The sequence below is a fragment of the Mesorhizobium sp. B4-1-1 genome, assembly GCF_006439375.1.
Taxonomy (GTDB): domain Bacteria; phylum Pseudomonadota; class Alphaproteobacteria; order Rhizobiales; family Rhizobiaceae; genus Mesorhizobium.
Window position 1 is genome coordinate 1 of record NZ_VFTH01000027.1, and the last position, 56,428, is coordinate 56,428.

Annotated in this window: 52 protein-coding genes and 1 other RNA gene (1 of these 53 cut by a window edge); 44 read left to right on the forward strand and 9 right to left on the reverse strand. The window is 64.6% G+C overall.

The features are described from left to right. The coding region (locus tag FJW10_RS26715; protein ID WP_140902295.1) for a hydantoinase/oxoprolinase family protein at window positions 1-2,824 on the reverse strand (2,824 nt) is incomplete at its 3' end. A 179-nt stretch (window positions 2,825-3,003) separates the two neighbouring features. Here FJW10_RS26715 and FJW10_RS26720 point away from each other — a divergent pair. From FJW10_RS26720 to rnpB, 5 genes are all read left to right on the forward strand, one after another. Beyond that, window positions 3,004-3,216 carry a hypothetical protein gene (locus tag FJW10_RS26720; protein WP_027168700.1) on the forward strand — a complete coding sequence of 71 codons (213 nt, stop codon included), beginning with the start codon at window positions 3,004-3,006 and terminating at the stop codon, window positions 3,214-3,216. Window positions 3,217-3,360: 144 nt separating this feature from the next. Next, window positions 3,361-4,080 carry a DnaJ family molecular chaperone gene (locus FJW10_RS26725; protein WP_140902296.1) on the forward strand — a complete coding sequence of 240 codons (720 nt, stop codon included), beginning with the start codon at window positions 3,361-3,363 and terminating at the stop codon, window positions 4,078-4,080. Then, window positions 4,077-4,862: an N-acetylmuramoyl-L-alanine amidase gene (locus tag FJW10_RS26730; protein ID WP_140902297.1), complete on the forward strand. Its 786-nt coding sequence runs from the start codon at window positions 4,077-4,079 to the stop codon at window positions 4,860-4,862. Before FJW10_RS26725 ends, FJW10_RS26730 begins: the two co-directional genes overlap by 4 nt. A gap of 168 nt (window positions 4,863-5,030) precedes the next feature. Further along, window positions 5,031-5,732, forward strand: coding sequence for a transglycosylase SLT domain-containing protein (locus FJW10_RS26735; RefSeq protein WP_140902298.1), 702 nt, complete (start codon window positions 5,031-5,033; stop codon window positions 5,730-5,732). A gap of 127 nt (window positions 5,733-5,859) precedes the next feature. Beyond that, window positions 5,860-6,255, forward strand: an RNA gene (rnpB, locus tag FJW10_RS26740) — RNase P RNA component class A. Window positions 6,256-6,350: 95 nt separating this feature from the next. Here the strand turns inward: rnpB and FJW10_RS26745 are convergent. After that, on the reverse strand, window positions 6,351-7,466 hold the full coding sequence (locus FJW10_RS26745; RefSeq protein WP_140902299.1) for a cystathionine gamma-lyase: 1,116 nt from the start codon (window positions 7,464-7,466) through the stop codon (window positions 6,351-6,353). Between the two features lie 396 nt (window positions 7,467-7,862). Between FJW10_RS26745 and mraZ the strand changes: the two genes are divergently transcribed. The 21 genes from mraZ to FJW10_RS26850 all read left to right on the forward strand — a co-directional run bounded on the left by mraZ (window position 7,863) and on the right by FJW10_RS26850 (window position 33,857). Then, a complete protein-coding gene (gene mraZ / locus FJW10_RS26750) occupies window positions 7,863-8,321 on the forward strand; it encodes a division/cell wall cluster transcriptional repressor MraZ (protein WP_140644023.1) in 459 nt (152 codons plus the stop codon). After that, window positions 8,318-9,334, forward strand: a complete 1,017-nt coding sequence (gene rsmH, locus FJW10_RS26755) for a 16S rRNA (cytosine(1402)-N(4))-methyltransferase RsmH (RefSeq protein WP_140902300.1) — start codon at window positions 8,318-8,320, stop codon at window positions 9,332-9,334. Before mraZ ends, rsmH begins: the two co-directional genes overlap by 4 nt. A gap of 4 nt (window positions 9,335-9,338) precedes the next feature. Next, window positions 9,339-9,734 (forward strand): hypothetical protein, encoded by a 396-nt coding sequence (locus tag FJW10_RS26760; RefSeq protein ID WP_140828981.1) that lies wholly within the window; start codon window positions 9,339-9,341, stop codon window positions 9,732-9,734. Next, on the forward strand, window positions 9,731-11,455 hold the full coding sequence (locus tag FJW10_RS26765; protein WP_140902301.1) for a penicillin-binding protein 2: 1,725 nt from the start codon (window positions 9,731-9,733) through the stop codon (window positions 11,453-11,455). The genes FJW10_RS26760 and FJW10_RS26765 overlap by 4 nt, the downstream gene beginning before the upstream one ends. A 54-nt stretch (window positions 11,456-11,509) precedes the next feature. After that, complete coding sequence (locus FJW10_RS26770) at window positions 11,510-12,964, forward strand: UDP-N-acetylmuramoyl-L-alanyl-D-glutamate--2,6-diaminopimelate ligase (protein WP_140902302.1); 1,455 nt, start codon at window positions 11,510-11,512, stop codon at window positions 12,962-12,964. Next, window positions 12,961-14,394 (forward strand): UDP-N-acetylmuramoylalanyl-D-glutamyl-2,6-diaminopimelate--D-alanyl-D-alanine ligase, encoded by a 1,434-nt coding sequence (locus FJW10_RS26775; RefSeq protein WP_140902303.1) that lies wholly within the window; start codon window positions 12,961-12,963, stop codon window positions 14,392-14,394. Before FJW10_RS26770 ends, FJW10_RS26775 begins: the two co-directional genes overlap by 4 nt. A gap of 26 nt (window positions 14,395-14,420) precedes the next feature. Then, window positions 14,421-15,503, forward strand: a complete 1,083-nt coding sequence (mraY, locus tag FJW10_RS26780; RefSeq protein ID WP_140828990.1) for a phospho-N-acetylmuramoyl-pentapeptide-transferase — start codon at window positions 14,421-14,423, stop codon at window positions 15,501-15,503. A gap of 9 nt (window positions 15,504-15,512) precedes the next feature. Then, on the forward strand, window positions 15,513-16,916 hold the full coding sequence (murD, locus tag FJW10_RS26785; protein WP_140902304.1) for a UDP-N-acetylmuramoyl-L-alanine--D-glutamate ligase: 1,404 nt from the start codon (window positions 15,513-15,515) through the stop codon (window positions 16,914-16,916). After that, window positions 16,916-18,067 (forward strand): putative lipid II flippase FtsW, encoded by a 1,152-nt coding sequence (gene ftsW, locus FJW10_RS26790; RefSeq protein WP_140828994.1) that lies wholly within the window; start codon window positions 16,916-16,918, stop codon window positions 18,065-18,067. Before murD ends, ftsW begins: the two co-directional genes overlap by 1 nt. 6 nt (window positions 18,068-18,073) lie before the next feature. Continuing rightward, on the forward strand, window positions 18,074-19,198 hold the full coding sequence (murG, locus tag FJW10_RS26795; protein WP_140902305.1) for an undecaprenyldiphospho-muramoylpentapeptide beta-N-acetylglucosaminyltransferase: 1,125 nt from the start codon (window positions 18,074-18,076) through the stop codon (window positions 19,196-19,198). Beyond that, the gene (murC, locus tag FJW10_RS26800) at window positions 19,195-20,601 is read left to right on the forward strand and encodes a UDP-N-acetylmuramate--L-alanine ligase (RefSeq protein WP_140828998.1); all 1,407 of its coding nucleotides are present in this window, start codon (window positions 19,195-19,197) and stop codon (window positions 20,599-20,601) included. The genes murG and murC overlap by 4 nt, the downstream gene beginning before the upstream one ends. Beyond that, on the forward strand, window positions 20,598-21,563 hold the full coding sequence (gene murB / locus FJW10_RS26805; protein ID WP_140902306.1) for a UDP-N-acetylmuramate dehydrogenase: 966 nt from the start codon (window positions 20,598-20,600) through the stop codon (window positions 21,561-21,563). Before murC ends, murB begins: the two co-directional genes overlap by 4 nt. 312 nt (window positions 21,564-21,875) lie before the next feature. Next, entirely contained in the window at window positions 21,876-22,802 is a 927-nt protein-coding gene (locus tag FJW10_RS26810) for a D-alanine--D-alanine ligase (RefSeq protein ID WP_140902307.1), read from the forward strand. Continuing rightward, window positions 22,790-23,737, forward strand: a complete 948-nt coding sequence (locus tag FJW10_RS26815) for a cell division protein FtsQ/DivIB (RefSeq protein ID WP_140902308.1) — start codon at window positions 22,790-22,792, stop codon at window positions 23,735-23,737. The genes FJW10_RS26810 and FJW10_RS26815 overlap by 13 nt, the downstream gene beginning before the upstream one ends. After that, entirely contained in the window at window positions 23,734-25,041 is a 1,308-nt protein-coding gene (gene ftsA / locus FJW10_RS26820; protein WP_140902309.1) for a cell division protein FtsA, read from the forward strand. The genes FJW10_RS26815 and ftsA overlap by 4 nt, the downstream gene beginning before the upstream one ends. Window positions 25,042-25,108: 67 nt before the next feature. Beyond that, entirely contained in the window at window positions 25,109-26,767 is a 1,659-nt protein-coding gene (gene ftsZ / locus FJW10_RS26825) for a cell division protein FtsZ (RefSeq protein ID WP_140829008.1), read from the forward strand. 355 nt (window positions 26,768-27,122) lie between these two features. After that, window positions 27,123-28,070: a UDP-3-O-acyl-N-acetylglucosamine deacetylase gene (gene lpxC / locus FJW10_RS26830; RefSeq protein WP_140902310.1), complete on the forward strand. Its 948-nt coding sequence runs from the start codon at window positions 27,123-27,125 to the stop codon at window positions 28,068-28,070. A 201-nt stretch (window positions 28,071-28,271) separates the two neighbouring features. Further along, entirely contained in the window at window positions 28,272-29,141 is an 870-nt protein-coding gene (locus FJW10_RS26835) for an outer membrane protein assembly factor BamD (protein ID WP_140902311.1), read from the forward strand. A gap of 8 nt (window positions 29,142-29,149) precedes the next feature. Beyond that, the gene (gene recN / locus FJW10_RS26840) at window positions 29,150-30,823 is read left to right on the forward strand and encodes a DNA repair protein RecN (RefSeq protein ID WP_140902312.1); all 1,674 of its coding nucleotides are present in this window, start codon (window positions 29,150-29,152) and stop codon (window positions 30,821-30,823) included. Between the two features lie 134 nt (window positions 30,824-30,957). Beyond that, window positions 30,958-33,165: an NAD-dependent DNA ligase LigA gene (gene ligA, locus FJW10_RS26845; RefSeq protein ID WP_140902313.1), complete on the forward strand. Its 2,208-nt coding sequence runs from the start codon at window positions 30,958-30,960 to the stop codon at window positions 33,163-33,165. Continuing rightward, window positions 33,165-33,857 (forward strand): TIGR02453 family protein, encoded by a 693-nt coding sequence (locus FJW10_RS26850; protein ID WP_140902314.1) that lies wholly within the window; start codon window positions 33,165-33,167, stop codon window positions 33,855-33,857. The genes ligA and FJW10_RS26850 overlap by 1 nt, the downstream gene beginning before the upstream one ends. 27 nt (window positions 33,858-33,884) lie before the next feature. Here the strand turns inward: FJW10_RS26850 and FJW10_RS26855 are convergent, their stop codons facing one another. After that, window positions 33,885-34,643, reverse strand: a complete 759-nt coding sequence (locus tag FJW10_RS26855) for an SDR family oxidoreductase (protein WP_140829018.1) — start codon at window positions 34,641-34,643, stop codon at window positions 33,885-33,887. 182 nt (window positions 34,644-34,825) lie between these two features. Between FJW10_RS26855 and FJW10_RS26860 the strand changes: the two genes are divergently transcribed. From FJW10_RS26860 to FJW10_RS26910, 11 genes are all read left to right on the forward strand, one after another. Then, on the forward strand, window positions 34,826-36,235 hold the full coding sequence (locus tag FJW10_RS26860; RefSeq protein WP_140902315.1) for an aldehyde dehydrogenase family protein: 1,410 nt from the start codon (window positions 34,826-34,828) through the stop codon (window positions 36,233-36,235). Window positions 36,236-36,254: 19 nt separating this feature from the next. Next, entirely contained in the window at window positions 36,255-37,052 is a 798-nt protein-coding gene (locus FJW10_RS26865) for an N-formylglutamate amidohydrolase (protein ID WP_181177676.1), read from the forward strand. A 71-nt stretch (window positions 37,053-37,123) separates the two neighbouring features. After that, on the forward strand, window positions 37,124-37,708 hold the full coding sequence (locus tag FJW10_RS26870; RefSeq protein WP_140829024.1) for an XRE family transcriptional regulator: 585 nt from the start codon (window positions 37,124-37,126) through the stop codon (window positions 37,706-37,708). Window positions 37,709-37,846: 138 nt separating this feature from the next. After that, window positions 37,847-38,572 (forward strand): ABC transporter ATP-binding protein, encoded by a 726-nt coding sequence (locus FJW10_RS26875; protein ID WP_140829026.1) that lies wholly within the window; start codon window positions 37,847-37,849, stop codon window positions 38,570-38,572. 42 nt (window positions 38,573-38,614) lie between these two features. Beyond that, entirely contained in the window at window positions 38,615-39,769 is a 1,155-nt protein-coding gene (locus FJW10_RS26880; protein ID WP_140829028.1) for an ABC transporter substrate-binding protein, read from the forward strand. Between the two features lie 15 nt (window positions 39,770-39,784). After that, complete coding sequence (locus tag FJW10_RS26885) at window positions 39,785-40,489, forward strand: ABC transporter ATP-binding protein (protein ID WP_140829030.1); 705 nt, start codon at window positions 39,785-39,787, stop codon at window positions 40,487-40,489. Between the two features lie 7 nt (window positions 40,490-40,496). Continuing rightward, entirely contained in the window at window positions 40,497-41,396 is a 900-nt protein-coding gene (locus tag FJW10_RS26890; protein ID WP_140902318.1) for a branched-chain amino acid ABC transporter permease, read from the forward strand. 1 nt (window position 41,397) lies between these two features. After that, window positions 41,398-42,495 carry a branched-chain amino acid ABC transporter permease gene (locus tag FJW10_RS26895; protein ID WP_246674378.1) on the forward strand — a complete coding sequence of 366 codons (1,098 nt, stop codon included), beginning with the start codon at window positions 41,398-41,400 and terminating at the stop codon, window positions 42,493-42,495. A gap of 29 nt (window positions 42,496-42,524) precedes the next feature. Then, complete coding sequence (locus tag FJW10_RS26900; RefSeq protein WP_140902319.1) at window positions 42,525-43,919, forward strand: glutamine synthetase family protein; 1,395 nt, start codon at window positions 42,525-42,527, stop codon at window positions 43,917-43,919. A 224-nt stretch (window positions 43,920-44,143) separates the two neighbouring features. Continuing rightward, window positions 44,144-44,872: an AzlC family ABC transporter permease gene (locus FJW10_RS26905; RefSeq protein WP_140902320.1), complete on the forward strand. Its 729-nt coding sequence runs from the start codon at window positions 44,144-44,146 to the stop codon at window positions 44,870-44,872. Further along, complete coding sequence (locus tag FJW10_RS26910; protein ID WP_140644085.1) at window positions 44,869-45,165, forward strand: AzlD family protein; 297 nt, start codon at window positions 44,869-44,871, stop codon at window positions 45,163-45,165. Before FJW10_RS26905 ends, FJW10_RS26910 begins: the two co-directional genes overlap by 4 nt. Window positions 45,166-45,287: 122 nt before the next feature. Here the strand turns inward: FJW10_RS26910 and FJW10_RS26915 are convergent, their stop codons facing one another. From FJW10_RS26915 to FJW10_RS26925, 3 genes are all read right to left on the reverse strand, one after another. Then, on the reverse strand, window positions 45,288-47,132 hold the full coding sequence (locus tag FJW10_RS26915; protein ID WP_140902321.1) for an aminopeptidase P family protein: 1,845 nt from the start codon (window positions 47,130-47,132) through the stop codon (window positions 45,288-45,290). 101 nt (window positions 47,133-47,233) lie between these two features. Continuing rightward, window positions 47,234-48,106 carry a 50S ribosomal protein L11 methyltransferase gene (locus tag FJW10_RS26920; RefSeq protein WP_140829555.1) on the reverse strand — a complete coding sequence of 291 codons (873 nt, stop codon included), beginning with the start codon at window positions 48,104-48,106 and terminating at the stop codon, window positions 47,234-47,236. Beyond that, the gene (locus tag FJW10_RS26925; RefSeq protein ID WP_140902322.1) at window positions 48,106-48,690 is read right to left on the reverse strand and encodes an SCO family protein; all 585 of its coding nucleotides are present in this window, start codon (window positions 48,688-48,690) and stop codon (window positions 48,106-48,108) included. The genes FJW10_RS26920 and FJW10_RS26925 overlap by 1 nt, the downstream gene beginning before the upstream one ends. A gap of 189 nt (window positions 48,691-48,879) precedes the next feature. On the opposite strand from FJW10_RS26925, the gene FJW10_RS26930 reads away from it, so the two are divergent. The 4 genes from FJW10_RS26930 (at window position 48,880) to FJW10_RS26945 (ending at window position 51,167) form a co-directional block, all read left to right on the forward strand. Further along, the gene (locus FJW10_RS26930) at window positions 48,880-49,410 is read left to right on the forward strand and encodes a cytochrome b/b6 domain-containing protein (RefSeq protein WP_140902323.1); all 531 of its coding nucleotides are present in this window, start codon (window positions 48,880-48,882) and stop codon (window positions 49,408-49,410) included. Between the two features lie 131 nt (window positions 49,411-49,541). Continuing rightward, a complete protein-coding gene (locus FJW10_RS26935; RefSeq protein ID WP_224600994.1) occupies window positions 49,542-49,970 on the forward strand; it encodes a CreA family protein in 429 nt (142 codons plus the stop codon). A gap of 68 nt (window positions 49,971-50,038) precedes the next feature. Further along, window positions 50,039-50,680, forward strand: a complete 642-nt coding sequence (locus FJW10_RS26940; RefSeq protein ID WP_140902324.1) for a DapH/DapD/GlmU-related protein — start codon at window positions 50,039-50,041, stop codon at window positions 50,678-50,680. A 205-nt stretch (window positions 50,681-50,885) separates the two neighbouring features. Continuing rightward, window positions 50,886-51,167: a hypothetical protein gene (locus FJW10_RS26945; protein WP_140829050.1), complete on the forward strand. Its 282-nt coding sequence runs from the start codon at window positions 50,886-50,888 to the stop codon at window positions 51,165-51,167. Window positions 51,168-51,311: 144 nt separating this feature from the next. Here the strand turns inward: FJW10_RS26945 and FJW10_RS26950 are convergent, their stop codons facing one another. After that, window positions 51,312-52,844: a hypothetical protein gene (locus tag FJW10_RS26950; RefSeq protein ID WP_246674379.1), complete on the reverse strand. Its 1,533-nt coding sequence runs from the start codon at window positions 52,842-52,844 to the stop codon at window positions 51,312-51,314. On the opposite strand from FJW10_RS26950, the gene FJW10_RS26955 reads away from it, so the two are divergent. Next, window positions 52,800-53,294, forward strand: coding sequence for a low affinity iron permease family protein (locus FJW10_RS26955; protein ID WP_181177677.1), 495 nt, complete (start codon window positions 52,800-52,802; stop codon window positions 53,292-53,294). The genes FJW10_RS26950 and FJW10_RS26955 overlap by 45 nt on opposite strands. Before the next feature lie 8 nt (window positions 53,295-53,302). Here FJW10_RS26955 and FJW10_RS26960 read toward each other — a convergent pair whose 3' ends face one another. Then, window positions 53,303-54,169 carry an SDR family NAD(P)-dependent oxidoreductase gene (locus tag FJW10_RS26960; RefSeq protein WP_140902326.1) on the reverse strand — a complete coding sequence of 289 codons (867 nt, stop codon included), beginning with the start codon at window positions 54,167-54,169 and terminating at the stop codon, window positions 53,303-53,305. Between the two features lie 218 nt (window positions 54,170-54,387). Between FJW10_RS26960 and FJW10_RS26965 the strand changes: the two genes are divergently transcribed. Beyond that, window positions 54,388-54,669: a hypothetical protein gene (locus FJW10_RS26965; protein ID WP_140829058.1), complete on the forward strand. Its 282-nt coding sequence runs from the start codon at window positions 54,388-54,390 to the stop codon at window positions 54,667-54,669. A gap of 3 nt (window positions 54,670-54,672) precedes the next feature. Here the strand turns inward: FJW10_RS26965 and FJW10_RS26970 are convergent, their stop codons facing one another. Next, window positions 54,673-55,248, reverse strand: a complete 576-nt coding sequence (locus FJW10_RS26970) for a TMEM175 family protein (RefSeq protein ID WP_140902327.1) — start codon at window positions 55,246-55,248, stop codon at window positions 54,673-54,675. A 134-nt stretch (window positions 55,249-55,382) separates the two neighbouring features. Between FJW10_RS26970 and FJW10_RS26975 the strand changes: the two genes are divergently transcribed. Further along, window positions 55,383-56,428 carry the 5' portion of an MFS transporter gene (locus FJW10_RS26975; RefSeq protein ID WP_140902328.1) on the forward strand. 163 nt of this gene lie beyond the right edge of the window, so 1,046 of the gene's 1,209 nt are visible here — the first part of the coding sequence; it begins with the start codon at window positions 55,383-55,385; the stop codon falls past the right edge of the window.

The following is a 56,428-nucleotide window of genomic DNA, read 5'->3' on the forward strand; positions in this document are numbered from 1 at the left end:
CCTGGCCGGTGTCGGTGGGGTATTCGTACGCCGCGCTGTCGGGGAGCCGCTCGATCACGCGGCGCACGCTCTCGGCGGCATTGTCCTGGACATGGCCCATATAGGCCTCGACGACGTCGAGCCCGAAATGCGCGACCATCTTGCGCAACTCCGCCACGCCTTTTTCGTTGGCGGCGATCTGTGCCTTCAGGTCGGCGATGTTCTGGGCCGGATTGCGCGCGGGGTACGGGTGGTCGGTCAGCAGCGTCTCCAACTCCGTCTCGCGGAAGCGGCCGCGGTCGACGATGCGGAAATTGTCGAACAGCACGCCTTCCTCATCGACCGTCGTCGCAAGCGGCGTCATCGAGCCGGGCGCGGTGCCGCCGACATCGGCGTGATGGCCGCGCGAAGCAGCCCAGAACAGGATCTCCTTGCGCGCATCGTCGAAGACAGGCGTCACCACGGTGATGTCGGGCAAATGCGTTCCGCCATTGTAGGGCGCATTGAGGGCGAAGACGTCGCCGGGATGGATGTCGCCCGAATTCAGGCGGATGACGGTTTCGACCGAGCGGTCCATGGAGCCGAGATGCACCGGCATGTGCGGCGCATTGGCGACCAGTGCGCCATGGCGGTCGAACACGGCGCAGGAAAAATCGAGCCGTTCCTTGATGTTGACCGAATAGGCGGTGTTCTGCAGCGTCACGCCCATCTGCTCGGCGATCGACATGAAGAGGTTGTTGAAGACCTCCAGCATCACCGGATCGGCCTCGGTGCCGAGTGCGGCCTGTCGTCGTTTCTTGCTCGTTCGGCGCAGGAGAATATGGTCCTTTGCGGTGATCTCGGCCTGCCAGCCCGGTTCAACAACAACGGTCTGGTTGGGTTCGATAATCAGCGCTGGGCCGGCAACCTTGTTGCCCTGCCTAAGGGCTTCTCGACGAAAGACGCCGGCGTCGCGCCATTCGCCTTCGGCGAATATTTTCCGCTTCTCGGAAGGAACAACGGCAAGATCCTGCAACTCCGCTTCGATTTCCGCGCGGCCCGCGCCGCCGGCATCGCTGCCCTCCACCCCCACAGCCTCGATAATCATCGGCTTGTTTTCATAGACGAACCCGAACTGCGCCTTGTGCGCGGCCTCGAAATCGTCCTTCGCCCGCAGGATCGAGCCGTGCTCGAAATTCACCGGCAGAGCCGTGTCGGTGCCGTCGTAGCGGATCTGGAGGATCGGCCTGGCGGTAATCCCGCCCTCGGCGATGCCCTGAGACACAAGTTCGGCGACCACAACCCCGCGCAGGGCGGCCATGAGATTTTCGATCGCCGGCCTGGATGCGTCCGCGAGCGGCTCCAGCAGCGCCTGCTGGCGCGAGGCGAAGACCGACGAGAGGCCGATGCCATAAGCGGAAAGCAGCCCCGAAAAGGGGTGGATGAGCACGGCTTCCATGCCGAGCGCATCGGCAACCAGGCAAGCATGCTGACCACCGGCGCCGCCGAAGCAGTTGAGGAGATACTCGGTGACGTCGTAGCCGCGCTGCACCGAGATCTTCTTGATGGCGTTGGCCATGTTCTCGACGGCGATGGTGACGAAACCTTCGGCCACCGCCTCAGGCGTCCGGCCGTCGCCGATTTCGGCGGCAAGTGCGGCGAATTTTTCGCCAACCGTGCCGACATCGAGCGGCTGGTCCTGGCCCGCGCCAAAGATCGCCGGAAAGAAATCGGGCTGCAATTTGCCGAGCATGACGTTGGAGTCGGTAACGGCAAGCGGACCGCCGCGCCGGTAGGCGGCGGGGCCGGGGTTGGCGCCGGCGGAATCCGGGCCGACGCGGAAGCGGCCCGCTTCATAGTGCAGGATCGAGCCGCCTCCGGCGGCGACGGTGTGGATGCGCATCATCGGCGCGCGGATGCGCACGCCGGCGACCTCGGTGTCGAAGGCGCGTTCGTATTCGCCGTCATAATGTGCGACGTCGGTCGAGGTGCCGCCCATGTCGAAGCCGATGACCTTTTCGAAGCCGGCGAGCTTCGCCGTCTCGACCATGCCGACGACCCCGCCCGCCGGGCCGGACAGCAGCGCGTCCTTGCCCTGGAACAGGTCGGCGGCGGTAAGACCGCCCGACGACATCATGAACATCAGGCGCGGTCCGGCGCCAAGTTCGCCGGCTACCCGCTGCACATAGCGCGACAGGATCGGCGACAGATAGGCGTCGACCACGGTGGTGTCGCCGCGGCCGACCAGCTTGATGAGCGGCGAGACCTCGTGAGAGACCGATATCTGGCTGAAGCCGATGTTGCGGCAGACTTTTGCCACGGCCTTTTCGTGATCCGGATATTTCCAGGCATGCAGGAAGACGATGGCGACCGCGTCGATGCCGTCGGCTTTGGCCTGCTCGATCGCCGGGCGGCAGGCCGCGATGTCGAGCAGCCGCTCGACGCAGCCGTCGGCGCGCACGCGCTCGTCGATCTCGATGACGCGCTCGTAAAGCTGCTCCGGCAGGATAATCTCCTTGGCGAAGATGTCCGGCCGCGCCTGGTAGGCGATGCGCAAGGCATCGCGAAAACCCTTGCTGATGAGCAGCAGGACGCGGTCGCCCTTGCGCTCGAGCAGCGCATTGGTGGCAACGGTCGTGCCCATTTTGACGTCGCCGATCGCGCCGGCGGAAATGGCGGCGCCGGCCTTCAACCCCAACAGGTCGCGGATGCCCTGGATGGCGGCGTCAGCGTAGGCCTCGGGATTTTCGGACAGAAGTTTTCGAGGGTGCAGCCGGCCTTGCGGGTCACGACCGATGACGTCGGTGAAGGTGCCGCCGCGGTCGATCCAGAAGTCCCATTTCCCAGTCCCTGCGGCTACCGGCATTCTGCTTATCCATCATATCTTCGAGCGTATGTTCTGTTAGTTCGGGATTTCGGCGCCAGCAATCGCAAGTTGATGATGTTACACATGGAAATGCAACGTTACGAAACCGGCGGGCCTGCTGACGCATTTCCCTTGCGACCGCTCACCGAAATGTGAGCGTCTGTTGAAGGAGAGATACCATGAAGAAGCTCATTCTGGCGTCTGTTTCGGCGCTCGCCCTGCTGGGGGTCGCGGCTTGCAGCGACAGTGGCACCGGCACCGACAATACCACCACGCAAAGCACCAATCCGCCGGCCAACGAGCAGCCCATGAAGCCGGCTTCGCCCGACGCCTCGAAGCCCGCTGAACCGGCTCCGGCAACAAATCCGGCTCCTGCCGCGCCCGCGCAGTAAGAGCCTGACTGACAGTATCGAGGAAGGCCGGCTTCGCCGGCCTTCCTTTTTCGTCCGTTTTCGCCCTCGATCCCGCGCAGCGCGGGTCGCCTGCGGCATCGTCCCGGCTTGATAGAACCGCCCGGTTCGCACTATGAAGCCGACATGTCGATTTGGGACCGTCTTGGCGACTTCATCGCTCGCGTTTCGTCGTCGGCGTCCTCGGGCGTCGCGGATGTCGTCGAAGCCGTGCGCACCGTGTTTTCGGGCGACCCGGACCTGCGCCGGCGCGTGGCCTTCTCCGTGGCCATGATCGCGCTCTCGGCCAAGATGGCCAAGGCCGACGGCATAGTCACGCAGGATGAGGTGCGTGCCTTCCAGGAAATCTTCGAAGTGCCGCCGAGCGAGACACGCAACGTGGCGCGGCTTTACGACATCGCCAAGCAGGACGTCGCGGGCTTCGAGATCTATGCCCAGCGCATGGCGCAGCTCTGCGGGTCCGGCCATGCCAACTGCATGATGCTGGAAGATATCCTCGACGGTCTGTTCCATATCGCCAAGGCGGATGGCCTGATTCATGAGCATGAGGGCCAGTTCCTGCATCGCATAGCCGAGATTTTCCGGATCGACGAGGCGCATTACGAAGCGATCCTGTCGCGGCACGTCGATCTCGGCGCCGCCGACCCCTATGTCGTTCTGGGGATCGAGCGCGGCAAGCCGTTCGAGGAGATCAGGAAACGCTACCGCAAGCTCATCTCGGACAATCATCCCGACAGGCTGATCGCACGCGGCTTGCCACAGGAATTCATCAAGATCGCCACGACCAGGGTCGCGGCGATCAACGCCGCCTATGAGATCATCGAGCGGGGCCTCAGACACGTATGAGCGGGTTCCTGCCCGACCAGCCGGGTGCCGAGGTCCGGGTGTCGCCGAATTTCGGTCCGCGCCGCGAGACGCTTCGACCCGACATGATCGTGCTGCATTATACCGGCATGGCAAGCGGGGCCGGCGCCGAGGCGTGGCTGTGCGATCCGGCGAGCGAAGTGTCCTCGCATTATCTCGTTCATGAGGACGGCCGCATCGTCCAGATGGTACGCGAGAGCGACCGGGCGTGGCATGCCGGCAAGAGTTCCTGGCTCGGGCGTACCGACATCAACTCCTGGTCGGTCGGCATCGAGATCGTCAACCCTGGGCATTCGCTGGGCTACAAGGCCTTCCCGAAACGGCAGATCGATGCCGTGATCGAGTTGTGCGCGGGCATCGTGGGCCGTTATTCGATCCCCGCGGCAAGGGTGCTCGCCCATTCGGACGTGGCCCCGGGCCGCAAAGTGGACCCTGGCGAAAAATTTCCGTGGAAGGCGCTGTTCGTGGCGGGCGTCGGCCACCTCGTGCCGGCGGCGCCTATAAAGCCCGGCGCCGCACTCAAGGCCGGCGATACCGGCGCCGATGTCGAGGCGCTGCAGTCGATGCTGGCGCTCTATGGCTATGGTGTCGAGATATCGGGTATTTACGACCGGCAGACGGAAATCGCGGTGGCGGCGTTCCAGCGGCATTTCCGCCGGCGGTTGGTGGATGGCGTGGCGGATAATTCGACGATACGCACGCTGCATAGGCTCCTCGCTTCCGTAGAGGCAGCCTCCGTCAAACAATCGCGGCAAGTTTCTTAAGTTACAATCTGTCACTTAAAGTGAATTGCGCCGCCTTCATTGCCGCCAATTCCGCCTTCAAATGCCACTTCCGCAAGTCGTCGGACATCTATCCTCCCCGGATGATCCGACGTTGAATTGGCACAACTGCGAGAAGTTCTTCGCGCGGTTCTAACAGAACAGGACTACATGCAAAAATTGACCGTTGTAGCGGCAGCTGTTGCTGCCGTAGTGATAAGTTTTGCCTTCAATCCGGCAAGCAGCGCCCCTTTAAGCCTTCGGGCGGACAATGGCCTTGCCGCTGCCCCCACAACGACCAAGGCTGCACCGGGCAAAACGCCAAAGATCAAGAGAGCCCCGGCAAAGGTGCTGAAGGCCGCCGCGACCAGGGCGGCGAAATCGACGGCTAAGCGCGCCAAACGCGGCAGAAAGGCGATCGATCTCACCACGACCGCTTCTATCAACCCCGGCAAGATCGCCCTGGCGGCACCCGCTGCGGCCGGCGGCGGCCAATATTCGGCGATCGTTGCCCGCTATGCCGCAAGCTACGGCGTGCCGGTGTCGCTGGCCAAAGCCGTCATCAAGATCGAAAGCAACTACAGGCCGAGCATGGTCGGCAGCGCCGGCGAGATCGGCCTCATGCAGATCAAGCCGGCCACGGCGCGCATGATGGGTTATACCGGTTCGACCAAGGGGCTGTTCGATCCCGACACCAACATCAAATTCGGCATGAAGTATCTTGCGATGGCGCAGGGTCTCGGCGGCGGCACCACGTGCGGCACAATCCTGAAATACAATGCCGGTCACGGCGCCAGGCGGATGAATCCGGTTTCGGCCGCCTATTGCAGCAAGGTGAAGGTGCAGATGGCGGCGCTGGGTTCGCCGGCTTAAACCGGCCTACCGAAGTGGATTTGGGCAACGCGTGTTCTGCTTCATGCGCGTCGTTGTCCCAAACCGCCGCGCATCCGGACGCTTTTTCGTTTGCGTTTTCGGGCGGGAATCCCTTTATACGCGCTTGCCAGCTGGCCGGGCGGCCGCACCCGCGAGAACCGAAAGGTTGCGGGTGAGGAAAGTCCGGGCTCCATGGAGACACGGTGCCGGCTAACGGCCGGCGGGGGCGACCCCAGGGAAAGTGCCACAGAAAGCAAACCGCCACGGCATTGCCGGGGCAAGGGTGAAAGGGTGGGGTAAGAGCCCACCGCGCGACTGGCAACAGAAGCGGCAGGGCAAACCCCACCGGGAGCAAAACCGAATAGGGGCGGTGCGAGGGGAAACCTTCGAGGGCTGTTTCCGGCCCACCGTCCGGGTAGGTTGCGTGAGGCGCATGGCAACATGCGCCCAAGATGAATGGCCGCCACGTTCTCGCCGCAAGGCGAGGGCCATACAGAACCCGGCTTACAGGCCAGCTGGCATTTTTCAAATCGCGGTAGCGGCACGAAATCAGAAGGTTACGCCGGAAGGCGTGCCTTTTGATTCAAGGTGAGGCATCGGGCGTGAGCAGAGGATTGCTCAGCTGGCGACTTTGTCCAGGGACGCCTCGATCGCCTGCCAAAGTTCCTCGACCGGCTCGCAGCCGATCGCCAGGCGAACGAAGCCCGGGGGCACGGCGTCACCGCGTTTCGAGCGCCGTTCGGCCGACGTATGCACGCCGCCGAAGGACGTTGCCGCTTCGATAAGCCGACAGCCGTCGATGAACGCCTCGGCCTGTTCTTCGGAGGCGAGTTCAAAGGAAATCAGGAAGCCGAAGCGCTCCATCTGGGCGCGCGCCAGATTGTGCGAGGCATCGCCTTCGAGACCCGGAAAGCGCAGGCCGCTGACGGCGCGATGGTCCTTCAGGCGGCGCGCGATCGTTTCGGCCGACGAGCACATGCGGTCGAAACGCACTTCCAGCGTTTCGAGGCCGCGATGCACGAGCCAGGCCTCGAACGGACCGGGGATGCCGCCGGCCGTCTCGCGCCAATCCTTCACCCTGGAGACAATGTCCGGATCGCGGCTGGCGACATGGCCGAAGAGCACGTCGGAATGGCCATTGATCGCCTTGGTGTCGGCCGAGACCACGATGTCGGCGCCAAGATCAAGCGGGCGCTGGCCGAAGGGCGTCATCGTCGTGTTGTCGACGATCAAGGTCCCCCCTTGCACATGGACGGCCTTGGCGACGGCGGTGATGTCGCAAATGTCCAGTCGCGGGTTCGACGGACTTTCGATGAAGACCGCCCGGTAGCCGGCGAAGCCGCCATCGAGCATGCTTGCCGTCGGCCTCTCGTCATAGGCGACGCCGAGCGGTTTCAGGAAACGCTCGGCCAAGGCCCGCGTCGTGTGATAGCCGTCCGACGGCAAGAGGATGCGGTCGCCCGATTTGACGAGCGCGAAGAAAGCCGCGGATATCGCGGCCATTCCTGACGGGAAGGCGACGCATTGCGCATCTTCCAGATGGCCAAGCGCGTGCTCGACCGCATGCCAGGTCGGGTTGCTGAAGCGGCCGTATTGATCGAAGCCCGTCGCGTCGCCCGGCGCGTGGAAGATCGAGGCCATGGTCAGCGGCAAGGGGATGGGATCACCCTTGGCGAAATCGGCGCTGCGCAGATGGGCAAGTGTCGCGGCGCGTGACTTCGCAGTGTCGGACATCAGTTGGATCCTTGGTTAGGGCAGAAAACCTCAACGGACGCTATGCGCGCCGGCTGTGCGCATCAAGCCGCGTCTTTTTGGGCCAGAGGGCTCTAAACGCTTCGTTAGGCTTAATAGAGGATAAAGACGAGACGTGCCTTCAGCCTGCGCTTTGTGGTTGTAGTGCGCGTGTTTGTGATACCTATTCCCGTTGACGCCCATAGTGCCCCATGATATCCCATTCGCATCATCAAGCTTTCGTTCCGCGTCAGGGTGAAGCGTACGCCAATCGGGCAGCCGCGGCGGCTGCGCGTTTGTCGATTTTCGCCCCGGTGAATGAAGCGATTTGCCGCAAGCGCGGCGAGGGCGCGGAGAACAACATGAGGGGTGCAGCGGCGCCAGCGGCTGTAGAGTCTATTGGACCGGTTTCTGTCGAACACCGTGAGCAGGATCGATGCGAAGGGGCGGGTGTCCGTTCCGGCGCATTTCCGCGCCGTGGTGCAGAAACGCGGCTATTCGGAACTCTACGCGCTGCGCTGCCTGGACCTGTCGGCGATGGATGTCGGTGGGCTCGACCTGCTCGACCGCTACGAGCAGCGGATCGCGCTGGAGGACCCGTTCCTGCAGACGGCGGACGACATGTCGTTCTTCTGCCATGGCGACGGGACGTTTCTGAAGCTGGACCAGGACGGCCGCATCACCATGACCGATTTCATCCGCGAGCATACGGGCATCTCGAACGAGGTGGCCTTTGTCGGCCGCGGCAATTTCTTTCAAGTCTGGGAGCCGGGACGGCTTGCCGCCTATGGGGCGCAGGCGCGGGCCAGGCTTTTGCAGCTTCGGCAGGGGACGAAGCCCGGGGAGCGATCGGAATGATGGCTGGCCACGGCGATGACCCTCACGCCGTTGGCGGACTGGCCCGTCACATTCCGGTCCTCCTTGCCGAGGTGCTCGACGCGGTCGCGCCGAAGGCCGGCGAGACGATCGTCGACGGGACATTCGGCGCCGGCGGCTACACCAGCGCCATCCTCGATCGCGGCGCTTCCGTCGTTGCCATCGACCGCGACCCGGACGCAATCGCGGCGGGCAGGGCGCTCGAAGAACGGGCAGGCGGCCGGTTGAGGCTTGTCCAGGCGCCGTTCTCGACGCTGGACGAGCATGTCGAGAGCGCCGACGGCGTGGTGCTCGACATCGGCGTTTCCTCCATGCAGCTCGACCAGGCGGAGCGGGGCTTTTCCTTTCGCGCCGACGGGCCGCTCGACATGCGCATGGCGCAGGCGGGTCTCTCCGCCGCCGATGTCGTCAACACCTTCAAGGTGGGCGACCTTGCGCGTATCTTCGGCTTTCTCGGCGAAGAGCGCCATGCCGGCCGCATCGCGCGCATGATCGAAAGCCGGCGCGAGAAGAAGCTGTTCGAACGCACGCTCGATCTCGCCGACGCCATCGAAACGCATATCGGAAGAGGGCCGAAGGACAAGATCCATCCCGCCACGCGCGTCTTTCAGGCGCTGCGCATCTTCGTCAATGACGAGCTTGGCGAGCTGGCAAGAGCGCTGCTGGCCGCCGAGCGGGCGCTGAAACCCGGCGGGCGGCTCGCCGTGGTGACGTTCCATTCGCTGGAAGACCGCATCGTCAAGCGCTTCATCGCCGACCGTTCCGAAGCAGCCAGCGGCTCGCGGCATATGCCCGACGCGCCCGTGCGCATTGCCACCTTCCGCAAGGCCGGCGGCGGCGTGACGCCGGGAGAGGCCGAGACGGAGGCCAATCCGCGCGCGCGCTCGGCCAGGCTGCGCGCGGCGATACGCACCGATGCCCCGGCGCGCGCCGGGGACTTTTCGATTTTCGGCCTTCCAAAGCTTCCCGCCGTCGAGCGGCCGGGAGAGAGGTGAGCACGTGTTTCGTACCAGCGACATAGTCCTGATCGCCGTCATGGTCTCGGCCGCCGCCCTGACCTACAAGACGAAGCGCGAAGCCGAAGAGCAACAGGCGGCTGTGCAGAAGATCCAGGCGCAGATCCACTACGAGGAAGAAACGATCGATCTCCTCAAGGCAGACTGGAGTCTGCTCACCCAGCCGTCGCGGCTGCAGAAGCTTGCCGATGTCTATAAGAGCCAGCTCGGCCTCGAACCGGTCAACGCGCACCAGATCGGCAGCCTCGACGACATCCCCGTGAAACCCCTGACCATCGAGGACCTCTCCTCGCAGCGGCTTGGCGGCATGGCCGACAATTCGGGGAAGGAGCCATCTGAAGGCAAGGATCCGGTGGTCACCGGGAGCACCGTTCAATGATCGGCGGGCTTCCAAGGATCGGCGGCCTGCTGAAGCGCCGGAAGAAGCAGGCGGAGGATGGCTCGATCGTCGTCGACGCCGCGCGCAAGGCGACTGGCGGCAAGGCAAGGACGCGCATCGTCATGACGATGGCGGTGTTCTTCACCATCTATTCGACCATTGCCGGCAGGCTCGTCTATCTCGGCATGCAGAATCCCGATCTTTCCGGCGGCCCGGAGAACCGGGTCACGGCATCGCGTCCGGATATCGTGGATCGCAATGGCGAGGTCCTGGCGACCGACATCAAGACGGCGTCGCTGTTTGCCGAGCCGCGCCGTATCGTCGATGCCGACGAAGCGATCGAGAAATTGTCGGCGGTGTTGCCGGAGATCGATTACGAGCAGACCTATCGCAAGCTCAAGAGTGGCGCCGGCTTCGTCTGGCTGCAGCGGCAGCTGACGCCGAAGCAGCAATCCGACATCATGGCGCTGGGTGTCCCCGGCCTCGGCTTCCGCACCGAAAAGCGCCGCTTCTATCCGAGCGGCGAGACGTCGTCCTACATCGTCGGCCTCACCAACATCGACAACCAGGGCATCTCCGGCATGGAGAAGTATATCGACGAGCAGGGGCTGAGCGACCTGCAGGCGTCGGGGCTGGCCGTGGCCAAGGATCTCAAGCCGGTCAAGCTTTCGATCGATCTGCGCGTCCAGCATGTGGTGCGCGACGAAATCGCCGCCGGCCTGGAGCGCTATCGCGCACTGGGCGCCGGCGCCGTCGTGCTGAACATCAAGACGGGCGAAGTGATGGCCATGGCCTCGGTGCCGGACTTCGACCCGAACAATCCGTACAACGCCCAGGAAAAAGACCGGCTGAACCGTATGTCGGCCGGTCTCTACGAGATGGGCTCGACCTTCAAGAGCTTCACCTCGGCCATGACGCTCGATTCCGGCAAGGCGACGATGAACAGCCGCTTCGACGCGTCGCATCCGATCCGGGTCGGCCATCAGGCCATCCACGATTTCCACGGCAAGAACCGGGTGCTGTCGCTGCCGGAAGTGTTCCTCTATTCGTCCAACATCGGGTCAGCCAGGGAGGCCGAACTGGTCGGCATCGAGGGGCACCGCGAATTCCTGCACCGCCTCGGTATTCTGGACAGGATGCAGACCGAACTGCCGGAAGTCGCGCGCCCGACCGAACCCAAGGTCTGGAAACAGGTCAACTCGTTCACCATCGCCTTCGGCCACGGCGTGTCGACGACGCCGCTGCAGGCCGCCGTCGGCTGCGCGGCGCTGATGCAGGGCTATCTGATCGAGCCGACATTCCTGGTGCGCAGCGAGCAGGATGCCATGGCGGTCGCCAAGAAAGTGGTCAGCGACAAGACGGTCGAAGGCATGCGCTATCTCTATACGCTGAACGCCGAGAAGGGCTCGGCCAGAAATGCCAGGGTCCCCGGCTACCGGGTTGGCGGCAAGACCGGAACGGCCGAGAAGGTCATCAACGGCCGCTACTCCAAGGACTTGAATTTCAACACCTTCGTCGCCGCCTTCCCGATGGACGATCCGCAATTTCTGGTGTTCACGATCGCCGACGCTCCGCATCCGGAGAAGCCCGGGATGACCGACGTCGCCGCCAACAATGCGGGGGTTATGGCCGGCAACATCATCAGACGCGCGGCCGCCATGCTTGGCGTGAAGCCAGATTTCAGCCATGAAAATGGTGCAACGCTGGTTTCCTATCAGTGATTCTTGCGGCGCGCCGGCAACTGCGCGCTATTTTGTTGCGGTGAACGGGACTCAATGCATCTAAAAGATCTAGCCGGTATCCTGCCTGTCGAGGGAACAGCTTCCCGCGATCTGGAGGTGACCGGACTTTCCTCCGATTCCCGCTCGGTCAAGACCGGCGTCGTCTTCTTCGCCCTTGCCGGCAGCAAGGCCGACGGATCGACCTATGCCGTCGATGCCGCGGCCCGAGGGGCCGCGGCGATCGTCACCGGCAGGGGCGCGACCGTCTCCGGTCTGTCGGTACCGGTTCTTGCCGTCGATGATCCGCGCCTGGCGCTGGCGCTCAGCGCGGCGCGCTTCTTCGGACGCCAGCCGGAGACCATGGTCGCCGTCACCGGCACCGCCGGCAAGACATCCGTCGCCGCCTTCACCCGCCAGATCTGGGAGCAGGCGGGTTTTGTCGCCGCTTCGATCGGCACGACCGGTGTCGTTGCGCCCGGCCGCAACGAATATGGCTCACTGACGACGCCCGATCCGGTGGCGCTGCACCGACTGCTCAAGGAACTGGCGGATGCAGGCGTCACCCACGCCTCGATGGAAGCCTCGAGCCACGGTCTCGACCAGCGCCGCCTCGACGGCGTGAAGCTCGCGGCCGGCGCTTTCACCAATCTCGGCCGCGACCACATGGATTATCATCCGACGATCGAGGATTATCACCGCGCCAAGCTGCGCCTGTTCGACACGCTGTTGCCGAAGGGCGCGCCCGCCATCGTCTTTGCCGACGACCCGTGGTCGGAGCCCACGATCAAGGCCGCAAAGGCGGCGGGGCTTAAGGTGTTGACCGTCGGTCGCCATGGCGATTTCCTGACACTCAAGCGGGTCGAGCATGAGCGCCATCGCCAGCGCGCCGAGGTCGTGGCGGACGGCGTGCTGCATGAGGTCGACCTGCCTTTGGCCGGCGATTTCCAGATTGCCAACGCGCTGGTCTCGGCCGGCCTTGCCATCTCGACCGGAACGCCCGCGGACAAAGCCCTGGCGGCGTTGGAAAAATTGCAGGGCGCGCCGGGCCGGCTCGACCTCGTCGGCACCACCGCCGCCGGCGCCCCCGTTTATGTCGACTACGCGCACAAGCCCGATGCGCTGGAGAATGTGCTGAGCTCGGTGCGGCCTTTCACCACGGGTCGCGTGGTCGTGGTGTTCGGCTGCGGTGGCGATCGCGATCGGGGAAAACGGCCGATCATGGGCGAGATCGCGACGCGGCTCGCCGATATCGTCATCGTCACCGACGACAACCCGCGCACGGAAGTGCCCGAAACGATCCGCGCGGCGATCCTCGCAGCGGCGCCGGGCGCCATCGAGATCGGCGATCGCCGCAAGGCAATCCACGAGGCGGTTGCGATGCTTCGCGCCGGCGATACGCTCATCGTCGCCGGCAAGGGGCATGAGGAGGGCCAGACCGTCGGCACCGAAACCTTCCACTTCTCCGACCATGAGGAAGTGCGCGAGGCGCTCAAGGAGCGCGCCGCATGAGTTTGCTGTGGACGTCGGAAGCGCTGGTCGAAGCCATGGGCGGCAGGCCGATCGGCTCGCTGCCGGAGGGCATCACCGGCATTTCGATCGACAGCCGCAGCCTTGCGCCCGGAGACGCCTTCTTCGCCATCAAGGGCGAGGCGATGGACGGCCATGATTTCGCGACCGCGGCGGTCAAGGCCGGAGCGGCCGTGCTGGTCGTCGCCGAGGGCAAGCTGCCCTCGCTCGGTCGGCTGACGGCGCCGATGATCGTCGTGCAGGACGTGCTTGCGGCTCTCGAGAAGCTCGGCGTGGCTGCCCGCGCCCGCTCGAAGGCCAGGATCATCGCGGTCACGGGCTCGGCCGGCAAGACGACCACCAAGGAAGCGCTGCGCCATGTGCTGTCGGCGGTCGGCAAGGTGCACGCCTCGGCGCAGTCGTTCAACAACCATTGGGGCGTGCCGCTGACGCTGGCGCGCATGCCGCAGGACTGCGACTACGCGGTCTTCGAGATCGGCATGAACCATCCGGGCGAGATCAGGCCGCTGGTCAAGATGGTCAGGCCGCACGTCGCCATCGTGACGATCATCGCCGCCGCCCATCTCGGCTTCTTCAAGAATCTCGACGAGATCGCCATGGCCAAGGCCGAGATTTTCGAGGGCATCGAGCCCGGCGGCGCCGCGCTGCTCAACCGCGACGATCCACGCTGGAAGCTGCTCGGGAAAATGGCGAAAGAGGCGGGAGTCGAGCATGTCTTCGGCTTCGGCGAAAATCCCCGCTCAGCCTTCCGCCTTGTCGGCTGCGAGCTTTATGCCGACCATTCCGACATCGCCGTCAAGATCGGCAAGAAGGACCTGACCGCCCGTGTCGGGGCGCCTGGCCGCCATATCGTGCAGAACGTGCTGGCCGTGCTCGGCGCCGCGCAATTGGTCGGTGCCGATCTCGACAAGGTCGCGGCCGCGCTCGCCGATCTTTCGGCCGAGCGCGGGCGGGGCCGGCGCCATGTCCTGCATCATCCCAACGGGCCGATCACGCTGATCGACGAGAGCTACAACGCCAATCCGGCGTCGATGGCGGCGGCCATGGCGCTGCTCAACGCCACGCCTGTCTCGGGCGAGGGCCGGCGCATCGCGGTGCTCGGAGACATGCTGGAACTCGGCAGCCATTCGGCCAAGCTCCACGCGGCGCTTGCCGGGCTGATCGTCGGCACGGGCACGCGCAACGTCTTTCTCGGCGGGCCGGAAATGCAGGCGCTGGCCGACGTCCTGCCGTCAGACATCGCAACCGAGTATCGATCGGAAGCGGAAGAACTGAAGCCGGTCGTGATCTCCGCGCTCAGGCCCGGCGACGTGGTGATGGTCAAATCGTCGAAAGGCATCGGGTTTTCAAAGCTGGTCGAGGCATTGCTCGGCAAATTTCCGGCGGAAGCCACAAACATTAAGCCGACCTAGGTCGGATTCCGGGGGACGGAAAGACCATGTTCACACTGCTCGTCGATTTCGCGGACAAGATCTCGTTCTTCAACGTCTTCCGCTACATCACTTTTCGCACCGGCGGCGCGCTGATCACGTCGGCGCTGATCGTCTTCATCTTCGGGCCGACGATCATCAATTCGCTGCGTATCCGGCAAGGCAAGGGCCAGCCGATCCGCGCCGACGGCCCGCAGACCCATTTCAAGAAGGCCGGAACGCCGACCATGGGCGGGCTGATGATCCTGTCCGGCATCATCGGTTCGTCGCTCTTATGGGCAAACCTTTCCAGCATCTATGTCTGGGTCGTGTTGCTGGTCACCGTCGGCTTCGGCTCGATCGGCTTTTACGACGACTATCTCAAGGTCACCAAGCAGTCGCATCTGGGCTTCTCCGGCAAGGCGAGGCTGGCGATCGAGTTCGTCATCGCGGCCATCGCGGCTTGGGTGATCATGCATAACGGCCAAGCCCCGTTCTCGTCGTCGCTGACCTTCCCCTTCGCCAAGGAATTCCTCGTCAACCTCGGCTGGTTCTTCATCCCGTTCTCCTGCTTCGTCATCGTCGGCGCCGGCAATGCGGTGAACCTGACCGACGGCCTCGACGGCCTGGCGATCGTGCCGATCATGATCGCGGCGGCGTCCTTCGGCGTCATCGCCTATCTTTCGGGCAACGCGGTCTTCGCCGAATATCTGCAGATCCATTTCGTGCCCGGCACCGGCGAGCTCGCCGTCGTGCTCGGCGCGGTGATCGGCGCCGGCCTCGGCTTCCTCTGGTTCAACGCGCCGCCGGCCGCGATCTTCATGGGCGACACCGGTTCGCTGGCGATGGGCGGGCTGATCGGCACCATCGCGGTCGCCACCAAGCACGAGATCGTACTGGTTATCGTCGGCGGCCTGTTCGTGGTCGAGATCCTGTCGGTCATCATCCAGGTCGGCTATTTCAAGATGACCGGCAAGCGCGTCTTCCTGATGGCGCCGATCCATCACCATTTCGAAAAGCTCGGCTGGACCGAAAGCCAGGTGGTGATCCGCTTCTGGATCATTGCCGTCATCCTGGCGCTGGTCGGCCTCTCCACCCTCAAGCTGAGATAGGGCACCCGCTTGATCCCCGCCTTTTCCTTTTCAGGCAAACGCGTTTCGCTCTTCGGGCTTGGCGGCTCGGGGATCGCCACCGCGCATGCGCTGATCGCGGGGGGCGCCGAGGTGCTGGCCTGGGACGACAATCCGGACAGCGTCGCCAAGGCGGCGGCCGCGGGGATTGCGACCGGCGATCTGCACGCTGCCGACTGGCAGCATTTCGCCGCCTTCGTTTTGTCGCCAGGGGTACCGCTGACGCATCCCAAGCCGCATTGGACGGTGGAGCTGGCGCGGGGTGCCGGCGTCGAGGTCATCGGCGATATCGAGCTGTTCTGCCGCGAGCGCATCAGCCGCGCGCCGGCAGCACCCTTCATCGCGATCACCGGCACCAACGGCAAGTCCACGACGACGGCGCTGACGGCGCATGTCTTGAAGTCGGCGGGTCGCGACACGCAGATGGGCGGCAATATCGGCCGAGCGATCATGACGCTCGATCCGCCTGAGCCGACACGGCATTATGTGGTCGAGTGCTCGTCCTACCAGATCGATCTCGCGCCTTCGATCAATCCGACCGCCGGCATCCTACTCAACCTGACGCCGGACCATCTCGACCGGCACGGCACGATGGCGCATTACGCCTCGATCAAGGAAAGGCTGGTTGCCGGCTCAGACATCGCGATCATCGGCGTCGACGATTCCTGGTGCGCCCAGATCGCCGACCGCCTGGAGCGCGCCGGCCGGCAGGTCATCCGCATTTCCAAGCGCCTGCCACTGACCGACGGCTATTTCGCCGACGGCACCAATCTGATGGAAGCCGTGCATGGCCGCTACAGCCGCGTCGCCTTCCTCGAAGGCATCGGCTCGCTGCGCGGCCAGCACAATGCGCAGAATGCGCTGGCCGCCGTCGTCGCCTGCCTGAAGGTCGGGCTCGATCTCGGCGAGATCCAGGCCGGGCTCGAAAGCTTCCCCGGGCTGGCGCACCGCATGGAGCAGGTCGGCCGCAAGGACCACGTGCTGTTCGTCAACGATTCCAAGGCGACCAATGCCGATGCGGCCGCGCCCGCGCTGTCGAGCTTCGCCAATCGTATCTACTGGATCGCCGGCGGCCTGCCCAAGGAAGGCGGCATCGAGCCGCTGCGCGGCTTCTTCCCGCGCATCGCCAAGGCCTATTTGATCGGCGAGGCGGCGCCCGCCTTTGCGGCGACGCTCGGCGAGACGGTGCCTTACGAGATATCCGGAACGCTGGCGGCGGCGGTGGAGCATGCCGCCGCCGACGCGGCGAAGGACACCGGCGGCGAGGCCGTGGTGCTGCTTTCGCCGGCTTGCGCCAGTTTCGACCAGTTCAAGAATTTCGAAGTTCGCGGCGAAGCCTTCAGGCAAGCTGCGACTGCTATTGATGGTGTGAAACCCATCGGAGGGCCACGTTGATGCAAAGCCGTCTCGACAAAAGTCCTGTCGCCACCTGGTGGTGGACGATCGATCGCTGGTTCCTGGCGGCATTCCTGTCGCTGATGGGACTGGGTATCGTGCTGTCTTTCGCCGCAAGTCCGGCGGTGGCCGAGCGCATCGGCCTCGACAGCTTCCACTTCGCCACGCGCCAGATCATCTTCACCATCCCGGCGCTTGTCGTGATGCTGGCGGTCTCTTTCCTGGAGGCGCGGCAGATAAGGCGCATGTCGCTGGTGATGATCTGCATCATGCTGGTGCTGATGGTGGCGGTGCTCTACATCGGCGTCGAGGTAAAGGGGGCGCGGCGCTGGGTGTCGCTCGCCGGGCTTTCCATCCAGCCGTCCGAGTTCCTGAAACCGGCCTTCGTCATCATCTGCGCCTGGCTCTTTGCGGAGCACAGGCGCCAGCCCGACATTCCCGGTAATCTGTTCGCCATGCTTTTGCTTGCGCTGGTCATCTCGCTTCTGGTGGCGCAGCCCGATCTCGGCCAGACCATGCTGGTGCTGGGCACCTGGGGCGTGATGTTCTTCATGGCCGGCTTGCCCTGGTTCTGGATCGTAGCACTGGGCGCTGCCGGCATCGGCGGCGTGTTCGCGGCCTATACGGTGTTTCCGCACGTCGCCGCGCGCATCGACAAGTTCATGACCGGCGAAGGCGACACCTTCCAGGTCGATATGGGGCGCGAGGCGCTGATCAATGGCGGCTGGTTCGGCGTCGGCCCGGGCGAGGGCACGGTGAAGCGGGTCATCCCCGACAGCCACGCCGACTTCGTCTTCTCGGTCGCGGGCGAGGAGTTCGGCCTCATCATGTGCTTCTTCATCATGTCGATCTTCGCCTTCATCGTGCTGCGCGGCTTGAGCATCGCGCTCAAGGAGCAGGACGATTTCACCCGCTACGCGGTTGGCGGCCTCGTCACCGTCTTCGGCCTGCAATCGGCCATCAATATGTGCGTGAACCTGCAACTGATGCCGGCCAAGGGCATGACGCTGCCCTTCATCTCCTATGGCGGCTCCTCGCAGATCGCCATCGCCGTCTCGATGGGCATGGTGCTCGCATTGACTCGCAAGCGTCCGGAGAAGCGCAAGCAGATGGGCTTCGTCCTCTCGCAGCGCGCAATGCCGGCGGAATGAGGCAGGATGGCAAAGGGTGTGATCCTGCTTGCAGCCGGCGGAACGGGCGGACATCTGTTTCCGGCCGAGGCGCTGGCGCATGAGCTGATCGAACGCGGCTGGAAGGTGCATCTCGCCACCGACCGGCGCGCCAAGCGTTATTCCGGCCAGTTTCCCGCCGCCGACATCCACGCGATCGCCTCGGCGACGCTGGGATCGAGGAATCCGGTCGCCGTGATCTCGGCCTTCTGGAAAATCTGGCAGGGCGTGCGCGAAGCGGGACGGATCATCGCCAGGATCAAGCCGGAGGCGGTCGTCGGCTTCGGCGGTTATCCGACGCTGCCGCCGCTCTACGCGGCGACAAGGCGAAGAGTGCCGACGCTGATCCATGAGCAGAACGCCGTCATGGGCCGCGCCAACAAGGCGCTTGCCAGCCGCGTGGATGCGATTGCCGGCGGCTTCCTGCCGGAGGGCGCCAGCGCTGACGGCGCAAAGACGGTGACCACCGGCAATCCGGTCAGGCCGCAGGTACTGGAGGCCGCGAAGACGCCGTATTTGGCGTCGAACGGGGGCGAGCCGTTCCGTTTCCTGGTGTTCGGCGGCAGCCAGGGCGCGCAGTTCTTTTCCGATGCGGTTCCGGCGGCGATCGCGCTTTTGCCGGAAGATCTGCGCAAGCGGCTGGCGATCACCCAGCAGGCGCGCGCCGAGGATGTGGCGAGGGTGAAGGCCGCCTATGCCAAACTCGGCGTCGACGTCCAGGTTTCGCCCTTCTTCACCGACATGGCGGCGCGCATGGGGGCGGCGCATCTGGTGATGTCACGCTCCGGCGCCTCGACCGTTTCGGAAATCGCCGTCATCGGCAGGCCGGCGCTGCTGGTGCCTTATCCGCACGCGCTCGATCACGACCAGGCAGCGAATGCCGCGGCCCTTGCCGCCGCCGGCGGGGCCGAGCTCCACCCGCAATCGACGCTGTCGGCGGAGCGGATCGCCGAGCTGGTCGGTGGGCTGATGAAGGACCCGAACCGGCTGGCGACCATGGCCGCCGCCGCCCGCTCGGCCGGGAAACCGAACGCGGCGCGGTTGCTCGCCGATCTGACAGAGGCTATTGCGTCCGGCAAAACGGTTTCGGACTACAGGAGGACGCGCGCATGAAGATGCCGCAGACGATCGGCCTTGTGCATTTCATCGGCATCGGCGGCATCGGCATGAGCGGCATCGCCGAGGTGCTGCACAATCTCGGCTACAAGGTGCAAGGGTCCGACCAGGCTGACGGCGCCAATGTGCAGCGGCTGCGCGACAAGGGCATCGAATGCTTCGTCGGCCACAAGGCCGAGAATCTCGGCGACGCCGAAGTCGTGGTCGTTTCGACCGCGATCAAGAAGTCCAACCCGGAACTGAAAGCCGCGCGCGAAAAGTTGCTGCCGATCGTCCGCCGAGCCGAGATGCTGGCGGAACTGATGCGCTTCCGTCAGGCCGTTGCCATCGGTGGCACGCATGGCAAGACGACGACCACCTCCATGGTGGCGACGCTGCTCGACGCTGGCGGGCTCGACCCGACCGTCATCAATGGCGGCATCATCAACGCCTATGGCACCAATGCGCGCATGGGCGATGGTGAGTGGATGGTGGTCGAAGCCGACGAGAGCGACGGCACCTTCCTGAAGCTGCCGGCCGACATCGCCGTCGTCACCAACATCGATCCCGAGCATCTCGACCACTATGGCAGCTTCGACAAGGTGCGCGAGGCCTTCCGTCAGTTCGTCGAGAACGTGCCGTTCTACGGCTTCGGCGTGATGTGCACCGACCACCCGGAAGTACAGGCGCTGGTCGGCCGCATCGAGGACCGCCGCGTCATCACCTATGGCGAGAACGCGCAGGCCGATGTGCGCTTCACCAACCACCGCATGCAGGGCGCGATCTCCGAATTCGATGTCGTGATCCGCGATCGCAAGGGGCGGGGCACGACTTCGATAAAGGACCTGCGCCTGCCGATGCCGGGCCGGCACAACGTCTCCAACGCGACGGCGGCGATCGCGGTGGCGCATGAGCTTGGCCTCTCGGCCGAGGCGATCAAGAAGGGCCTGTCGTCCTTCGCCGGCGTCAAGCGGCGCTTCACCCATACCGGTTCGTGGAACGGCGTCGAGGTGTTCGACGATTACGGCCACCATCCGGTCGAGATCGCGGCGGTGCTGAAGGCGGCTCGCAGCGCGACCAAAGGGCGTGTGATCGCCATCGCGCAGCCGCATCGCTTCACCCGCCTGCACGATCTCTTCGATGAGTTCTCGGTCTGCTTCAACGACGCCGACACGGTGATGGTGGCGCCAGTCTATGCGGCCGGCGAGGAGCCCATCGAAGGCGTGACCTCCGACGCACTGGTGTCGCGCATCCGCTCCGGCGGCCATCGCGACGCGCGCTATATCGATGGCGCGGCGGCGATCGCGCCAGTCATTCGCGAGCTTGCCAAGCCCGGCGATTTCGTCGTCTTCCTCGGTGCCGGTAACATCACGCAATGGGCCTATGCGCTGCCCAAGGAACTGGGTGGGACGCCCTCATGATGCGTGGCCAGGACCTGATCGACAAGCTCGGCGACAAGCTTTCCGGCCTGCGCGGCCGTATCACGCCGAACGCGGAGATGGACAAGATCACCTGGTTCCGGGCCGGCGGTCTGGCCGAGGCGCTGTTCCAGCCGGCCGACGAGGAAGACCTCGCGGCCTTCCTGCGCGCGGTGCCGGAAGAGGTGCCGGTCACGGTGGTCGGCGTCGGCTCGAACCTTCTGGTGCGCGACGGCGGCATTCCGGGCTTCGTCGTCAGGCTCTCGGCCAAAGGGTTCGGCGAGGCCGAAGTTGTTTCGTCGATCGGCATCAAGGCGGGCGCTGCTACGCCCGACAAGCGTCTCGCAGCGGTTGCCTATGAGGCCGGTATCGGCGGCTTCCATTTCTACCACGGCATCCCCGGCGCCATTGGCGGCGCGCTCAGGATGAACGCCGGCGCCAACGGCGTGGAGACCCGCGAGCGCGTCGTCGAGGTGAGGGCGCTGGACCGCAAGGGCAACCTCCATACGTTGCTCACTGACGATATGGGCTATGCCTATCGCCACTCATCCGCGCCTTCCGGCCTGGTCTTCACCTCAGCTATTTTCGAAGGGTTTCCAGAAGACAAGGCCGCGATCAAGACGGCGATGGATGCCGTGCAGAACCACCGCGAGACGGTGCAGCCGATCCGCGAAAAAACCGGCGGCTCGACCTTCAAGAATCCGGAAGGCACCTCGGCCTGGAAGGAAATCGACAAGGCGGGCTGTCGCGGGCTGATGATCGGCGGCGCGCAGATGTCGCCGATGCATTGCAACTTCATGATCAACACCGGCACGGCCACCGGCTACGACCTTGAATATCTCGGCGAGACGGTGCGGGCGCGGGTGCTCGAGAATTCCGGCATCCGGCTGCATTGGGAGATCAAGCGCCTCGGCAATTTCAGGCCGGGCCACGCCGTGCAGGAGTTCCTCGGGCAGCTCCTTTAGCTTGGGCTGAAGTTCATGTGATACTTGAACTTCCAGCAGTCTGAAATGGCCGTAAAACCGTTGCCTCAAAGACTCACAATTCACTTTTTGCGGCTGTTTTCGCGGAAAGTGAATCTCTCGGAATCATAGGCACTTGCCAGCGAATCAACTCTCTGATTCTCTGCCCTAAAGCGTTTCCTGATTTGAGTCGTTCGACGCGTGAATCCGCGTTTTCCGTCTGGGGGGCAACCTGCCGGAAGACTCGGACTCAATGTTTGGAAATGCGGTGCGGGAATATCGGTTGCAGACCCGGCGTGAGAGGGGATGACGGGAATGAAGAACAAGCATGTGGCTGTCCTCCTTGGTGGATTCTCCTCGGAGCGGCCTGTGTCTCTGTCCTCGGGGAAGGCGTGTGCGGATGCGCTCGAGAATGAAGGCTATCAGGTCACCCGTGTCGATGTTTCTCGCGATGTCGGATCCGTGCTTGCCGAGCTCAAGCCTGATGTCGCCTTCAATGCGCTGCATGGTCCGTTCGGCGAGGATGGCACCATTCAGGGAATTCTCGAATATCTCGGAATTCCCTACACCCATTCGGGTGTACTTGCTTCGGCGCTGGCCATGAACAAGGAGCAGGCCAAGAAGATTGCCAAGGCGTCCGGCATTCCAGTCGCGGAATCCAAGGTGGTCAATCGCTTCGCCGTCCAGAACAAGCATCCGATGAGGCCGCCTTATGTGGTCAAGCCGGTCAATGAGGGATCGAGCTTCGGCGTGGTCATCGTGCATGAGGGGCAGTCGCATCCGCCTCAGGTGATCGGTTCGACCGAATGGCAATATGGCGAGACCGTCATGGTCGAGCGCTACATCCATGGGCGCGAATTGACCTGCGCGGTGATGGGCGACGTGGCGCTCGGCGTCTGCGAGATCATTCCGACCGGGCATTCCTTCTACGATTACGATTCAAAATACGTTCCCGGCGGATCAAAACACGAAATCCCTGCTAAAATTTCACCGAATATTTACCAAAAAATACAGACACTGGCCCTCAAGGCTCATCTTGCCATTGGTTGCCGGGGCGTTTCCCGATCGGACTTTCGTTACGACGACCGTCACTCCGAAAACGGCGAGGTTGTCTGGCTAGAGGTCAACACTCAGCCGGGCATGACGCCGACGTCTCTGGTGCCTGAAATCGCCGCGCAAGCGGGACATTCGTTCGGCGATTTGTTGAGTTGGATGGTGGAGGACGCTTCGTGTCTGCGTTGAGGTGGGGACAGGTTAATGGCGGTGGCGCGGCTGGTTTCGCGCTGTTCGGCATGCCGCTGTCATTCGACCGTTTCGTATTGCCGCGTCAGCTCCGCCGGCCGATGCGCGTGCTGGCGCGCCTGTGCGGCGGCGAGTATGAGGCGCCGCGCTTTTCGGCGGCGATCCTTTCCGCCGCGTTGATCGCATCCAGCAGCGCCTATGGCGCCTATCTTGGCGGCTACACCGACAGCATCGTGCAGGCCATCACGGCCCGCACCGGTTTTGCCGTCGACCAGATCAAGGTGGTCGGCAATCGCCAGACGTCCGAGATCGATGTGCTGGATCGGCTCGGCCTCGACGGCTGGACCTCGCTGATCGGCTTCGATGCCGAAGCGGCTCGCGAGCGCATCTCGACGCTGCCCTGGGTCGAGGGTGCGGCAGTGCGCAAAATCTACCCGCATACGCTTGAAGTGCGCATCGAGGAACGCGAGCCCTTCGCGCTCTGGCAGCAGGGCAATTCGGTTTCGGTCATCGAACGATCGGGCGAGATGATAGCGCCGTTCTCGGGTGGCAGGCAGGCGCTGCTCCCGCTGATCATCGGCACGGGCGCGCCGGCGATGGCGCCGGCCTTTCTCGCCAAGATCGAGCGCCACCCCGCGCTGGCGGCGCGGGTCAAAGGTTACATCCGTGTCGGCGAGCGCCGCTGGGACCTGAGGCTCGAGAACGGCATCACGATCAAGCTGCCGGAAGACGGCGAGGACCAGGCGATCGCCGAGCTCGTCAAGATCGACCATGACAACGGGCTGCTGACGCGCGACATCGCGGCCGTCGACATGCGGCTCCCCGACCGGCTGGTCGTGGAGCTCTCGCCGGAAGCGGCGACGCAGCGCGAAGCCGCGCTCAGCGAAAAGCCGAAGAGCCTGGCCAAGCGCAGCAAGGCGGAGAGAAAGATATGAGCTGGCTTGGCGGCAGCGGTGACGCTTCTTCGCGCCGGTCGGGCACGCTCACGGTGCTCGATGTCGGGTCCAGCAAGGTTTGCTGCGTCGTGGCGAAGCTCAAGCCGAACGAGGACGGCAAGCTTCTGCGTGGGCGTTCGCATCGCATCCAGGTGATCGGCATCGGTCACCAGAAGTCGCAAGGCGTGAAGTCCGGCGTGGTGGTGGATCTCGATCGCGCCGAGCATGCCATCCGGCTTGCCGTCGACGCGGCCGAGCGCATGGCCGGGCTCACGGTCGATTCCCTCATCGTCAACATGACGGCGGGCCGGCTGAAGAGCGAAGCCTTTTCGGCGACGATCAATCTCGGCGGTCACCAGGTCGAGGACGTCGACATCAAGCGCGTGCTCGCCGCCGGCGCCAAGCAGGCGCTGCGGGCCGAGCGCGAGGTGATCCATTCGCTGCCCGTCGGTTTCTCGCTCGATGGCGAGCGCGGCATACGCGACCCGCGCGGCATGGTGGGCGATGCGCTTGGCGTCGACATGCATGTCTTGACTGGCGATGCCGCGCCGATGCGCAACCTCGAGCTTTGCATCAACCGCTCGCACCTGTCGGTCGAGCGCATGGTGGCGACGCCCTATGCCAGCGGGCTTGCCTCGCTGGTCGACGACGAGCTCGAAATGGGCGCCGCCTGCATCGATATGGGCGGCGGCACGACGACCATCTCGGTGTTCTCGGAAGGCAAGTTCGTCCATGGCGACGCCATCGCCATCGGCGGCAACCATGTGACGCTCGACATGGCCAAGGGCCTGTCGACCTCGCTCGATGCCGCGGAGCGGCTGAAGGTTATGCATGGCTCGGCGCTGCCCGGCAGCGCCGACGACCGCGACCTCGTCTCGATCCAGCCGATCGGCGAGGAAGGCGATGTGCCGCTGCAGATTCCGCGCTCGGTGATGACGCGCATCATCCGCGCCCGCATCGACGAGACACTGGAGCTTTTGCGCGACCGGCTGAACAAGTCCGGCTATGGCAATGCCGTCGGCAAGCGCGTCGTGCTCACCGGTGGCGCCAGCCAGCTCGCCGGCCTGCCGGAAGCGGCGCGCCGCATCCTCGGGCGCAACGTGCGCATCGGCCGGCCGCTGGGCGTCGCAGGCCTGCCTGAGGCGGCCAAGGGACCGGCGTTCTCGACCCCGGTCGGGCTGATGATCTATCCGCAGATGGCGAGCTTCGAGAGCCATTCGGCGAAAGGACTTTCCGGTTTCAGGATGACCGGAACGGGTGGAAAACTGCATCGCATGAGTCAGTGGTTGAGAGACAGTTTTTAATTTGACGGGGACAGCCCCATAGGCGGCCGCAGCGGCGAGGCGGCGGGAAAGGCAAAGGACGGAGACAATGACCATCAATCTGCAGAAGCCGGACATCACCGAGCTTAAGCCCCGTATCACCGTGTTCGGTGTCGGCGGCGGCGGCGGCAATGCCGTGAACAACATGATCACAGCCGGCCTGCGCGGCGTCGAGTTCGTGGTGGCCAACACCGACGCGCAGGCGTTGACCATGTCGAAGGCCGAGCGGCTGATCCAACTCGGCGCCCATGTCACCGAAGGCCTCGGCGCCGGCTCGCAGCCGGAAGTCGGCCGCGCGGCGGCGGAAGAGTGCATCGACGAGATCATCGATCATCTCTCCAACACCCATATGTGCTTCGTCACCGCCGGCATGGGCGGCGGCACCGGCACCGGCGCTGCTCCGGTCGTTGCCCGCGCGGCGCGCGAGAAGGGCATCCTCACCGTCGGCGTCGTCACCAAGCCGTTCCATTTCGAAGGCCAGCGCCGCATGAAGACGGCCGACTTGGGTATCGAGGAACTGCAGAAATGCGTCGACACCCTGATTGTCATCCCCAACCAGAACCTGTTCCGGCTGGCCAATGACAAGACCACCTTCGCCGATGCCTTCGCCATGGCCGACCAGGTGCTCTATTCGGGCGTCGCCTGCATCACCGACCTGATGGTCAAGGAAGGCCTGATCAATCTCGACTTCGCCGACGTCCGTTCGGTGATGCGCGAGATGGGCAAGGCGATGATGGGCACTGGCGAGGCTTCGGGCGAGGGCCGCGCGATGGCCGCTGCGGAAGCCGCGATCGCCAATCCGCTGCTCGACGAGACCTCGATGAAGGGCGCCAAGGGCCTGCTGATCTCGATCACCGGCGGCCGCGACCTGACCCTGTTCGAAGTCGACGAGGCGGCGACCCGCATCCGCGAGGAGGTCGACCAGGAAGCCAACATCATCCTGGGCGCCACCTTCGACGAGGAACTGGAAGGCGTGATCCGCGTGTCGGTCGTCGCCACCGGCATCGACAAGTCGGCGGCCGAAATCGCGGCCGCGCCGATCTCGATCCGCGCGCCGCAGAAGCCGGCCGCCCGCCCGGCGGCTCCGGCCGCTGAAATCCGTCCCGCGCCGGTCCAGCCGCAGGCCTACGAGACGCGCGTGGTCGATCCGGTCGCCGAGGCGATCCAGCTTGCCGAGGCGAACGCCGCCGCCATGGCGCAGCCGCGTCCCGCGCCGGTCGACGACTTCCGGCCGCAGAGCAAGATCTTCCAGGCTCCGCCGGCCCAGCCCCAACCACAGCCGGTGGTGCCGCAGCAGGTCATGCAGCAGCCCGCGCCGCAGCGCGAGATGCCGCAGCCGATGGCCGCTGCCCCGCAGCGCATGCCGCGCGTGGAGGACTTTCCGCCGGTGGTAAGGGCCGAAGTCGAAGCCAAGACCCGTCCGGCGGACCATGAGAACAGCGGTCCGATGGGGCTGATCAAGCGGCTGACCAACGGCCTGACCCGCCGCGAGGAAGAGCCGGCCCGGCTCCAGCCGGCGCAGCCGCGCGAGCCGAAGCTGCGCCAGGCCGCGCCGGAGATGCGCCGTCTCGCCAGCCAGGATCCGCAGCTCTACGCGCCGCGCCGCGGCCAGCTCGACGATCAGGGCCGGCTGACGCCGCAGGCCCGCACGGTCCAGGAAGACGACCAGCTGGAAATCCCGGCTTTCCTGCGCCGCCAGGCCAACTGAGGATGCGGCGAACCGCCGATCGTTAACGATATATAACGGTTGTTAACAGGCAGACGAGAGATCGTCTGCCTGTTGCTTTTACAAAGCGTATTAAAAACAGTGCTTTATGAGCTGTTTCTGACACCGTGCCGCAGTTACACGGGGTAAGAAACCGTGATTTGGAGTCTCCAAAGCGGGTCATTATCTTCGCCACGGACTAAAGTCGGTTTGCCGGGATTCGGGGAGTAACCCTGCCTGCCGATTATACCAGAGCCGCATGCTCTTGCTTATTTTGCCGCCTTGTGCGAGCGCCAGACCATTCAACTGGCTGCAAGATACCCAAGGCCGATGGAGCGGACGCAGGCATTTTGGGCGTATGGGGTTACTCTTGCACGACTATCAGACGACAGTGAAATCGCGCGCGACGCTGGCTGGCATCGGTGTTCATAGCGGCAAACCCGTCACCGTTCATTTCCTGCCGGCCGATGCCGACACGGGCATCGTCTTCTATCTTTCGAACGGCGGCGAAGCCCGAGAGTTTCGCGCCCTGGTCGCCGAAGTCGGCGCCACGGATCTCTGCACCATGCTTGGCGATCCGACCGGCGAGCATATCGGCACCGTCGAGCATCTGATGGCCACCGTGTTCGGTCTTGGCATCGACAACCTCATCATCGAGATCGACGGTTCGGAAGTCCCTATCTTCGACGGCAGCGCCATGGCCTTCGTCGAAGCCATCGACCAGGCCGGCATCGAGCCGCTGGCGGTGAAGCGTCGCTACATCCGCGTCGTCAAGCCGGTGCGAGTGGAAGCCGGTGCCTCCTGGGCGGAGTTCCGCCCCTATGACGGCACGCGGTTCGAGGTCGAGATCGATTTCGAGAGCCCGGCGATCGGCCGCCAGCAATTCGCTTCCGACATCAATCCCGACATCTTCCGCCGCGACATCGCGCGGGCGCGGACCTTCGGCTTCATGAAGGACGTCGAGAGGCTTTGGGCCGCCGGCTACGCGCTTGGCTCCTCGCTGGAAAACTCGCTGGTCATCGGCGACGACAACCGCGTCATCAATGTCGGCGGACTGCGCTATCCCAACGAATTCGCCCGCCACAAGACGCTCGATGCGATGGGCGACCTGGCGCTGGCCGGCGCGCGCTTCATCGGCTGCTTCCGCTCCTATCGCGGCGGCCACCGGATGAACGCCTCGGCGCTACGCCGGCTGCTTTCCGACCACACGGCCTTCGAGATCGTCGAAACGAGGCGCCGCGAGCGCGGCCGCGTCGCCGAGATGATCGCCGTCAGCCGGCCGGTCTACGCACCCTGGGTGATCTGATTTTTAACCGTTTTCTGGCTTTGTGGTCAGGCTTGTGTTGCATGGCTGCATCACAGGGCTGCTAAAATCCGCGGCTTTGGCCATAGCGTGGGCTTGCCACAAAAATGTGCGATTGGCCGGACATAGCGTTGCCGGGCAAGGGGATAATGGTTTAAGGCTTCGGCCCGGACCGAAACGACGCCGAAGGGGCGGAATCCAAACATGTTTTTTTCGCGAGTTGGTCAATCGGTAACGCCGCGTCGGGGTGTTTTGCTGGCGCTGTCGGTGATTGCTCCCGCGATCGTGCTGTCGGCCTGCATGTCCTCCGAGAAGGATGTCAACCTGGCGACCTATGTCGACCAGACGGAACCGGCCGACGTTCTCTACAACCAGGGCCTGGCCAACATGAATGCCGGCCGCCTCGACGAGGCGAGCAAGAAGTTCGACGCGGTCGACCGCCAGCATCCCTATTCGGAATTCGCGCGCAAATCGATGGTGATGGGCGCTTTCGCCGACTACCGGGCTGGCAATTACGACGAGGCGATCGGCTCGGCCAAGCGCTACCTGACCCTCTATCCCTCGACCGACGACGCGGCTTACGCGCAGTACATCATCGGCCTCTGTTACTATCGGCAGATCAAGGACGTCACCCAGGACCAGAAGGAAGCGCGCCAGACCATCCAGACGATGCAGGATCTGGTGACGCGCTGGCCGAACTCGGAATATGTCGGCGACGCCAAGGACAAGATCCGCTTTGCCAGCGACCAGCTCGCCGGCAAGGAGATGCAGGTCGGCCGCTACTATCTCGAGCGCCGCGAATACATCGCCGCAGTGAAGCGTTTCCGCACCGTGGTCGAGAACTATTCCAACACCCGCCATGTCGAGGAGGCGCTCGCGCGCCTGACCGAGTCCTATTATGCGATGGGTCTGACCTCCGAAGCGCAGACGGCCGCGGCGGTGCTCGGCCACAACTATCCGGACAGCTCGTGGTACAAGGATTCCTACAAGCTCCTGCAGAGCAACGGGCTTGAGCCGCGCGAAAATGCCGGGTCGTGGATTTCCAAGGCCGGGAAGCTGATCACCGGCGCCTGAAGCTTGCGATGCTGTCCAGACTGTCGATCCGCGATATCGTCCTGATCGAGAAGCTGGACATCGATTTCCTGCCTGGGCTTTCGGTGCTGACCGGCGAAACCGGCGCCGGCAAATCCATCCTGCTCGATGCGTTGTCGCTGGCGCTTGGCGCGCGCGGCGATGCCTCGCTCGTGCGCCATGGCGCCGCGCAAGGCCAGGTCATCGCCGTGTTCGACGTGCCGCGCAACCATCCGGCACGTGCGTTGCTCGCCGGAAACGACATCGAGGACGATGGCGACATCATCCTGCGCCGCGTGCAGACGGCCGATGGCCGCACCCGCGTCTTCGTCAACGACCAGCCCTCCAGCGTCACCCTGATGCGCGATGTCGGCCGCGCGCTGGTCGAGATCCACGGCCAGCATGACGAGCGGGCTCTGGTCGATCCCGGCGCGCATCGCGAATTGCTGGACAGTTTCGGCGGCCATCTGGGCGCCGTGCGCGGCACGGGCGAAGCCTGGCGGTACTGGCGAAACTGCGAGCAGGAGCTTTCGCGGCATCGCGCCAAGGTCGAGGCGGCGGCGCGCGAGGCCGATTATCTGCGCGCTTCCGTCGCCGAGCTCGCAAAGCTCGACCCGCAGCCAGGCGAGGAAACGGAGCTTGCGGAATTGCGCGCGACGATGATGCGCGTCGAAAAGATCGCCGGCGAAATCCATGATGCGCAGGATGTGCTATCGGGGCCGTCCTCGCCCTTGCCGCAGCTCGCCAGCCTGCTGCGGCGGCTGCAGCGCAAGTCCAGCGAAGCGCCCGGCTTGCTCGACGATGTGGTCAAATCGCTCGATGAAGCGATGATCTCGCTCGACGCCGCGCAGTCTGGCGTGGAAGCAGCGCTTCGCGCCACCGAATATGATCCGCAGCGTCTGGAGAAGGCGGAAGAGCGTCTGTTTGCGCTACGCGCCGCCTCTCGCAAGCATAGTGTCGCGGTCGACGATCTGGCGCAACTGCGCGACACGATGGTGGCCGATCTTGCCGACCTCGATGCAGGCGAGGAACGGCTGCACGCGCTGGCCAAGCAGGCCGCCGCGGCGCGCGAGGCCTACGATATTTCCGCGGCGCAGCTTTCATCGCTGCGCCATGCGGCGGCGGCGGGCCTGACCAAGGCGGTGATGGCGGAACTGCCGGCGCTCAAGCTCGAACGGGCTGAGTTCATCGTCGAGATGGGAAGCGATGCCGAAAGCCGCATGGAAGAAGGCATCGACCAGGTCGAATTCTGGGTGCGCACCAATCCGGGCACCCGGCCGGGACCGATGATGAAGGTCGCTTCCGGCGGCGAGCTCTCGCGCTTCCTTTTGGCACTGAAGGTGGCGCTGGCCGATCGCGGCTCGGCGCCGACCCTCGTGTTCGATGAGATCGATACCGGCGTCGGCGGCGCGGTGGCCGACGCTATCGGCCAGCGGCTGGCGCGGTTGTCGAAGCGGGTGCAGGTGCTTTCCGTCACGCATGCGCCGCAGGTCGCGGCACGCGCGGCCACGCATTTCCTGATCTCGAAATCCGGCGGCAAGGAGCGTGTGGCCACCGGCATTGCCGAAATGGATCGCGCAGCGCGGCAGGAGGAAATCGCGCGCATGCTGGCCGGCGCCACCATCACCGACGAGGCCCGCGCCGCGGCAGAGCGGTTGCTGCGCGAGAATACCGCGGCGGCTTAAGATTTCTGGACGCTGGCAGGCTGAGTCAGCAGATGGCTGCATCCCGCTGTTCAGCAACGATTTCTTCGCAACCCGACTCCCTCGCAGCGAATCCTGATTTATAGTGGCCCGCCACAATTCGAGGACCGCATTTCATGTCGGAAAAACCAGTCGAATCGCTGACCGAAGGCGAGGCCGCGGAGGAGCTGAAGCGGCTGGCGGCGGAGATCGCCGAGCATGACCGGCGCTATCATGCCGAGGATGCACCGACGATCACCGATGCCGAATATGACGCGCTGCGGCGGCGCAACCTCGCTCTTGAAGAGCATTTTCCTGGCTTGATACGTGAGGATTCGCCGTCGCTGCGGGTTGGCGCCGCACCCGCGGAGGGCTTTACCAAGGTGCGGCACGCGGTGCCGATGCTCAGCCTCGCCAAGGCCTATACCGATCAGGACGTTGCCGATTTCATCGAGCGCGGCCGGCGTTTCTTCGACCGCGACAAGGACCTCGATATCGCTTTTACCGCCGAGCCGAAGATCGACGGGCTGTCGGCTTCGCTGCGTTACGAGAACGGCGTGTTCGTGCAGGGCGCGACGCGTGGCGACGGCGCCGTCGGCGAGGACATCACCGCCAATCTGAAGACGATTGCCGACATTCCGAAGACGCTGAAGGGGTCGGGCTGGCCCGAGACGATCGAAATCCGCGGCGAGGTTTACATGACCTATGCCGAATTCGAGGCGCTGAAGCAGCGCTCGGCGGCGGTCGGCGGCCAGGATTACGTCAATCCGCGCAACACAGCGGCCGGATCGCTCCGCCAGAAGGACCCGTCGGTCACCGCCAGCCGCAATCTGAAATTCTTCGCCTATGCCTGGGGCTATACGACGGCGGATCCGGCTCCCACCCAGTACGATTCGGTGCAGAAATTCGCCGAGTGGGGGTTCAAGGTCAGCCCGCTGATGGTGCGGGCGAAGTCGATCGACGACCTCATCGCGCACTACCATCGCATCGAGGAGCAGCGCTCCTCGTTGGGCTACGACATCGACGGCGTCGTCTACAAGGTCGACCAGTTGGAGCTGCAACGCCGCTGGGGTTTCGTCACCGGCGAGCCGCGCTGGGCGGTGGCCCACAAATTCCCGGCCGAGCAGGCGATGACGACGGTCGAGAAGATCGACATCCAGGTCGGCCGCACCGGCACGCTGGCGCCGGTGGCGCGGCTGGCGCCGGTCACGGTCGGCGGCGTGGTGGTCGAGAACGTCACGCTGCACAACGAAGACTACATCAAGGGTTTCGACAGCAACGGCCAGCCGATCCGAGACGGTATCGACGTGCGCATCGGCGACACGGTGGTGATCCAGCGGGCAGGGGACGTCATCCCGCAGATCGTCAGCGTCGTCGTCGACAGGCGGCCGGCCGGCGCGGTCCCTTATGAATTCCCGCATACCTGCCCGGTTTGCGGCTCGCCGGCGACGCGCGAGATCAACGAGAAGACGGGCAAGGAGGATTCGCGGCGGCGCTGCACCGGCGAGCTGATCTGCGCCGCACAGGCCGTGGAAAGGCTGCGTCACTTCGTGTCGCGCGGCGCGCTCGACATCGAGGGCCTCGGCGCGGAAAACATCGACCTCTTCTTCAATTCGGGGCTGGTGAAGACGGCCGCAGACATCTTCACGCTGAAGGATCGCCGCCCGGCCGTCACCAAGGCGCTGGCCGAGCGGCGCGAGGAGCAGGCGAGGCTGCGCGAGGAAGCCTCGGGCAAGGCGCGCAAGAATGTGCGCAGCGTCGAGGAGCGCAACTATGAAGGTCTCGACAAGCTGTTTTCGGCCATCGACGCGCGCCGCGAACCGGAGCTCGACCGTTTCATCTTCGCGCTCGGCATCCGCCATATCGGCGAGACGACGGCCGCCGTGCTTGCCCGCCAGTTCTCGACCATCGAGGAATTGATCCGCGTCGGCAAGGAGACGGCAAAGGCGGAAGATCCGCACACCGTGTTCCCGTCGATCAACGGCATCGGGGACACGGTGATCAACGCGTTGCGCGACTTCTTCGGTAATGAACGCAATGACGATGTGCTGGATGCGTTGCTCGCGCAGGTTCATCCGAAACCCTACGTCATGGAAATCTCGGCCGGCAGCGAAGTCTCCGGCAAGACGGTGGTGTTCACCGGCTCGCTGGAAAAGATGACGCGATCCGAAGCCAAGGCGATGGCGGAGCGGCTCGGCGCCAAGGTCGCGGGCTCGGTTTCCGCCAAGACCGACCTGGTGGTGGCGGGTCCGGGTGCCGGCTCGAAGCTGAAAACTGCGAGCGACCTCGGCATCGAGGTGATCGACGAGGATACCTGGCTGCAGCGCATCGGCAGGGGCGGCTGATGACTGGCGCGTTCAAGGGTTTTGGGCAGAAGGCCATTCCGTTCTTCAAGGCGCTCGACTTCCACCAGAGCCGCGAGTGGTTCCAGGAAAACCGCGACCTGTTCGACAGCGAGCTGCACGGGCCGTTCTGCGATCTTGTCGAGACGCTCAGCGAGCGTTTCGAGGCGGCCAAGCTCGGTCTGCGCGGCGACCGCAAGAAATCGCTGTTCCGCATCAATCGCGACGTGCGCTTCGCAAAGGACAAGCGGCCCTACAACCGACACCTGTCGGCGATCCTCTCGCCCGACGGCAGCAAGATGTCGCAAGGGGTCTTTTATGTGCATATCGGGCTTGAGCGCTGCTTTGCCGGTGTGGCCTGGTGGCAGCCGGCGCCCGAGCTGCTGCAGGCGATGCGCAAGGCGATCGTGACCAAGCCGGCCGCGTTCCGCGGCATGGTCTCGTCGCTCAAGAAGGCCGGCCTGGCACTCGATGCTGAAGACCGCCTGAAGCGCGCGCCGCGCGGTTTCGAGGATGTCGGCGACGAGGATCTCGCCCAGGCGGTGCGCAACCGGCATTTCGTCGTCCGGCACGACATCGATCCGTCGACGATCCATTCGCCGGCGCTGGTCGACGATCTCGTCGATTTCACGCTTGGCGCCAGGCCGCTGCTCGACTGGGGCAGGGCGATCCAGGGCACGGCCGTGGCGGCCTGATGCCGTCGTCCGGCTGCCGCCAAAGCCTTACATCCGCATCAGCAGGCCGCCGTCGACGGCGAGTTCGATGCCGGTGATGTAGCTCGCGGCGTCCGAGAGCAAGAACAGCGCGGCGTTTGCCATGTCCTGCGGCGTGCCGATGCGGCCGAGCGGCGCGTAGCTCGCCACGGCGGCGCGCTTCTCCTCGGTGTCCCAGCGCGCCTGCAGCGGCGTCAGCGCCATGCCGGGGCAGATCGCGTTCGAGCGGATGCGCTCGCCGGCAAGCTGCATGGCGAGCGACTTGGACAGCGCGCACACGCCGGCCTTCGAGGCCTGATAGGCGTCCTGCGGGTTCGGGTCGCCGCGATACCACTGGATGGTCGAGAAATGCACCATGGCGCCGCCGCGTCCGCCGGCCCGCATATGGGGAACGACCGCGCGCGCGGTGTGCACGAAGGATTTCAGGTTGATGTTGAAGACGTCGTCCCAGACGCCGAGGTCCATATCCAGCGCCGACTTGTCGCGGCCGAACCACAGCACGCCGGCGACATTGGCCAGATAGTCGATGCCGCCGCGCTCGCGGCCGGCGGTGCCGATGACCTGTTCGACGAATGCGGCGTCGGTGAGGTCGCCCCGGGCGAAGGTCAGCCGATCGTCATATCCGGCAAGCGAGGCCGGACGCGCCTTGACGTCGATGGCGGTGACGGAGGCGCCTGCATCGAGCAGGGCAAGCGCAATGGCTTCGCCCATGCCGCCGCCGGCGCCGGCCACGACCGCATGCCTGCCGGTGAAATCAAAGACGACCATCCGTCACCCCTCTCATATCGGCGCACCAAGGCGCGATCTCTATCGGCGCCTTAGCGCAATGGCGGGACAATAGGGGCGGACAAAAAATCCATCAAGCCGTATTCGAAAAAATTTGCCAAAATGGAAAATAGCGATATCGTGCCGTGATTGAGGACTTTCCTTTTTGGGTGGATTCCAAGACCATGAACCTGCATTCCGGCGCGCGGACCTTTTCGGTGACCTCTCCTGTCGACGGCTCGATCTACGCCACGCGCGCCTATGCGGACGGCGCGGCGATCGAGGCGGCCGTCGCCCGGGCTCGCGCGGCGCTGTCCACCTGGCGACGCACGCCGCTGGCCGAGCGCCTGGCGATCCTTCTGCGCTTCGGCGAGGAGATGAAAGCGCGCGCCGTCCCGCTCGCCGAGGCGGTGGCGTGGCAGATCGGCAGGCCGCTCTGGCAGGCCGACGAGACGCCGCGCCTGGCGCTGATCGGCGAACTGCTTGCCGGCGCCGCGCCGGAGACGCTGGCCGACATGCCCTATCCGTCGGATGAGAACATCCGCCGCTACGCCAAGCCGATTGCTGGTGGCCTGCATCTTTCGATCTGCGCCTGGAACTACCCGACAGCCATGCTCGGCTATCTGGTCACCTCGCCGCTTGCGGCGGGCAATGTGGTGATCTTCAAGCATTCGCCGCAGACGCCGCTGATCGCGGAGCTTGCAGAGGAGGCTTTTCGCGCCGCCGGCGGGCCGGAAGGTGTGTTCCAGAGCCTGCATCTCGACCATCCTGACGCCGAGCGGCTGATCGCGTCCGGCGTCTTCAACGCCGTCAATTTCATCGGCTCGGTCAATGGCGGCCGCCGCGTGCATGCGGCCGCCGCCGGCACCTTCACCCAGGTGCATCTCGAGCTCGGCGGCAAGGATCCGACCTATGTGCGCTCCGACGCCATCCTCGAAGCGGCGGTCCCGCTGATCGCGGAGGGAAGCTATTCCAATGCCGGCCAGTCCTGCTGCTCGGTCGAGCGCATCTATGTCGATTGCTCGATCCACGACCGTTTCGTCGAGGCGCTGGTCGCCGAGACGGCGAAATGGAGCATTGGCCATCCGATCGGCGAAAAGCCGATGGTCGGTCCGGTGGTGCGCGCGGTTGCGGCCGACACCATTCGCGGCCTCACCGACAGCGCGGTGCGGGCGGGGGCGAAGCGCCTGATGCCGCAGGATGGCGCGCTCAAGGCGGCAAGCCTCGGGACCGCCTATGTCGCGCCCGAGGTGCTGACCGGCGTCGATCATGGCATGCAAATCATGCGCGACGAGCTGTTCGGGCCGGTGGCCTGCGTCCAGGCGGTCAGCGGCGATGACGAAGCGATACGATTGATGAACGACAGCGACTACGGTCTCAGCGCCTCGATCTGGACGCGCGACGTCGAGCGCGGCGTGGCGCTGCTCGACGAGGTCGAGGCCGGCACGGTCTATCTCAACCGCTGCGACCATGCCGACCTTTACCTGCCCTGGGGGGGCATCAAGAATTCCGGTCTCGGGCGCACCAACGGACGTGCCGGCCTGATCGAGGCGACGGCGGCGAAGGCGTACCATGTCCGCTCCATCATCGCCTGATCGCCAACGGCATCCGGCCGTGCGGGACCTTGAAAAGCTTGGCGATGCGGCCGTAGCGGCGCTTGCCGCCGCCGGCGTGGAACGGTTGCTGCCGGAAGCGGCCAACCCTTATCTTTTGGTCGCCGAGCATGCCGGCAACGCCGTGCCGGCGCCATGGCGCGGTCTTGGCCTGGCAGGGCCCTATCTCGACACGCATTTCGCGGTCGACATCGGCGTCGATGCGCTGACGCGGAGGCTCTCGCAAACGCTGCGGGCACCGGCCGTGATCGCGCGCTATTCGCGGCTGTTCCTCGACTACAACCGGCCCGCGGATGAGTGGGATTTCATGCGGCCGGATCTCGGCGGCATCCCGGTGCCGGGCAATCTGGCGGTCGATGCCGCGGAGGCGAGGCTGCGCAAGTTCGTCGCCTGGGCGCCGGTCGAGCGGGCGATCATCGATGCCGCCGCCGGCTGCCGGGCGCTGATCTCGGTGCACTCCTTCACGCCGGTGATGGGCGGGGTGAAGCGCAATGTCGATATCGGCGTGCTGTGGCGGGAACAGTCGCCCTTCGTCAATTCGGTGCTGAAAACGCTCGGGACGCAGGGCGCGGAAGCAGGCTTCGGGATCGGCGACAACGAACCTTACGACTGGCGCCAGGCCGTCGGCTACACGCTGGACCGGCATGGACTGCAGCAGGGTCGGCCCTGCCTCTACCTCGAGGTGCGCAACGACCTGCTTGCCGATCCGGAGACTTTCGAACGCATCAGCCGCCTTCTCGAAAATGCCTTTTCCACCGTCGCGATGTCGCTATGGCCGCAATCAGCCGTAGCCGTCTAAAGGCTGGACGCTCAAATAGCGGAACGCTAGAGCTTGTCGAATTGGAAACACGACAGCCAAGGGCGTGGACGATGCAAGGCAATGTGGGCAGCAAGATCCGCGACGCGCGCAAGCACCAGAACATCACCTTGCGCGATCTCAGCGAGCGCTCCGGCCTTTCCGTTTCGCAGCTGTCGAAGCTGGAGAACGGCAAGGCCAGGCTGACCGTCGACATCGCGCTGATGATCGCCGGGGTGCTGCACGTGCCGGTGGCCTCGTTCCTGTTCAGCCCGAAGCCCGGACCGCAGGCGCGCCGTTCGATCACGCGCGCCGGCAGCGGCATCCTGCATGAAGGCAACGCGATGGAATTCGAGGTCTTGTGCAGCGATTTCCGCGACAAGACCAATATTTTCTGGCGCGTCACGCTGCACGCCAGAAGCTTCGAGGAAAACGGCGGCTGGCGCAGCCATTCGGGCGAGGAGTTTATCCATGTGCTGAGCGGCAGCCTGCAACTGCATACGCTTCACTACGACCCGACTGTGCTGCAGCCCGGCGACAGCATCCTGTTCGACGGCGAGATGCAGCACGCCTATGTCGCGCTCGGCGACGAGCCCGTCATCATGCTGATGTCGAACACCGTGCCGCGCGACGGGCTGCCGCCGCGAGCAGGCGGCTGAGCGGCGGGCCGAGGCCTTTCCGTTCAAGAACTTTTCTAAAATGGAAAAAATTGCTTGTTCTGGAAAAGTCAGAGGGCTAGCATCCTTTTGACGGCCGACAGGAGAACAGCCAGCGGCCGGCAATGGGAGAGATGACCGATGCTGTCGGTTGAGGCGGTCAGCAAGACATTCGGCGGCGTGCAGGCTCTGCGCAACGCCTCGCTGACCTGCGAGGCCGGCGAGATCCTCGGCCTCATCGGTCCGAACGGCGCCGGCAAATCGACGCTCGTCAACGCCATCTCGGGCGTGCTCAAGCCGGACAGCGGCAGTGTGCGCCTGGCGGGCGAGGAGATCACCGGGCGAGGCCCGGAGCATTGCGCGCGGGCAGGGGTCGGCCGCACCTTCCAGACCATCAGGCTGTTCAAGGATTTGACTGTACGCCAGAACGTTGAGGTCGCACATATCACCTGCCGCGCCGTGCGTCCCGACGCCGCCGCTCGGATCGGCGTCGACCAGCTGCTGCTGCAATACGAGCTGGCGGGCTTCGCCGACAGCCCGGCCGGCACGCTGCCCTATGGCAGCCAGCGCCGGCTCGAGATCGCCCGCGCGCTGGCGCTGGGGCCGTCGCTCTTGTTGCTCGACGAACCGGCGGCCGGCCTCAACGAGGCCGAGTCGGAGACGCTGGCGGTTGCGATCGAAGGCATCCGCCGCGACGTTGGCTGCGCGACCATCGTCATCGACCACGACCTGCGCTTCATCAACCGGCTCTGCGACCGGCTTTGCGTGATGGACCAGGGGCAGGTGATCGCTTCGGGCGAGACGGAAGAAGTGTGGCGCGATCCGCGCGTAATCGAGGTCTATGTCGGGCAGTCGGAGACGGCCTGACGGCAGCGAAGAAACACCCACATGAGAGGAAGGAGGGGTAGAATGGAAAAGATTTTGCTGGGAGCGGCGGTGCTGACCGCCGGGCTGTTGCAGGCAGGGCACGCGGGTGCTGCCGATCTGAAGATCGGGCTTGCGGTCGCCATGACCGGCGCCTACGCGCCCTATAGCGAGGCCGAGGGCGCCCGCTGCATGGCCGACAGACTGAACAAGGCGGCGGGCGCGAACGATCCCAAGGTCGAGCTGATGATCGAGGACAACCGCTCCGACCCGCAGCTTTCGGTCTCGCTAGGCCAGAAATTCCTCGATGCCGGCGCGCAGATCATCACCGGCGTGCCGTTTCCCGATGCGCTGATCCCGATGGCGCAGACCGCTCAGCCTTACGGCGCCACCGTGTTCTCGGCGCCGAACACGCAGCTCGAGATGCAGCAGGCAGGTCTCGACAATTTCATCGCCGGCGCCGTGCCCGATCCGATCAACGCCTCGGCCACCGCCAACGCGCTTTACGGCAAGGGCGCGCGGACCGTCGCACTGATGGTGTCGCCCGATGCCGGTTCCTACTCGGAGAAACTGCCGGAGTGGTTCGGCGAGGTGTTCGAGCATCTCGGCGGCAAGGTTGTCGGCAAGTTCAACTATTCCTATGGCACCACCGACTGGTCGCCGCAGATCGCCAGCATCAAGGCGCTGCCACAGAAGCCGGACGCCATCCATATCTGCGCCGTGCTGCCGGATGTCGGCATCCTGATCCGGCAACTGCGCGCCAACGGCTATGAGGGCTGGGTGGCTGGCTGCGACGCCTTCGACGACAAGTCCCTGGAAGGCACCGTCGGCGATCCGAAGTCACTGGAAAAGGTTATGTTCGCGACCCATGGCGCGACCGGCGTCGATGGTCCGATCGACAAGTTCCTCGCGCAGTGCAAGGCCGACGGCTACAAGATCAACGGCATCTTCGACGCGCTCGGCGCCGACATGGTGCAGATCAGCTATGAAGCGGCGAAGAAAGCCGGCACCGTCGACCCCGCGGCCCTGCGCGAGGCGATCCGCGCGCCGGGCGGCTATCCGGGCACGACGGCGCCGACGATCTCCTTTGCCGAGAAGAAGGGCTATCCGGTCAAGGCCGTTCCGGTAATGGGCTTTGCCGACGGCAAGCGGGTGCTGATCACCGACGCGCCGCCGACCTTCGTTCCGGCGCTGAACTAGGCAGGGCCGGGACACGTGCTGAAGGTCGAGAAGCTCGTCGTGCGCTACGGCGCCGTCACGGCGGTGCGCGAACTGTCGCTCGAGGTCGGGCAGGGCGAACTTGTCGCCCTGCTCGGGCCCAACGGCGCCGGCAAGAGCTCGACCATCAACGCGCTGACAGGCCTGGTCACGCCGGCTTCGGGCCGCATCGTCCTCGACGGCAAGGACATCTCGCATGTCCGCACCGAGGACCGCATCCGCGCCGGACTGACCTCTACGCCGGAAGGCCGGCACATCTTTGCCAACCTGAGCGTCGGCGAGAACCTGCGGCTGGGGGCCGCGACGAGGCGCGACCCCGCTGGTGTGCGCCAGGACATCGAGCGGTACCTGGCGCTGTTCCCGGTGCTTTCCGAACGCTACGGCCAGGCGGCCGGCACGCTTTCGGGCGGCGAGCAGCAGATGCTCGCCATCGCCAGGTCGCTGATGTCGCGACCGAAGCTGCTTTTGCTCGACGAGCCGTCGCTGGGACTCGCGCCGAAGATCGTGGCGCGCATCTTCGATTTCATCGGCGAGCTAAAGGCGCAAGGGCTGACGCTGCTGGTGGTCGAACAGAACGCGAGGCAGGCGCTGCGCTTCGCCGACCGCGTCTATGTCGTGAGCTCGGGCACGCTGCGCTATGACGGACCGCCGGCCAGGCTCGCCGACGAGCACGGCCTGTTCAACCTCTATATCGGCGGGTAGCGGCGACATGGACTACGCTCTGCAGCAGCTTCTGAACGCGCTCGCCTTTGGGGCGGAATATTCGCTGGTGGCGCTGGGGTTGGCCGTCGTCTTCTCGATCATGGGCCTGGTGAATTTCGCGCATGGCGAGATCATCGGCGTCTCGGCCTACAGCGTGTTCCTGGCCGCGGCGTTCGGGCTGACCTCGCCCTTCGTGGCGGTGCTGCTTGCCGTCGGCATGGCAGCGCTGGCGGCGGTCGTGTTCGAGCGCGTCGCCTTCCGGCCAGTGCGCTACGCGCCGACCACGACCGGGCTGCTCACCGCCTTCGGCACTTCGATCGTGGTGCAGAACCTTTTCATGCTTTTGATCTCGCCCAAGCCGCAGTCGGTCTCGATTCTCAACGGTTTGAACCAGATGTGGTTCTTCGGTCCCTTTGCCGTCTCCTCGCTGCAAGTGATGGAGCTGATCGTCTCGGGCTTGACCATCCTTGCCCTGGTGCTCTTCCTCAACCGCTCGACGCTCGGCCTCGCCATCCGCGCCGCTTCGCGCGATTTCGCCACGGTGCGGCTGATGGGGATCAAGGCAAACCGGGTGATCGCCACGGCCTTCGCGATCTCAGGCGCGCTGGCGGGCATTGCCGCCGTCTTCATCCTGGCGCGGCGCGGCAGCGTCTCGCCCGACCTCGGCTTCGGCCTGGTGCTGAAGGCCTTCGTCGCCTGCGTCATCGGCGGCTTCGGCTCGCTGCCGGGCGCGGCGGTGGGCGGCATGCTGCTCGGCTTCATCGAAGTCGGCCTGCTCGTCGCCCTGCCGCAGGAATATGCGGGCTTCAGGGACGCGCTTACCTACGCCATCATCGTCGCGCTGCTTGTCTACCGCCCGGAGGGCCTGCTCGGCCAGCGCGTCGAACTCGGCGATAAGGAGATCTGACGTGGCAGGCTCCGAACTCTCGCAGACCGTCGAACAAATGGCGGCGCCGGCCGCCGCCGCGCAGCCCGGCAACGCGGTCCTCCGCTCGCTGATCGGCGGGCTGGTGACGGCTCTGCCGGTGCTGGCGATCGGGCTCCTGGTGCTGAATTTCGCGCCGACCTACTACAGCTTCCTGGCGCTCGGCGCCTTCGTGAACCTGATCGTGGTCGTCGGGCTGCAGGTGTTCATGGGCAATTCCAACATCGCCAATCTCGGCCACAGCGCCTTTGTCGGGCTCGGCGCCTATGGCGTCGCCATCCTGTCGACGCCGCTTGCCATGAAGAAGCTGTCGATCCCCAACGCGCCATTCGGCTTTGCGACGCTGGAGCTCGATCCGGTTTCGTCGGCGCTCAGCGCGCTCTTGGTCGTCGGCATCGTGGCGCTGGTCAGCGGCAAGGTGATCAGCCGGCTGTCGGGAGTCGCGGCGACCATCGTCAGCCTGGCGCTGCTGATCATCGTCCACTCGGTGTTCCTCAACTGGACCGATCTGTTCAAAGGCAACCAGGCCTTCTTCGGCATTCCGAAAGTCGTCGGCCTGCCGTGGATGCTGGTCTTCGCGGTCGTGGCGATCGTAGCGGCGCGGCTGTTCAAGGACAGCCGCTGGGGCCTGCAGCTGCGCGCCAGCGCGCAGAGCCCGCAGGCAGCGGCCGCACTCGGGATCGACGCGAAAAAACTGCGACTGATGTCATGGGTGCTGTCGGCGCTGATCTGCGGCCTCGCCGGCGTGCTCTACGCCTATTTCGCCGGCACGATCAGCCCGAAGCTGTTCTATTTCCAGATGATCTTCAACACGCTGGCGATGCTGATCCTCGGCGGCATGGCGACGGTGACCGGGGCGGTGACCGGCGTCATCGTGCTTTCGATCGGGCTGGAATTCATCCGCAGCATCGAGTCCGGCGTGACCGTCGCGGGCATCCAAATGCCGCAGTTGCTCGGGCTCTCGGGCGTGGCGCTCGGCGTGGTCATCGTGCTTTGCATGGCATTCCGGCCAAGCGGCATCAGCGGACGGCACGAGCTCGACGAGCTGCTGTCGCTTCTTTTCCGGCGCAGCGCCAAATAGCGTCGTCATTTCCTGGTGGAGGGTTGAACGTGGAATTTGAGGACAGGGTGGCGGCGTATGCGCCGAAGCTCGAAGCGCTGCAGGCCGAGCTCGCGTCGCGCGGCGTCGAGTTCGTCGAGGTGCATACGGTCGACACGTCAGGCGTCGTGCGCTCCAAGATCGCGCCGCTGAAGCTCTCCGCCTATGGCGAGTCGATCAACGCCATCCTCTATTGCGTCACACATGGCGACGGCCAGCCGATGGGCGACGTCGCCTTCGCCTCGCCGAGCGCCAATGAGGAGAACGGCTTTCCAAACATAAAGGGGCTCATCGATCCGGACACGGTGGTGCAGCATGGCTGGAAACCGAAATTCGCTTCCGCCATCACGCGCTCCTACATGCTCGACGGCTCCGTCTGCCCCTACGATCCGCGCGGCGTTCTGGCCCGCGTCGAGGAGCGTGCGCGAGCGCTCGGCTACGAGTCGAAATTCGCGCTCGAATACGAGTTCGGCATTTTTCACGCCGACCACGACCTGATGCGAGCCGGCCGCTATCGCGAGCTGAAGCCGTGGGGGCATTCGCTGATCAACTACGATCTCGTGCGCAGCGGCGACTACCAGGATTTCGCCGCCGAGTTCATCACGCGCATGAAAAGCATCGGCATCGGCGTCGCTTCGCTGGTCACCGAATATGGCTACGGCATGTATGAATATGCGCTGACGCCGACGAGCGCGCTGGAAGCGGCGGACGCGGCGATGCGGGCCAAGCTGCATCTGCGCGAGCTTTGCGCCGAGCGCGGGCTGGTCGCGACTTTCATGACGCGCTTCCAGCCACCGGGCAAGGAAAGCGCCTGCGGCGCGCACCACCATGTCAGCCTGTGGCGGGACGGCAAGCCGGCCTTCGCGGCCGGCCCCAACCGCTTGACGCCGGTCGCCGAAAAATTCCTCGCCGGCGTGCTCAACCGCATGCAGGAGACGCATATTTTCTTCCGGCCGACGGTCAATTCCTATCGCCGCTTCGACCGCGGCGCGTGGTCGCCGGAAGACGTCGCCTGGGGTTTCGAAAACCGTACCGCGCCGATCCGCGCCATCACCACGCCGAACGACGCAGCCTGCCGGCTCGAGCACCGCGCGCCGGGCGCCGACGTCAATCCTTACCTGTCGATCGCCGCGATCCTGGCGGCGGGCTGCGAAGGCATCGAAAAGGACCTGCCGCTTGAGGCGCCGGTGACATCCAATCTGGCCAATCTCGACAAGCCGAAACTGCCGCGCACGCTTAACGCTTCTATCGAAGCCTTCGCCGCATCCGACTTCTGCGCCGAAGCTTTCGGCGAGGCGTTCCGCGACAATTACGCCGAGAGCCGCCGCGCCGAGCAGGCGGCGTTCGATGCCTGGCAGGCCTCGCACATCACCGACTTCGAATGGCAGCGCTATTTCGTCAGCTGAACGCTCAGGAATTTCCGGCGATTGGCAACCCGGCGATCAGTTCCGCTGATCGCCGGGTCAAGCGAATTGGTGTGACAAGCAAGGCGACGCTCCCTAAATGAGGCCGCTCGTAAGGCGCGTCTCATCGAGCGGATTCAGGCGACGCGCTTCAAGTCTTTGGTTGATGCATGACGTTGTCCCAGAACCGCTGCGCACTTCTGGGCGACATGCTTAAGGAGCGGCTGATGGCGGCGGAAGCAATCTCCAGGGGCAGGACTGGCGGCGATTTCTGGGACGGCGTGCGATTGTCGATGCCGGTCGTCGTCGCCTCGGCGCCGTTCGCGATCCTGTTCGGCGCGATCGCCGTCGATAATGGTTTCTCCGTGCTCGAAGCTTTTTTGATGAGCGCCACGATCTATGGCGGCGCCAGCCAGATGGTCGGCATCGAGCTGTTCGGCCAGCACGTCGCGCCCTGGCTGATCGTGCTCTCGATCTTCGCGGTGAATTTCCGCCATGTGCTCTATTCGGCCGGCATCGGCAGGCGTATCGCGCATTGGCCCGTGCTGCAGCAGGCGCTCGGCTACTTCATCCTGACCGATCCGCAATATGCCATCGCCGAAGCAAGGGCCGAGTCCGGCCGTCCCGTCGGTTTCGTCTGGTATCTGGGTCTCGGCCTGCCGGTCTACGTGTTCTGGGTGATCGAAAGCGGCTTGGGTGCTGTGTTCGGCAAGATGATCCCGGATACGCAGGCGCTGGGCATCGATTTCCTGTTGCCGATCTATTTCCTCGGCCTGGTGCTCGGCTTCCGCAAGCGGCCGCTTTGGGCGCCCGTCATCGCCGCCAGCGCCGTCGCCTCGATCATCGCCTACAGAACCGTCGGCTCGCCCTGGCATGTCTCGATCGGCGCGGTCGCCGGCGTCCTTCTGGCGGTGATCCTGCCGCCACACCATAGCGGCGTGGGCAAGCGGCCATGAGCACGACCTTCTGGATCATCCTCGCAGGCGCCGTCGCCACCTATCTCACGCGTGTCGGCGGCCATCTCGTCATCTCGCGCTTCGAGACCATCCATCCGCGCGTCGAGGCCGGGCTCAACGCCGTGCCGGCGGCGGTGCTGACGACGCTCGTCGCGCCGGAACTGCTGCATGCCGGACCGGCCGAATGGGCGGCGCTGATCGTCACCGTGCTGGTATCGCTGCGCGGCGGGCTGATGGCGATGTTTTTGGCGGGCGCGGCGGTGTTGATAATCGCGCGCCAGTTTATGGGTTAGCTTCCATCCTGCATAGCTGGCGCCGCCCTCATTGCCCTGCCCGTCCTCAGCAGCAGCTGCGCTGCAGCTACGGAGGGCGAACCGGGCATTTTTCCCCGTGAACGGGGAGAAAGAGGCTGTTCTCAGATCTTCGCGTCGTGCGGCAGCGGCGCGGTGGCTTTTTCCAGCCAGGCCAGCGTTTCGCCGTCGACCATCGGGCCGATCTCGGCCAGAACCCGGGCGTGATAGCGGTCGAGCCATTGCAACTCGTCGCGGTGCAGCAGGTCGCTGCGGATGAGCCGCTTGTCGATCGGCGCCAGGGTCAGCGTCTCGAAGCCGTGCATGGCGATGTCGCCGCCTTCGATCTGCTCGGCAGGCGTCACCAGGATCAGGTTCTCGATGCGGATGCCGTAGGCGCCTTCCTTGTAATAGCCCGGCTCGTTGGACAGCATCATGCCGGCGAGCAGTTTTTCCGAGCCGGTGCGGGCGATGCGCTGCGGCCCTTCATGCACTGCAAGGTAGGAGCCGACGCCGTGGCCGGTGCCATGGGCGAAGTCGCAGCCATGCGTCCACAGCGCCATGCGCGCGACGGCGTCGATTTCAGAGCCGCGGGTGCCGGCGGGGAAACGCAGTGTCGAGATGCCAATCATGCCCTTCAGCACGAGGGTGAAGCGTTCTCGCATCTCCTCGGTCGGCTGGCCGATCGGCACGGTGCGGGTGATGTCGGTGGTGCCGTCCTGATACTGGCCGCCGGAATCGAGCAGGAACAGCTCGCCGCTTTCAAGCTTGCGGCTGGTGGCGCGCGAGACGCGGTAGTGCATGATCGCGCCGTTCGGGCCGGCGCCGGAAATCGTGTCGAAGGAGACGTCGCGCAGCGGCATCTGCGTTTCCTCGCCGGTCTGGCGGCGCACTTCCTCAAGCTTGGTGACGACGGCGATCTCGTCCAGCGAGCCGGGCTTCTGGCGATCCAGCCAGCAAAGCAGCTTGGCGACCGCGGCGCCGTCGCGGCGATGCGCGGCGCGGCTGCCGGCGATCTCGGCTTGGTTCTTGGTGGCACGCGGTATGCGCGCCGGGTCGGCGGCCAGCACGACGGTGCCGCCATTGTCCTCGACCAGCATCCTCAGCTTGTCCGCCGCCAGCACGGGATCGAGCGCGATTTTCGCGCCGCCCTTGGCGAGCTCGATGATCGCGGCTTCGAATTCGCCTGGATCGTGCAGCTCAGCCAACTGCGTGAGGTAGGCCGCGACCTGACGTGGGAATTTACGCTGGTCCATGAAGATCTGATGCTTGCCGTCGGCGGCCAGGATGGCGAAGCCGAGTGCCAGCGGCGTATGCGGCACGTCGCCGCCACGGATGTTGAAGGCCCAGGCTATCGAAGAGGGATCCGTCAGCACCGCATGGGTGGCGTCGTCTTTCTCGATCGCGCCCGCCAGCCGAGCCAGCTTGTCCTTGGCGAGTTCGCCGGCGAGATTTTGCGGATGGATCTCGACAGGTGCGCGCGGCGGCTCCGGCTGGTCCTTCCAGATGATGTCGATGGGATTCTTGTCGAGCGGCACCAGAATAGCGCCGGACTGCTCGGCCGATGCCCTGAGCGCCTTGATCTCGCCGATCGTGTGCAGCCAGGGGTCGAAGCCGAGCCTCGCGCCCTTGCCGAGATTGTCCTTGATCCAGGCGGCCGGCGGATTGTCGATGAGGCTTTCGATGGTGAAGATCGAAAGGTCGACCTCGTTGCGCACCTGCAGCGTGTAGCGGCCGTCGACGAAGATGAAGGCGCGGTCGCGCAGGATTATGGCGACACCGGCCGAACCGGAAAAGCCGGTCAGCCATTTCAGCCGCGCCGAGCGGTCGGCGACATATTCGCCCTGATGCTCGTCGGCGCGGGGGACCGTGAAGCCGTCGAGGCCGTTCTCGGCCAGCCATTGCCGCAGCAGCGCCACGCGCGGCTTGCCGACGGCCGGATCGCCAGCGGAATCAAAGGTCTGGAACATTGTGGGCATCTCCCTCGAAATGGCTTATCGCGACCGTAGCGCATGGCCCTGGAAACCGGAATCGATTTCGGCAGGGCCAGATCGGACGGATCTTGCCGGTCTCAACGCTTGAGATGGATGGTCACCCAGCCCTCGCGATGCAGCGTGCGGACGTGCCGAAAGCTCTGGCCGACATAGGCCGAGATCACCGCGTCGCGCTGCCGGTCGAGGATGCCGGAGAGCACCAGCGAACCGCCGAGCCTGATATGCTTGGCCATCTCCGGCGCCAGCCGCATCAGCGGTCGGGCCAGGATGTTGGCGACGATCAGGTCGAAAGGCGCGCGCCTGGCGAAGATCGGATTGTGGAAGCCGGGCGCCGTGACCGTCTCGACCAGCGCCTTGACATGGTTGAGGCGGGCATTGGCCGCGGCGACCCGGACGGCGACCGGATCGATGTCGGTCGCCAGCACCGGGACATGCGCGAGCTTGGCGAGCGCGATGGCGAGCACCGCGCTGCCGGTGCCGAGGTCGAGCGCGTTGCGCGGCCGCTCGCGCAGCACCACGTCCTCCAGCATTTCGAGGCAGCCGGCGGTCGTGCCGTGGTGGCCGGTGCCGAAGGCAAGGCCGGCTTCGATCTCGATGGCGAGGTCGCCGGCGTGGCGCTTGGCGCGGTCGTGCGAGCCGTGGACCAGGAAGCGGCCGGCGCGCACCGGCTTCAAGCCTTCCAGCGAGCGCGACACCCAGTCCACGTCGGGAAGGACCTCGCGCTCGACGGGCTTCGGCAGGCCGAGACCGGCGAGGAGATCCTTGACCCGCGCTTCGACCGGATCGACGTCGCCATCGGCATAGAGCGACACTTCGTGGATGTCTTTTTCCTCGTCGAGTTCCCGCACGGCGATCGGCAGGCCGTCATCCTCGAAGGCGGCGTCCAGCGCCGCGAAGATGCGGTCGGCCTCGACCTTGTTGGCTGTGAGATGGAGCCGGGTCTGGCCCATCATGTTTGCCCACCGGCAGCCAGCCGCTTCAGCTTGGCGACAGCGGTGTCGGCGTTCTCGCCATAGGCGATGGTGCCGGCGAAATCGCCCTTGGCATTGAGCAGCAGCACCGAAGCCGTATGGTCCATCGTGTAGTCGCCGTCGCCGGTATCGACCTTCTTCCAGTAGATACCGAAAGCCTTGGCCATGGCATGCACCTTGTCCGGATCGCCGGTGATGCCGGTGATGCGGTCGGAGAAGTTGCTGACATAGGTGTTCATCGTCTCCGGCATGTCGCGCTCCGGATCGACGGTGACGAAATAGGCGTTGAGGTTCTTGCCGCCGTCGCCCATCGTCTTCAGCCAGCCGGCCAGCTCGAACAGGGTCGTCGGGCAGACTTCCGGGCAATGGGTGAAGCCGAAGAAGACGACGCTCGGATGGCCCCTGAAGGCGGCCTCGGTGATCGGCTCGCCTTTCTGGTCGACCAGCGTGAAGGGCGCGCCAAAGGGCTCGCCGCCATAATGGCCCCGGTACCAGTCGAATGTCAGCCAGCCGATACCCGCCGCCATCAGGACGAGAATGCCGACCAGGATTGAACGCATCATCAGTGAATGTCCGTCGCCATTGCCTTGGCAGGAAGCCAAGTTTGGCGACAGTCTTAGCGGGTCCACGCCGGGCGCGCAAAGATGTCGCGTTGCCGCAAGCGGCCGGGCATGCCGGTCGCGGCGCGAAGCCTTGCCGATCCTTAATTTGAACGGCTTTGCCTTCCAACTATCTCCCATAGGAGTTTGGTGATGGAGCAATCGATGGCCCGTGCGCCGATATCGTCCTATTCGAAGACCCAGATGTGGCTGCATTGGAGCGTCGCGGCGCTCATCCTGGTCCAGTTCGTCGCCCATGACGGCATGGAGCATGTGTGGCGCGCGCTGCGCCGCGGCCAGGAAGCCGCCGCCGGCGACTGGCCGCTGGCCTATATGCATATCGTGCTCGGCCTTGCTGTGCTGGTCCTTGCGGCCTGGCGGCTGTGGTTGCGGGCAGCGCGTGGCGTCCCGCCGGTGTCGGGCATGGAGCATCCGGCGCTGCGGTTGCTCGCCAAGATCACCCATCTGGCGATCTACGCGCTCATCTTCATCGTGCCGCTTTCCGGCGCCGCGGCATGGTTCCTGCAGGTGCCCGGCGCGGGCCTGGTGCCATGTCGTCGGCAAGAATGTGCTGCTCTATCTGGTGCTGCTCCACATCGCCGGCGCGCTCGTCCAGCACTTTGTGCTGAAGTCGAATGTGTTGCGGCAGATGCTGGCCTTCCGGCAGGCTTAGCCTCGTTGTGAGTCATCGGGGCGGCTTGCAAACGCCACGATCCTGTCCCACCTGACACCGGCAAACGTGAACCGTGGAGGCTTCCTTGCGAAAACTGATTGGCTTGTTCGCCGCATGTCTTGCCCTGAGCGCCGGCGCGGCCATGGCTGACGAAGTGGGCAAAGTGGGCGTCGACTGGGTCGGCAACGACATCATGGTCGACGCCATCAAGGACCCGAAGGTCGACGGCGTCACCTGCCATGTCGCCTATTTCGACCGCAGCATCATCGACCGGCTGCATAAGGGCAACTGGTTCGAGGATCCCTCCGATTCCTCGATCTCCTGCCGCCAGACCGGGCCGATCACCATCGGCGACATCGACATGGGCGAGGGCGGCGAGGAGGTGTTCAAGCAGGGCCTCAGCCTGATCTGGAAGAAGCAGGTGGTGAACCGCATCTACGACAAGAAGAACGAGACGCTGATCTATCTGTCGCATTCGCGCCAGGTGCAGAACGGCTCGGCGAAGATGTCGGTGACGACCGTGCCGCTTTACGGCCAGAACGTGGTGTGGACGAAGGGCAAGCCGCAATAGGCTCCGACAGGCTTGCCGGGGAACAGGTCACGCTTGCGGGGCGGTCCCCGCGAGCGTAAAGCCCCACGATGGATCGTCCTGAAAACCTCGTCCTCAAGGACCCCGAGCCGCGCGTCCACCCGACCGCGGAGCTGAAGGCGTGCAAGCTCGGTCGCTATGCCTCGATCGGCGAGCGGGTGATCCTGCGCGAGGTGACGGTCGGCGACTTTTCCTATTTCGAACGCCATTCCGAGGCGATCTACACGACGATCGGCAAGTTCTGCTCGATCGCCGCCAACAGCCGTATCAACGCGCTCGAGCATCCGATCGAGCGGCTGACGCAGCACAAGGTCAGCTACCGGCCGAACGAGTATTTCCGCTGGCTGGGCGTCGACGCCGAATTTCGTGCGCGCCGACAGGCAAAATCGGTCAGTGTCGGCCACGATGTCTGGATCGGCCATGGCGCGGTCGTCATGCCGGGCGTCGCGATCGGCAACGGCGCCGTCATCGGCGCCAATGCCGTTGTGACGCATGACGTCGCGCCCTATACGATCGTCGCCGGGGTTCCGGCAAAGCCGCTGCGCCGGCGGTTTTCCGCGACAGTCGCGGCGCGTGTCGAAGTCCTCGCCTGGTGGGACTGGGCGCCCGAGAAACTGGCGAGCGCAATTCCCGACATGCAAGTCATGCCGATCGAAGCCTTTCTCGATCGCTGGGAAGACAATACCCTCTGATCCATCTCTCCCCGATCTATTTACCATTGTCCGTAACCAAGGTTTTTAACGTAAAAGATTAGCGTTAAAAATTGGAAAACGAAGTGTATATATTGGAGTTACCACTCTGCGGTTGCAAGCATTTCCGCAAAATGTACAAGTCAATTCGGAGGTAATATCGGGGTGAAGTTGAAGGAAACACCGAAAGCAACAAAGGAGAGTAGTCATGAAGAAGTTCGTATTTGCACTCACCGCAGCTGTAGTTGTTTCCTTCTCGTCCGCCGGCGCCTATGCCGGTGGCTGGGGTGGTAGCTCGGGCAGCCTTATCAACGTGTCGCCGAACGTCAATCTCGGCGCGTTGAATGGTGCGCTCAACGACAACAACATCCTCAACGGCAACGTCGTTTCGGGCATTCTGAACGGCAACAAGACCAATGTCGTTTCCGGTATCCTCAGCGGGATCGGTGTCAATGTCGGCAGCAACAACTACTCGCTGAAGAAGCACTGAGCAGAAGCGCGGATCGCTAGCATCCGCACCAGACAGGAGGGGCTCGCACGTCCTCCTGTCTGTCGTTTTCACGACAATCCGGCAGGACTATGTGGCCAGTAGAACTATGTGCGGTTTTGCGCCCTGGAATTTGCGTTGGACGAATCAAATATTGGTACGCACGCCGACGAAGGCGTCGACCGTGTTTTCATGCTCGTCGAGAATGGTCTTTACTTTCTGCGAGTAATCGACACGGAACACGATGTTCAGCGACTTGGTGGCGCCCCAGGTCGCTTCGGCATAGACGCCCTTGCTGCGCTCGACATTTTCGAGCAGCAGATTGTCCTTGAGCTGAGCAAAGATCCCGGTGCCGACGGCAACATTTTCGCGCAGCTTCAAGCCGAGCTCGAGTTCGGCACGGCGCAGCCATGAGGCGAGCGGGTCGTCGGTGTCGGATGTTTCGTAGCGGGCGAAGCAGGTGCCGCGCAGCTCGAATCCCTTCGGCAGCGGTTGGACGAAATTTGCCTGCCAGGCCGGCAGGACGCGCTGGTAGATCCCGTCCGCGCCGCGCAGATACTGCACGCCGAGCGCCAGGCCGAAACTCGAGCCGTCCTTGCCCTTGAAAGCCGCCTCGGCCTGCGCGGTGTACTGGAAAAAGGAAAGCTGGAGCGGCGGGAAGCCGACACGTTCGACTGAAGCCAGCAACGCCGATGTCGAGCCGCCGAACGCGTATTCGCCGACGGTTCGCGTCAATCTTGCCGCCATCTGGGAAAGGATGCGGTCGGCGTGAAGCTTGGTGGGCGAAATGAGATCGTCCTGGAAATGGGTGTCGCCGACCTTCTCGATGGTTTCCGTGGCCTCGATGGTGAGCGAAGTCGCATTGCCGAGATCGATGCCAATCTGCCCTTGAACGCTGAGGATCTGCTTCAGCTCACGCGTGCCTATAATGAACGGGCCGATCTCGAGATCGTCGCCGGTGCTCTGCACGCGATAATCGAGCGTTCCGCGCAGCTCGAGCCCTGTCTCCAGGCGCCGGAAAGCTTGCGCCGACAGCGCGAGCGAGCGGTCGTCCTCGATCGAGACCCTGTTGTAGCGCGATGCCTCGAAATCGGCATGGACCCTGGCATTGGCGTCGGCATCGCCCCATTGCCGGTCGATCGAGCCACGCAGCAGCGTGTACCAGTCGGCGACGGCGCGATCGCTGTCCAGCGCGTTGGTGGTCCAGTGCTGTTCTATGCTGCCGGTGATCGTCGGATCGGTCGCGGGATCGGCTTCTGCCGGAGCGCAGACCAGCAGAAAGCCGAGGTACGCGGCGCTGCCAAACAGTCTGGAGGAGAGGTGACGCGTGACAGGACGGGGCGTTTCGATGGTCATGCACCGCGCTCTGATCGTGAGCGCCCCTTCCGCCATGCGGGGGTGGCGCAGCGGAAGGGGCTTGGAGGTAAACCGCCGTGAAGCGGAAGGAACAGGCTTTCTGGCCTGCACCGGCACTATTGCAAACAAACGGATAAGGTGTTTTTTCACGCGCCTGCGCTTTCTGCGTGTGGTCGATTGCAGCCGCGTGCGGACAGGAAAATCCGGTCCCTGGGAACCGGAGCGGCGGCAGCTTGTTTCTTCGCAAATGCCTGCGCAGCTACGGTTCGAGGGACTTGCATGATCGAGAAAGTTTTTACGCGGATAGCCAACCGGGTGGCGCATCTGGCGGGCCTGCCGTCTACCTTCGCCGTCTGCGTGCTGATCGTGGTTGCATGGGCGTTGAGCGGACCGCTCTTCGGCTTCTCGGACACCTGGCAACTCGTCATCAACACCGGCACCACCATCATCACCTTCCTGATGGTGTTCCTGATCCAGAACACGCAGAACCGCGACGGCGCGGCAATCCAGGCCAAGCTCGACGAGCTGATCAGGGTCGGCCGCGCCCACAATCATTTCATCGGCATCGAGCACTTGACGGAATCCGAGGTCGAGGAAATCCGCGCGAAATGCGAGGCGGCAGCAAAACGGCATGACCGCAAGATCGTCGAAACCGCCGCCGACAGAACCGTGGCCGGGAAGACCGGGTCCAGGGACAATCGCAAGGTCGCTCAGGCGGCCGCAAAGAAAGCCGTTGGGGGGAAGAGCGGCCCCAAGAAGAAAACTGCGGCATGACAGAACTGTCAGCGGTTCATGAAGGCCGCGAACGCGTCCTTGTGATCGGGATGCCAGCGCGACAGGGCTGGGCGGTTCTCGATGATGTCGCCGATCGCCCAGGCCATGCGCTTTTCATCCGTCGGCCGCGCGACATCGTTGTCGGGACACAGGATGTAGAAATCGTCGTCCACCAGCGATGCCAGCATGAAGTCGATCACCTGCTCGCCCGTCCAGGCGCCGGCGGGTTTTTCAGTCGCTCCCTCCGTCAGGCCGGTGAAGGTGAAACCGGGGATGAGCAAGTGGGCGGAAACCTTTGCTCCGGGTTCGTTGCGCAATGCGTGCGCCAGCCCTTCGGTAAACGTCTTCACGCCGGCCTTGGAGACGTTGTAGGCGAGGTTGCCGGGCGGCGTGGTGATGCCCTGCTTGGACCCGGTGTTGATGATCAGGCCCGGCTTGCCGGCCGCGAGCATGCGCGGCGCAAAGGCCTCGACGCCATGCACGACGCCCCAGAAATTGATGTCGAGCAGCCGCTTCCAGGCGTCGCGGTTCTCCCAGGGCTTGCCCGGATTGTTGCCTACGCCGGCATTGTTCATCAGCACCGACACCGCGCCGAAGGCGCCGTTGGCGAGATCCGCCAACCGGTCTACCTCCTCCGCCCTGGAGACGTCGGTGGGGATTGGGAGCACGGCGTCGTCGCCGGAGATCGCCGCGACCGCCTCTCTTGCCTGGTCGAGGCGCACGCCGCCGATATCGGCCAGCACCACCTTCATGCCCATCGCCGCGAACCGTTTTGCGGCGGCAAGGCCGATGCCGCTGGCGCTGCCGGTGATGACGGCGACGTTGCCGGAAGCGAAAGCAGGCAGGGCGATCTGGATCTGGGCGTCGCTGGTCATGGTTTCCATCCTTATGAGGGTCGGACCGAACTTAACGCCGGACGTCGCCGAGGCAAGACCGGTTCGTCCCGCATGGGACCGCAACGACCGCAACGGGTTGACGGCAACAGCCGCAACGGGTTGACGGCGACGGCCGCAACGGGTTGACGGCAACGGCCGCAACGGGTTGACCATGGCGGCGCTCGCCGCGCATGGTGTGCCAAAAAGGAGTTCGGTATTTGACCGACTGGATCGGAATTCTGAAGGAGCAAACCGTCAACGGCGACCAGATGAGCCGCGAGGTGCCGAAGATGCTCGCCAATCCCGACATCAGCGAGGCGCAGGTGAAGACGCTGTTCGCGGCTCTGGAGCAGCAGGCGGATTTCGCCGAGAAGCTGCGGCTGGCGCTGGAGAAGTTCGGCCATGACTTTCCGATCATCAAGGCAGCCGAACGGCTGGAGGAACGCTATGCCGATCTTGCCGCCTCTGTGGCGGAAAAGCTGAAAGTGATGCGGAAATAGGCGTTATTTCTCCACCAACCGTTCGAAGCGCTTGTCCGGCACAAACCAGATAGTCGCCACCAGCACATAGATCGCCACGCTGATCCACTGGTTGAGGAAGCTGAGCAGGACGGCGGCGATGTAGAGCGCCAGCGAGATCTTGCCCTTTTTGTCGTGGCCGACGGCCTTGGCGAAGGTCGTGTCGGCGCCATGCAGATGGCGAAGCTTGATGATCAGGATGGCGTAGGCGACGGCACAGAGCGCGAGGTCGATGCCATAAACGGCGACCGGCGCAGGCGCGAAATGGTTCTCTCCCATGAACGCCGTGGTCACCGGGATCAGCGACAGCCAGAACAGAAGGTTGAGATTGGCCCATAGCACGCGTCCGTCGACGCGCTGCACGGTGTGGAACATGTTGTGCAGGTTGTTCCAGTAGATGCCGACATTGATGAAGGAGAGCACGTAGCAGAAGAAGATCGGCCACTGCGGCAGAAGTGTTGAAAAATCCTCGCCGTGCGGCACCTTCAGGTCCAGCACCATGATGGTGATGATGATGGCGACGACGCCATCGGTAAATGCCTCGACCCGTCCCTGGCCCATGGTTCCTCCCTGTGGGCTGACAAAGCTACGCGAGGATTCCTCGCAAGACCATCCTGTCAGGATTGTCAGGAGGGGGGTCGGTGGCTGGAACAGCGCCATTACATAGGCGTTGGGCTTGCACGCCGGAGGTGCCGATGGCCAGCGACGCTCAAACCATGACGCGTGAGAATGAGCTTGACGGGGCCGCCGCAAAGGCCGCCGTCGCCGCCATGATCGCCGCGCTCTTTGCCGGCAGCACCGCGCTGACCCCGCTCTACGTGATCTACAAGCAGGAATTCGGCTTTTCGCAGATCACGCTGACGCTGGTCTATGCCGTCTATGTGGTCGGCAATCTGGCGGCGCTGCTGTTTTTCGGCCGTCTCTCGGATGCCGTCGGCCGCCGCCCCGCCGCGCTTGCCGCGATGGCTGTTGCGGTGGTCAGCGCGTTGTCCTTCCTCTTCGCCGGAGACCTCGCCTGGCTCGACATCGCCCGCGTCCTGAGCGGGCTCGGCATCGGCGTCGGCGCAGGCGCCGGTACCGCCTGGCTGGCCGAACTGATCGAAGGCAAGGACAAGTCGCGCGCCGCCGTCATCGCCACCAGCACCAACTTTGTCGGCCTCGGGGCCGGCGCGCTCGTGGCGGGGGTGCTCGCCCAATACGCGCCATGGCCGCTCAGGCTGACATTTGCCGTCTATCTCGTCCTGCTTGGGCTCGTCACCCTGCTGATCTGGCGCACGCGGGAAACCGTCTCTAGGCCTAGACGGTTCTCCGACGTCCCGCTGCGGCCGCGGCTTTCGGTGCCTGACGGTATCCGCGCGCAGTTCGTGGCGCCGGCGGTGACCGGTTTCGGCGCCATGGCGCTGGTCGGCTTCTACGCCGCGCTGGCGCCGAGCATTCTCGCGCAGCAGCTGCACGTGACCAATCATGCCGAAGCCGGCGGGCTTTTCTTCGAGCTGTCGAGCGTGGCGGCCATCACCATCGTCGGCACCGCCTGGTTCTCCAGCCGCTCCACCATGCTCGCGGCGCTGGCGCTGATGATCCCCGCCGTGGCGCTGATCGTGGCGGCGCAGGTCTACGCCTCGATGGCGCTCATGATCGCCGCGACGGCGGTCTGCGGCGTGGCGGCGGCGCTTGGCTATCGCGGCGGCCTGCAAGTGGTCAACCAGATCGCGCCGGCCGACCGCCGCGCCGAGGTGGTGTC

Excerpts from the sequence above, each read along its gene's own strand:
- ftsA (WP_140902309.1), top strand. The coding sequence starts at position 23,734 with ATGAGCTGGCTTGGCGGCAGCGGTGACGCTTCTTCGCGCCGGTCGGGC.
- FJW10_RS26875 (WP_140829026.1), top strand. The coding sequence starts at position 37,847 with ATGCTGTCGGTTGAGGCGGTCAGCAAGACATTCGGCGGCGTGCAGGCT.
- FJW10_RS26745 (WP_140902299.1), bottom strand. The coding sequence starts at position 7,466 with ATGTCCGACACTGCGAAGTCACGCGCCGCGACACTTGCCCATCTGCGC.
- FJW10_RS26765 (WP_140902301.1), top strand. The coding sequence starts at position 9,731 with ATGATCGGCGGGCTTCCAAGGATCGGCGGCCTGCTGAAGCGCCGGAAG.
- murC (WP_140828998.1), top strand. The coding sequence starts at position 19,195 with ATGAAGATGCCGCAGACGATCGGCCTTGTGCATTTCATCGGCATCGGC.
- recN (WP_140902312.1), top strand. The coding sequence starts at position 29,150 with ATGCTGTCCAGACTGTCGATCCGCGATATCGTCCTGATCGAGAAGCTG.
- FJW10_RS26735 (WP_140902298.1), top strand. The coding sequence starts at position 5,031 with ATGCAAAAATTGACCGTTGTAGCGGCAGCTGTTGCTGCCGTAGTGATA.
- FJW10_RS26915 (WP_140902321.1), bottom strand. The coding sequence starts at position 47,132 with ATGTTCCAGACCTTTGATTCCGCTGGCGATCCGGCCGTCGGCAAGCCG.
- FJW10_RS26890 (WP_140902318.1), top strand. The coding sequence starts at position 40,497 with ATGGACTACGCTCTGCAGCAGCTTCTGAACGCGCTCGCCTTTGGGGCG.
- FJW10_RS26810 (WP_140902307.1), top strand. The coding sequence starts at position 21,876 with ATGAAGAACAAGCATGTGGCTGTCCTCCTTGGTGGATTCTCCTCGGAG.
- mraY (WP_140828990.1), top strand. The coding sequence starts at position 14,421 with ATGTTCACACTGCTCGTCGATTTCGCGGACAAGATCTCGTTCTTCAAC.
- FJW10_RS26870 (WP_140829024.1), top strand. The coding sequence starts at position 37,124 with ATGCAAGGCAATGTGGGCAGCAAGATCCGCGACGCGCGCAAGCACCAG.
- lpxC (WP_140902310.1), top strand. The coding sequence starts at position 27,123 with ATGGGGTTACTCTTGCACGACTATCAGACGACAGTGAAATCGCGCGCG.
- murG (WP_140902305.1), top strand. The coding sequence starts at position 18,074 with ATGGCAAAGGGTGTGATCCTGCTTGCAGCCGGCGGAACGGGCGGACAT.
- murB (WP_140902306.1), top strand. The coding sequence starts at position 20,598 with ATGATGCGTGGCCAGGACCTGATCGACAAGCTCGGCGACAAGCTTTCC.
- FJW10_RS26970 (WP_140902327.1), bottom strand. The coding sequence starts at position 55,248 with ATGGGCCAGGGACGGGTCGAGGCATTTACCGATGGCGTCGTCGCCATC.
- FJW10_RS26835 (WP_140902311.1), top strand. The coding sequence starts at position 28,272 with ATGTTTTTTTCGCGAGTTGGTCAATCGGTAACGCCGCGTCGGGGTGTT.
- FJW10_RS26855 (WP_140829018.1), bottom strand. The coding sequence starts at position 34,643 with ATGGTCGTCTTTGATTTCACCGGCAGGCATGCGGTCGTGGCCGGCGCC.
- FJW10_RS26860 (WP_140902315.1), top strand. The coding sequence starts at position 34,826 with ATGAACCTGCATTCCGGCGCGCGGACCTTTTCGGTGACCTCTCCTGTC.
- FJW10_RS26945 (WP_140829050.1), top strand. The coding sequence starts at position 50,886 with ATGAAGAAGTTCGTATTTGCACTCACCGCAGCTGTAGTTGTTTCCTTC.
- FJW10_RS26920 (WP_140829555.1), bottom strand. The coding sequence starts at position 48,106 with ATGGGCCAGACCCGGCTCCATCTCACAGCCAACAAGGTCGAGGCCGAC.
- FJW10_RS26730 (WP_140902297.1), top strand. The coding sequence starts at position 4,077 with ATGAGCGGGTTCCTGCCCGACCAGCCGGGTGCCGAGGTCCGGGTGTCG.
- FJW10_RS26925 (WP_140902322.1), bottom strand. The coding sequence starts at position 48,690 with ATGATGCGTTCAATCCTGGTCGGCATTCTCGTCCTGATGGCGGCGGGT.
- FJW10_RS26905 (WP_140902320.1), top strand. The coding sequence starts at position 44,144 with ATGGCGGCGGAAGCAATCTCCAGGGGCAGGACTGGCGGCGATTTCTGG.
- FJW10_RS26770 (WP_140902302.1), top strand. The coding sequence starts at position 11,510 with ATGCATCTAAAAGATCTAGCCGGTATCCTGCCTGTCGAGGGAACAGCT.
- rsmH (WP_140902300.1), top strand. The coding sequence starts at position 8,318 with ATGATGGCTGGCCACGGCGATGACCCTCACGCCGTTGGCGGACTGGCC.
- FJW10_RS26930 (WP_140902323.1), top strand. The coding sequence starts at position 48,880 with ATGGAGCAATCGATGGCCCGTGCGCCGATATCGTCCTATTCGAAGACC.
- FJW10_RS26935 (WP_224600994.1), top strand. The coding sequence starts at position 49,542 with ATGGCTGACGAAGTGGGCAAAGTGGGCGTCGACTGGGTCGGCAACGAC.
- ligA (WP_140902313.1), top strand. The coding sequence starts at position 30,958 with ATGTCGGAAAAACCAGTCGAATCGCTGACCGAAGGCGAGGCCGCGGAG.
- FJW10_RS26720 (WP_027168700.1), top strand. The coding sequence starts at position 3,004 with ATGAAGAAGCTCATTCTGGCGTCTGTTTCGGCGCTCGCCCTGCTGGGG.
- FJW10_RS26950 (WP_246674379.1), bottom strand. The coding sequence starts at position 52,844 with ATGCGCCACCCGGTTGGCTATCCGCGTAAAAACTTTCTCGATCATGCA.
- ftsW (WP_140828994.1), top strand. The coding sequence starts at position 16,916 with ATGCAAAGCCGTCTCGACAAAAGTCCTGTCGCCACCTGGTGGTGGACG.
- FJW10_RS26850 (WP_140902314.1), top strand. The coding sequence starts at position 33,165 with ATGACTGGCGCGTTCAAGGGTTTTGGGCAGAAGGCCATTCCGTTCTTC.
- FJW10_RS26725 (WP_140902296.1), top strand. The coding sequence starts at position 3,361 with ATGTCGATTTGGGACCGTCTTGGCGACTTCATCGCTCGCGTTTCGTCG.
- FJW10_RS26960 (WP_140902326.1), bottom strand. The coding sequence starts at position 54,169 with ATGACCAGCGACGCCCAGATCCAGATCGCCCTGCCTGCTTTCGCTTCC.
- FJW10_RS26775 (WP_140902303.1), top strand. The coding sequence starts at position 12,961 with ATGAGTTTGCTGTGGACGTCGGAAGCGCTGGTCGAAGCCATGGGCGGC.
- FJW10_RS26940 (WP_140902324.1), top strand. The coding sequence starts at position 50,039 with ATGGATCGTCCTGAAAACCTCGTCCTCAAGGACCCCGAGCCGCGCGTC.
- ftsZ (WP_140829008.1), top strand. The coding sequence starts at position 25,109 with ATGACCATCAATCTGCAGAAGCCGGACATCACCGAGCTTAAGCCCCGT.
- FJW10_RS26910 (WP_140644085.1), top strand. The coding sequence starts at position 44,869 with ATGAGCACGACCTTCTGGATCATCCTCGCAGGCGCCGTCGCCACCTAT.
- FJW10_RS26880 (WP_140829028.1), top strand. The coding sequence starts at position 38,615 with ATGGAAAAGATTTTGCTGGGAGCGGCGGTGCTGACCGCCGGGCTGTTG.
- FJW10_RS26955 (WP_181177677.1), top strand. The coding sequence starts at position 52,800 with ATGATCGAGAAAGTTTTTACGCGGATAGCCAACCGGGTGGCGCATCTG.